At 71.0% G+C, this 56,597-nt stretch carries 48 protein-coding genes and 2 pseudogenes (2 of these 50 cut by a window edge); 20 read left to right on the top strand and 30 right to left on the bottom strand.

Annotation, left to right across the window (positions count from 1 at the left end; all coding sequences use genetic code 11):
- Together ACFVFH_RS28195 and ACFVFH_RS28190 are read right to left on the bottom strand one after the other, a co-directional pair.
- Positions 1–265: pseudogene (locus tag ACFVFH_RS28195) on the bottom strand (molybdopterin-dependent oxidoreductase) (its annotated part extends 1,837 nt beyond the left edge of the window); the annotation flags it as partial.
- A 338-nt stretch (positions 266–603) separates the two neighbouring features.
- Positions 604–1,050, bottom strand: coding sequence for a TIGR03618 family F420-dependent PPOX class oxidoreductase (locus ACFVFH_RS28190; RefSeq protein ID WP_383773648.1), 447 nt, complete (start codon positions 1,048–1,050; stop codon positions 604–606).
- A 319-nt stretch (positions 1,051–1,369) separates the two neighbouring features.
- On the opposite strand from ACFVFH_RS28190, the gene ACFVFH_RS28185 reads away from it, so the two are divergent.
- Complete coding sequence (locus ACFVFH_RS28185; RefSeq protein WP_383773646.1) at positions 1,370–2,161, top strand: SDR family NAD(P)-dependent oxidoreductase; 792 nt, start codon at positions 1,370–1,372, stop codon at positions 2,159–2,161.
- 290 nt (positions 2,162–2,451) lie between these two features.
- Here ACFVFH_RS28185 and ACFVFH_RS28180 read toward each other — a convergent pair whose 3' ends face one another.
- The 6 genes from ACFVFH_RS28180 to ACFVFH_RS28155 form a co-directional block, all read right to left on the bottom strand.
- A complete protein-coding gene (locus ACFVFH_RS28180) occupies positions 2,452–3,279 on the bottom strand; it encodes an ABC transporter ATP-binding protein (protein WP_383773644.1) in 828 nt (275 codons plus the stop codon).
- Entirely contained in the window at positions 3,276–4,259 is a 984-nt protein-coding gene (locus ACFVFH_RS28175; protein WP_383773642.1) for an ABC transporter ATP-binding protein, read from the bottom strand. Before ACFVFH_RS28175 ends, ACFVFH_RS28180 begins: the two co-directional genes overlap by 4 nt.
- A gap of 4 nt (positions 4,260–4,263) precedes the next feature.
- Positions 4,264–5,115: an ABC transporter permease gene (locus ACFVFH_RS28170; RefSeq protein ID WP_383773640.1), complete on the bottom strand. Its 852-nt coding sequence runs from the start codon at positions 5,113–5,115 to the stop codon at positions 4,264–4,266.
- On the bottom strand, positions 5,112–6,059 hold the full coding sequence (locus ACFVFH_RS28165; protein WP_383773638.1) for an ABC transporter permease: 948 nt from the start codon (positions 6,057–6,059) through the stop codon (positions 5,112–5,114). The genes ACFVFH_RS28170 and ACFVFH_RS28165 overlap by 4 nt, the downstream gene beginning before the upstream one ends.
- Positions 6,060–6,065: 6 nt before the next feature.
- Entirely contained in the window at positions 6,066–7,358 is a 1,293-nt protein-coding gene (locus ACFVFH_RS28160) for an ABC transporter substrate-binding protein (protein ID WP_383773688.1), read from the bottom strand.
- 376 nt (positions 7,359–7,734) lie between these two features.
- Entirely contained in the window at positions 7,735–8,919 is a 1,185-nt protein-coding gene (locus ACFVFH_RS28155) for a C45 family autoproteolytic acyltransferase/hydolase (RefSeq protein ID WP_383773636.1), read from the bottom strand.
- 140 nt (positions 8,920–9,059) lie between these two features.
- On the opposite strand from ACFVFH_RS28155, the gene ACFVFH_RS28150 reads away from it, so the two are divergent.
- The 4 genes from ACFVFH_RS28150 to ACFVFH_RS28135 all read left to right on the top strand — a co-directional run bounded on the left by ACFVFH_RS28150 (position 9,060) and on the right by ACFVFH_RS28135 (position 14,593).
- The gene (locus ACFVFH_RS28150) at positions 9,060–9,950 is read left to right on the top strand and encodes a MurR/RpiR family transcriptional regulator (protein WP_383773634.1); all 891 of its coding nucleotides are present in this window, start codon (positions 9,060–9,062) and stop codon (positions 9,948–9,950) included.
- Between the two features lie 404 nt (positions 9,951–10,354).
- Complete coding sequence (locus tag ACFVFH_RS28145) at positions 10,355–12,517, top strand: alpha-galactosidase (protein ID WP_383773632.1); 2,163 nt, start codon at positions 10,355–10,357, stop codon at positions 12,515–12,517.
- A 160-nt stretch (positions 12,518–12,677) separates the two neighbouring features.
- Positions 12,678–13,472 (top strand): sugar phosphate isomerase/epimerase family protein, encoded by a 795-nt coding sequence (locus ACFVFH_RS28140; protein ID WP_383773630.1) that lies wholly within the window; start codon positions 12,678–12,680, stop codon positions 13,470–13,472.
- Entirely contained in the window at positions 13,472–14,593 is a 1,122-nt protein-coding gene (locus ACFVFH_RS28135; RefSeq protein ID WP_383773628.1) for a Gfo/Idh/MocA family protein, read from the top strand. The genes ACFVFH_RS28140 and ACFVFH_RS28135 overlap by 1 nt, the downstream gene beginning before the upstream one ends.
- Before the next feature lie 110 nt (positions 14,594–14,703).
- Here ACFVFH_RS28135 and ACFVFH_RS28130 read toward each other — a convergent pair whose 3' ends face one another.
- Positions 14,704–15,606: a helix-turn-helix domain-containing protein gene (locus ACFVFH_RS28130; RefSeq protein ID WP_383773626.1), complete on the bottom strand. Its 903-nt coding sequence runs from the start codon at positions 15,604–15,606 to the stop codon at positions 14,704–14,706.
- Between the two features lie 77 nt (positions 15,607–15,683).
- On the opposite strand from ACFVFH_RS28130, the gene ACFVFH_RS28125 reads away from it, so the two are divergent.
- Positions 15,684–16,541 (top strand): alpha/beta fold hydrolase, encoded by an 858-nt coding sequence (locus tag ACFVFH_RS28125; protein WP_383773624.1) that lies wholly within the window; start codon positions 15,684–15,686, stop codon positions 16,539–16,541.
- The gene (locus ACFVFH_RS28120; RefSeq protein ID WP_383773622.1) at positions 16,542–17,825 is read left to right on the top strand and encodes an FAD-dependent monooxygenase; all 1,284 of its coding nucleotides are present in this window, start codon (positions 16,542–16,544) and stop codon (positions 17,823–17,825) included. It begins immediately after the preceding gene.
- 169 nt (positions 17,826–17,994) lie between these two features.
- Here ACFVFH_RS28120 and ACFVFH_RS28115 read toward each other — a convergent pair whose 3' ends face one another.
- Positions 17,995–18,183 (bottom strand): hypothetical protein, encoded by a 189-nt coding sequence (locus ACFVFH_RS28115; RefSeq protein ID WP_383773620.1) that lies wholly within the window; start codon positions 18,181–18,183, stop codon positions 17,995–17,997.
- Between the two features lie 466 nt (positions 18,184–18,649).
- Between ACFVFH_RS28115 and ACFVFH_RS28110 the strand changes: the two genes are divergently transcribed.
- Positions 18,650–19,597 (top strand): NAD(P)-dependent oxidoreductase, encoded by a 948-nt coding sequence (locus ACFVFH_RS28110; RefSeq protein ID WP_383773618.1) that lies wholly within the window; start codon positions 18,650–18,652, stop codon positions 19,595–19,597.
- Positions 19,598–19,729: 132 nt separating this feature from the next.
- Here ACFVFH_RS28110 and ACFVFH_RS28105 read toward each other — a convergent pair whose 3' ends face one another.
- From ACFVFH_RS28105 to ACFVFH_RS28085, 5 genes are all read right to left on the bottom strand, one after another.
- A complete protein-coding gene (locus ACFVFH_RS28105) occupies positions 19,730–21,343 on the bottom strand; it encodes a beta-N-acetylhexosaminidase (protein WP_383773616.1) in 1,614 nt (537 codons plus the stop codon).
- Positions 21,344–21,351: 8 nt separating this feature from the next.
- Positions 21,352–22,212 (bottom strand): carbohydrate ABC transporter permease, encoded by an 861-nt coding sequence (locus ACFVFH_RS28100; protein ID WP_383773614.1) that lies wholly within the window; start codon positions 22,210–22,212, stop codon positions 21,352–21,354.
- Entirely contained in the window at positions 22,209–23,228 is a 1,020-nt protein-coding gene (locus tag ACFVFH_RS28095; protein ID WP_383773612.1) for a carbohydrate ABC transporter permease, read from the bottom strand. Before ACFVFH_RS28095 ends, ACFVFH_RS28100 begins: the two co-directional genes overlap by 4 nt.
- Positions 23,215–24,552 (bottom strand): extracellular solute-binding protein, encoded by a 1,338-nt coding sequence (locus tag ACFVFH_RS28090; protein ID WP_383773610.1) that lies wholly within the window; start codon positions 24,550–24,552, stop codon positions 23,215–23,217. The genes ACFVFH_RS28095 and ACFVFH_RS28090 overlap by 14 nt, the downstream gene beginning before the upstream one ends.
- Before the next feature lie 77 nt (positions 24,553–24,629).
- Positions 24,630–25,817, bottom strand: coding sequence for an ROK family transcriptional regulator (locus ACFVFH_RS28085; RefSeq protein ID WP_383773608.1), 1,188 nt, complete (start codon positions 25,815–25,817; stop codon positions 24,630–24,632).
- A gap of 394 nt (positions 25,818–26,211) precedes the next feature.
- On the opposite strand from ACFVFH_RS28085, the gene ACFVFH_RS28080 reads away from it, so the two are divergent.
- The 3 genes from ACFVFH_RS28080 (at position 26,212) to ACFVFH_RS28070 (ending at position 31,579) form a co-directional block, all read left to right on the top strand.
- Positions 26,212–26,922, top strand: coding sequence for an endonuclease/exonuclease/phosphatase family protein (locus ACFVFH_RS28080; RefSeq protein ID WP_383773606.1), 711 nt, complete (start codon positions 26,212–26,214; stop codon positions 26,920–26,922).
- A 457-nt stretch (positions 26,923–27,379) separates the two neighbouring features.
- Positions 27,380–28,930 carry a right-handed parallel beta-helix repeat-containing protein gene (locus tag ACFVFH_RS28075; protein ID WP_383773604.1) on the top strand — a complete coding sequence of 517 codons (1,551 nt, stop codon included), beginning with the start codon at positions 27,380–27,382 and terminating at the stop codon, positions 28,928–28,930.
- A 258-nt stretch (positions 28,931–29,188) separates the two neighbouring features.
- Entirely contained in the window at positions 29,189–31,579 is a 2,391-nt protein-coding gene (locus ACFVFH_RS28070; RefSeq protein ID WP_383773602.1) for a glycoside hydrolase family 2 protein, read from the top strand.
- 225 nt (positions 31,580–31,804) lie between these two features.
- Here ACFVFH_RS28070 and ACFVFH_RS28065 read toward each other — a convergent pair whose 3' ends face one another.
- The 5 genes from ACFVFH_RS28065 to ACFVFH_RS28045 form a co-directional block, all read right to left on the bottom strand.
- Complete coding sequence (locus ACFVFH_RS28065; protein ID WP_383773600.1) at positions 31,805–32,659, bottom strand: alpha/beta fold hydrolase; 855 nt, start codon at positions 32,657–32,659, stop codon at positions 31,805–31,807.
- Positions 32,660–32,982: 323 nt separating this feature from the next.
- Positions 32,983–33,456, bottom strand: coding sequence for a GNAT family N-acetyltransferase (locus ACFVFH_RS28060; RefSeq protein WP_383773598.1), 474 nt, complete (start codon positions 33,454–33,456; stop codon positions 32,983–32,985).
- 167 nt (positions 33,457–33,623) lie between these two features.
- Positions 33,624–34,451, bottom strand: a complete 828-nt coding sequence (locus tag ACFVFH_RS28055; RefSeq protein WP_383773596.1) for an alpha/beta fold hydrolase — start codon at positions 34,449–34,451, stop codon at positions 33,624–33,626.
- Between the two features lie 178 nt (positions 34,452–34,629).
- Entirely contained in the window at positions 34,630–35,010 is a 381-nt protein-coding gene (locus ACFVFH_RS28050) for a nuclear transport factor 2 family protein (RefSeq protein WP_383773594.1), read from the bottom strand.
- Between the two features lie 10 nt (positions 35,011–35,020).
- Positions 35,021–35,437, bottom strand: a complete 417-nt coding sequence (locus ACFVFH_RS28045; protein ID WP_383773686.1) for a hypothetical protein — start codon at positions 35,435–35,437, stop codon at positions 35,021–35,023.
- A 354-nt stretch (positions 35,438–35,791) separates the two neighbouring features.
- On the opposite strand from ACFVFH_RS28045, the gene ACFVFH_RS28040 reads away from it, so the two are divergent.
- Positions 35,792–36,193, top strand: coding sequence for a hypothetical protein (locus ACFVFH_RS28040; RefSeq protein ID WP_383773684.1), 402 nt, complete (start codon positions 35,792–35,794; stop codon positions 36,191–36,193).
- Positions 36,194–36,389: 196 nt separating this feature from the next.
- Here the strand turns inward: ACFVFH_RS28040 and ACFVFH_RS28035 are convergent, their stop codons facing one another.
- Complete coding sequence (locus tag ACFVFH_RS28035; protein ID WP_383773592.1) at positions 36,390–37,052, bottom strand: TetR/AcrR family transcriptional regulator; 663 nt, start codon at positions 37,050–37,052, stop codon at positions 36,390–36,392.
- A 185-nt stretch (positions 37,053–37,237) separates the two neighbouring features.
- On the opposite strand from ACFVFH_RS28035, the gene ACFVFH_RS28030 reads away from it, so the two are divergent.
- Entirely contained in the window at positions 37,238–37,858 is a 621-nt protein-coding gene (locus ACFVFH_RS28030) for an SRPBCC family protein (RefSeq protein ID WP_383773590.1), read from the top strand.
- Positions 37,859–38,067: 209 nt separating this feature from the next.
- Here ACFVFH_RS28030 and ACFVFH_RS28025 read toward each other — a convergent pair whose 3' ends face one another.
- Positions 38,068–39,618: an FMN-binding glutamate synthase family protein gene (locus ACFVFH_RS28025; protein ID WP_383773588.1), complete on the bottom strand. Its 1,551-nt coding sequence runs from the start codon at positions 39,616–39,618 to the stop codon at positions 38,068–38,070.
- Positions 39,619–39,894: 276 nt separating this feature from the next.
- On the opposite strand from ACFVFH_RS28025, the gene ACFVFH_RS28020 reads away from it, so the two are divergent.
- Complete coding sequence (locus ACFVFH_RS28020; protein ID WP_383773586.1) at positions 39,895–40,548, top strand: class I SAM-dependent methyltransferase; 654 nt, start codon at positions 39,895–39,897, stop codon at positions 40,546–40,548.
- A gap of 192 nt (positions 40,549–40,740) precedes the next feature.
- Here the strand turns inward: ACFVFH_RS28020 and ACFVFH_RS28015 are convergent, their stop codons facing one another.
- The 6 genes and pseudogenes from ACFVFH_RS28015 to ACFVFH_RS27990 all read right to left on the bottom strand — a co-directional run bounded on the left by ACFVFH_RS28015 (position 40,741) and on the right by ACFVFH_RS27990 (position 45,797).
- Positions 40,741–41,301: an SMI1/KNR4 family protein gene (locus tag ACFVFH_RS28015; protein ID WP_383773584.1), complete on the bottom strand. Its 561-nt coding sequence runs from the start codon at positions 41,299–41,301 to the stop codon at positions 40,741–40,743.
- A gap of 188 nt (positions 41,302–41,489) precedes the next feature.
- Positions 41,490–41,768, bottom strand: a pseudogene (locus tag ACFVFH_RS28010) (DUF1062 domain-containing protein); the annotation flags it as partial.
- Between the two features lie 234 nt (positions 41,769–42,002).
- Complete coding sequence (locus ACFVFH_RS28005; RefSeq protein WP_383773582.1) at positions 42,003–42,671, bottom strand: response regulator; 669 nt, start codon at positions 42,669–42,671, stop codon at positions 42,003–42,005.
- Positions 42,672–42,775: 104 nt separating this feature from the next.
- The gene (locus ACFVFH_RS28000; RefSeq protein ID WP_383773580.1) at positions 42,776–44,029 is read right to left on the bottom strand and encodes an amidohydrolase; all 1,254 of its coding nucleotides are present in this window, start codon (positions 44,027–44,029) and stop codon (positions 42,776–42,778) included.
- 119 nt (positions 44,030–44,148) lie between these two features.
- Positions 44,149–45,174 carry an alcohol dehydrogenase AdhP gene (adhP, locus tag ACFVFH_RS27995; protein ID WP_383773578.1) on the bottom strand — a complete coding sequence of 342 codons (1,026 nt, stop codon included), beginning with the start codon at positions 45,172–45,174 and terminating at the stop codon, positions 44,149–44,151.
- 194 nt (positions 45,175–45,368) lie between these two features.
- Complete coding sequence (locus ACFVFH_RS27990; RefSeq protein WP_383773576.1) at positions 45,369–45,797, bottom strand: DUF6083 domain-containing protein; 429 nt, start codon at positions 45,795–45,797, stop codon at positions 45,369–45,371.
- A 541-nt stretch (positions 45,798–46,338) separates the two neighbouring features.
- On the opposite strand from ACFVFH_RS27990, the gene ACFVFH_RS27985 reads away from it, so the two are divergent.
- Complete coding sequence (locus ACFVFH_RS27985; RefSeq protein WP_383773574.1) at positions 46,339–47,283, top strand: aldo/keto reductase; 945 nt, start codon at positions 46,339–46,341, stop codon at positions 47,281–47,283.
- 460 nt (positions 47,284–47,743) lie between these two features.
- Here ACFVFH_RS27985 and ACFVFH_RS27980 read toward each other — a convergent pair whose 3' ends face one another.
- Together ACFVFH_RS27980 and ACFVFH_RS27975 are read right to left on the bottom strand one after the other, a co-directional pair.
- Complete coding sequence (locus ACFVFH_RS27980; RefSeq protein WP_383773572.1) at positions 47,744–48,877, bottom strand: FAD-dependent oxidoreductase; 1,134 nt, start codon at positions 48,875–48,877, stop codon at positions 47,744–47,746.
- A 201-nt stretch (positions 48,878–49,078) separates the two neighbouring features.
- Positions 49,079–51,091, bottom strand: a complete 2,013-nt coding sequence (locus ACFVFH_RS27975; protein WP_383773570.1) for a prolyl oligopeptidase family serine peptidase — start codon at positions 51,089–51,091, stop codon at positions 49,079–49,081.
- Between the two features lie 311 nt (positions 51,092–51,402).
- On the opposite strand from ACFVFH_RS27975, the gene ACFVFH_RS27970 reads away from it, so the two are divergent.
- The 5 genes from ACFVFH_RS27970 to ACFVFH_RS27950 all read left to right on the top strand — a co-directional run.
- Positions 51,403–51,930 carry a GNAT family N-acetyltransferase gene (locus tag ACFVFH_RS27970; RefSeq protein ID WP_383773568.1) on the top strand — a complete coding sequence of 176 codons (528 nt, stop codon included), beginning with the start codon at positions 51,403–51,405 and terminating at the stop codon, positions 51,928–51,930.
- A 270-nt stretch (positions 51,931–52,200) separates the two neighbouring features.
- Positions 52,201–52,593, top strand: coding sequence for a VOC family protein (locus ACFVFH_RS27965; RefSeq protein ID WP_383773566.1), 393 nt, complete (start codon positions 52,201–52,203; stop codon positions 52,591–52,593).
- A gap of 408 nt (positions 52,594–53,001) precedes the next feature.
- The gene (locus ACFVFH_RS27960; RefSeq protein WP_383773564.1) at positions 53,002–54,582 is read left to right on the top strand and encodes an alpha/beta hydrolase; all 1,581 of its coding nucleotides are present in this window, start codon (positions 53,002–53,004) and stop codon (positions 54,580–54,582) included.
- 121 nt (positions 54,583–54,703) lie between these two features.
- Positions 54,704–56,011 carry an NAD(P)/FAD-dependent oxidoreductase gene (locus tag ACFVFH_RS27955; protein WP_383773562.1) on the top strand — a complete coding sequence of 436 codons (1,308 nt, stop codon included), beginning with the start codon at positions 54,704–54,706 and terminating at the stop codon, positions 56,009–56,011.
- Positions 56,008–56,597, top strand: partial view of an RNA polymerase sigma-70 factor gene (locus ACFVFH_RS27950; RefSeq protein WP_383773560.1) — the 5' portion only. The gene runs 337 nt beyond the window's last position; 590 of the gene's 927 nt are visible here — the first part of the coding sequence; the start codon lies at positions 56,008–56,010; its stop codon lies beyond the right edge, outside the window. Before ACFVFH_RS27955 ends, ACFVFH_RS27950 begins: the two co-directional genes overlap by 4 nt.

The raw sequence follows: 56,597 nt of genomic DNA, 5'->3' as shown, positions 1-56,597 counted from the left end.
CGACCGAGGGATAGTCCGTCTGCTGGGTCTCCCAGGTGATCAGCCCGTCCTTGACGTACACCTTCCAGGAACACGAGCCGGTGCAGTTGACGCCGTGTGTGGAGCGCACCACCTTGTCGTGGCCCCAGCGTTCGCGGTACGGGGCGTCGTTGACCGTCTGGTCCGTGCGGTACACGGCGCGCAGGTCGGGGATGGCGGGCGCCGTTCTCAGCAGCTTTCCCACTCTGAACAACTGCTCCATCGCCTTCTCCGGGGAGCTCAGCATCCCGCCGTCGAACAGCCGGAAAGGAGGTACGTGCCAGAAATTCGGGGAGAGCGAGCAAGCTCTTCTCTTGCACTTTGCAAGATTTGCCCGGCGGTTGGTTCCACGCGGACCCGTCGCTGCCCAGGTCTTGGATCGGTGGACCTTCCGCTGGTCACAGCGGCCCGAACTCGCCATGACCAGAAGGTGAACCCTTCTGGCGGCCGTGCTCGGCATCGCCGACGGGCTGCTCGCCGGCCCTCGTGCGGTGCACCGGGGCCGGATCACGGGTCGAACCGCCGTGGGCCTGCGCTCCGGCGCCCGCGGGCGCACAGCGGTCCGTCGTCGGCGCGGACCCGTGATCAGGGCGCGGGGACGGGCCCGCCGGGCCGGAACCGCTCCACCCCGACGATGTGCCGCACCTTGAGGGGGCGCACGATCACCGCGACCCGCTGTTCGCCCGGCATCGTCCACTCGAAACGTTCGACGCCCAGGTACTTGCGGGCCAGGCGGTCCATTCGGTCGTGTGCCTCCTCGCCCTCGATGAAACGGGCCACGACACCGCTGATCTGCACGCGGTCGAACGGATCGGCGGCGTCGGCATGCGAGAGGTAGACGCGGGGGTCGTGGCGCAGGTTCTCCTCCTTCACCCGGCCGACCGAGGTGTTGAACGACAGCTCCCCTTCCCCCTCCAGGTCCACCCACATCGGGCTGACCTGCGGTGCCCCGTCGGCGAACACGGTGCCGACGTACCAGATGTTGGGGGCTCGCAGTCGGGCGCGGACGGCTTCGTCGAAGGTCGTGGTCATCCCGGGAGGCTACCAACCGTGACGAGGCGGAGAGTTGGGTGAGACCACGGGATCCACCGGGTGGGGGCGGTGCCGGGAAGCGTTCCGCGGGCCCCGGTTCTGGTGGCGGGACACAACACAACGGCCGGTCGTCGGCGGCGCGTGGTTGGTGCGGCCGTGTGCGGAACCTCTGCGCCGGACCAACGCCTGACCGCCCCGGACTGATCCCGCGCCCCGGCACACCGGTCACGATGCCGTCGAGCCCGCACCGGGCCGTCGAATCGAACACGCCTCGGGCCAAAGCCGTGTGTCGGCCCGCCTCTTCGGGTTTACTCGCGTCATGAACGATCAGACACTCTCAGCACACAACACCGGCCTGCTGACCGGCAGGACCGTGATGATCACCGGAGCGTCGAGCGGCATAGGCGAGGCCGCGGCGCGGCTCTTCGCCGCCGAGGGCGCGGCCGTCGTCCTCATGGCCCGCCGCGAGGACCTGCTCAAGGACCTGACGCACGAGATCGAGGCATCCGGCGGACAAGCGGCCTACAGCGTCGGCGACGTGGCGCGCGCCGACGACGTGGAGCGGGCCGTCGCGACGGTCGTCGAACGCTTCGGCCGCCTCGACGGCGCCTTCAACAACGCCGGGTACGCCGGCTCCGCCTTCGGTCGCTCGCACGAGCTGCCGGAAGAGGATTTCGACCGCGTCATGGATGTCAACGTACGCGGCACATGGAACTGCCTGCGCCGCCAGATCCCCGTCATGCTGGACGCCGGCCGCGGCTCGATCGTCAACACCGCCAGCACGGCGGGCCTCATCGCCACCGGCGCACCGTCCCCCTACGTCGCGGCGAAGCACGCCGTCCTGGGGCTGACGAAGGCCACGGCCGCCGAGTACGGGGCGTCCGGCATCCGCGTCAACTCCCTGGTCGTGGGCACCACCCGGACGGAAATGATCGAAACGGCGGTGGCGGCCAACCCGGCTCTGGAGGAGGCGTTCGTCGCCCGCCAGATCCAGAAGCGGATGGCGGAGCCGCGAGAGGTGGCCGAAGCGGCCCTGTGGCTGCTGAGCGACCGCTCCTCGTTCGCCACCGGCAGCCATGTGGCGGTGGACGGCGGGATCCTGGCCATCTGAGCCGCAAGGAGCACGGGGCGGACGTGGCCGGCGGGGACGGGGCGGAGGAATGAGCCGGGAGCTTCCGACGTCCATTCCGAGACGACCGGCTGGACGCGGAAGCCTTGTGTGAGGCACGCGTCACACGTGACACATCCGGGTGTTCTCGGCCGTCGCCGCGGCCCGCCGGACCGGTCGGCCCCTCGTCGGGCCGCGCAGGGCCCTCTTGGGAGCTCGCGGATGCGCTTGAACCCGAGAGGGGCCCTGCGGTACGCCGATGGGGACGGGCGCGTCGTCGGGCGGTCGGTGGCTCAGGCCATGGCGGCTCGGGCCGTGACCGCATCCGCCGGATCCCAGCCGGCCCGTGGCACCGAGGCCAGCAGCAGCCGGGTGTAAGGGTCCTGCGGACCGGCCAGCACCTCGGCCGTCCGCCCCTGCTCCACCACCGTTCCCCGGCGCATCACCAGGACCTCGTCCGTGATGTGGTGGACGACCGCCAGGTCGTGGCTGACAAAGACCAGGGCCACCCCGGTGTCCTGGCGGATCTCGCCCAGGAGCTGAAGGATCTGCGCCTGGATCGAGACGTCCAGCGCGGCCACCGCCTCGTCGAGGACCAGTATCTTCGGGTCGACGGCCAGCGCTCGCGCGATGGCCAGCCGTTGCCTCTGGCCGCCGGAGAGGCCGTGCGGTCTGGCCTCCGCCTCCCGGGTGCCGAGCCCCACCCGGTCGAGCAGCCCGTCGGCCAGGGCCGCCTCACGGCCGTGCAGGCGCAGGGCCGTGGTGAGGCACTGGCGGGCGGTGAGCCGGGGGTCCAGGGAGACGTACGGGTCCTGGAACACCATCTGGATCTCCCGGGCCCGTGCCAGCCGGGCCTCCCCGCCACGCGGAGTGCGTGCGGCGCGGGGCCGTCCCGAGACGGAGATGCTGCCCGCGTCCGGACGTACGAGACCCACCAGCATCCGGGCCACGGTCGACTTGCCGGACCCCGACTCGCCGACGATCCCGAGCGAACCGCCCGCCGGGACGGTGAAGGTGATGCCGTCGGCGGCGGTGAGCCGGCCTCCGCCGGGCAGCCCGTACGTCTTGCGCAGTCCGTCCACGGCCAGCAGTGGTGCGGCTGGTGTCATCGCGGTGTTCATCGCTCGCTCCTCCTCTCGGCGACCGGACCGGCCAGTACGGGCAGACGGCGGCAGGTCGCGGTGCCCCCGCCGTCCAGCGCCACCGGCTCGGGCCGCCAGGTCGAACACTCCGGCTCGGCGTCCGGACAGCGCTCGGCGAACTCGCAGCCGCCGAACGCGTCCCCGAGCGACGGCGGACGCCCCGGGATCGGAAGGATCTTCCGCTGCCCCTCCCCGAGCGTCGGGGAGCATGCCAGCAGTCCCTTCGTGTACGGGTGGCGGGGCCGGTCGAAGAGGCCGTCGGCACGCTGCTCCTCGACGACCCGGCCCGCGTACATCACGTACACCCGGTCGCAGTACGCGGCGGCCAGCTGGAGATCGTGCGTGATGAACAGGAGGCCCAGGCTCCGTTCGGCCCGCAGGGTGCGCAGGAGAGCGAGGATCTCGGCCTGAGTGGTGACGTCCAGGGCGCTCGTCGCCTCGTCGGCGAGGAGCAGGCGGGGGCCGGCGGCCAGCGCGCCCGCGATGACGACGCGCTGGAGCATGCCTCCCGAGAGTTCGTGCGGGTGCTGGCGGAACCGGCGTTCCGGGTCGGAGAGGCCGACCGTGGCGAGGAGTTCGACGGCCCGGGTGCGCGCCGCCTTCTTGTCGAGCCCGTTCCCCGTCAGCCGTTCGACCAGGAAGTCGCCGATGCGGCGGACCGGGTTGAGAGCGGAGCGGGGGTCCTGGTGGACCATCGCGACCGTACGGGCCCGGTGGCTGCGCAGGGCGTCGCCGGTCAGCGCGAGGACGTCCGTGCCGTCGACGCGGATCGAACCGGAGACCGCCGTCCTGTCGGGGAGCGTGCGCAGCGCGGCCCTGGCGGTCGTCGACTTGCCCGAGCCGGACTCGCCGACCAGGCCGACCACTTCGCCGCTCGCCACGCGCAGGGAGACGCGGTCGAGGACGGGCCGGGCCGTGCCCGGGAGTTCGAGGGTGAGGTCTTCGATGTCGAGGAGCATGCGGCTACCTCCTGCTGCCGAGTCGGTCGGCGGCCCAGACCCCGACGACGTTGAAGGACACCACGACGAGGGCGATGGCGAAGCCGGGCACCAGGGCCGGCAGGAGCGCGCCCTGGACGACGGCCGCCTGTCCCTCCTGCACCATCAGGCCCCAGTCGGAGCTGGGCGGCTGGGCGCCGAAGCCCAGATAGGAGAGCGTGGCCAGGGACATGAGGGCCTCGCCGAACAGCACGACCAGATAGCCGATGATCGAACGGCCGAGGTTGGGGACGAGGTACAGGGCGCAGATCCGGACCCCGCCCATGCCCTGGACGCCGTAGGCGTCGATGTAGGGCTTGCGGCGTTCGGAGAGTGCCACGGAGCGGGTGTATTTGGCGACGGTCGGTGTGTAGGCGAGACCGAGCGCGAGCACGGAGGTCGTCATTCCGGCGCCGAAGACCGCGATGATCAGAACGGTGAACAGCAGCCCGGGGAAGGCGTACATGACGTCGGTGAGACGGGAGACCACCGTGTCGGCCCAGCCGCCGCACCACGCGGCGAGGGTGCCGAGGGTGACCCCGAGGACGGCGGCGATGGCCAGCAGGAGGATCGGGGCGACCAGGCTGGTGCGGGCGCCGTACAGCACCCGTGAGAGGAGGTCCTGTCCGGAGGAGTCGGTGCCGAGCAGATGTTCCGGGCCCGTGCCGACCAGGGACGCGGAGAGGTCGATGGCGTCGGGGGCGTACGGGGCGAGGAGCGGTGCGAGGAGCGCCGCCAGGACGACCACGACAAGCGTCCCGCCGGCGATCGCCACACCCACCGGGCGCCGGTCGTTCGCGGACTTCGGACCGACGCGGTCAAGCGTGGGCGCGCTCATGCGGAGGCCTCCTTCACCCGCGGGTCCAGCAGGGGGTGCACCAGGTCGACGAGGGTGGTCACCACGATGTAGCCGGTGACCATGAGCAGGAGTACGGCCTGTGCGACGGGGAAGTCATGGGTGTTGATCGCGCCGACGAGCAGCGAGCCGATGCCGCTGATCCCGAAGGCGGTCTCCACGACGACCGTGCCGGCCAGCATGCCCGCCATGACCAGACCGCACATGGTGACGATCGGGCCGAGCGCGTTGCGCAGGACGTGCCGGACCACGATCTCCCGCTCGCGGATTCCGGACGCGCGGGCGACGGCGACGTGGTCGGCCGTGCCCGCGTCGACCATCGACTGCCTGGTCACCCGGCTGATCAGGGCGAGTGCGCCGAGTGCCAGGGACAGGGCGGGCAGGGTCAGATGGTGCACGGTGCCCGCGAACCCCTCTCCCCTGCCGGTCACGGGGAACCAGCCGAGCTGGACACCGAAGACCGCGACCAGGGCGATGGCGGAGACGAAGGACGGCACGGAGGCGGCCAGGGTGGTGCCCCCGACGACCGTCGAGTCGATCCAGGTGCCGCGGCGGACGGCGGCGAGCACACCCGCGCCGACGCCGAGGACGACGAAGAGCACGGTCGCGTACACCACGAGGGCGAGCGTCGTCGGGAAGCGGGCGGCCAGCAGATCGGCGACCTGGTCGCTGTACTTGAAGGAGCGGCCGAGGTCCAGCTGGACGCAGTCGCCGAGCCAGCGCCCGTACTGCACGACGAGGGGCTCGTCGAGGTGGTACTGGGCCCTGACCAGCTCCAGCTTCTCCGGGGTGAGCTTGTCGCGTCCCCCGGCGAGGAAGACCGCGGGGTCGCCGGGCGCCGCGTACACGGCCGCGAAGATGACGAAGGAGGCGGCGAGGAGTGTGGCCAGCAGTCCGGCCAGCCGCCGGGAGATCCGGGCGAGCATGCGCGATCAGCCCTTCTTCGAGCCGAGTTCGGCGGCCCACGGGTAGTAGAGGTAGGCCATGGAGGCGGGCGGTCCGGTCAGTTTCTCGTCGAGGACGAGGACGGAGGGCACTTGGGCGACCGAGATCCAGATGGCGGCGTCCGTGAACGTCTTCTGGACGTCGACCGTGAGCTTCGCGCGCTCGGCGTCGTCGAGCGTGGAGAGCGCCTTCTTCACCTTGGCGTCGTACGCGGCGTCCTTGAAGCCCACCCAGTTGTTGGAGGAGTCGGAGAGCGCGTTGTCGTAGAAGCCCATGGGGTCGGCCTTGGAGATGTACCAGTCACCGACCAGCACGTCGATGTCGGCGCGGGCCTGCGGATCGCTGTAGAACTGCTCGAACTGCGAGGTCGGAACGGTCTTGATCCGGCCCTTGAGGCCGATCCGCTGGAGCGCCGCGCGCACGGCGTTGGCGACGACGGAGCGGCCCTGGCTGGCGTCCGTGCCGATCACGATGGGCTCGGCAGGGTCGGCGCCCGCCTCCTTCACCAGGTCCTTGGCCGCGGCGAGGTCGTCGGCGGTCGGGGCGGCGGGGGCGTAGGCGACGGCCTTCTGGGCGGCCTCGAAGACGGGCTTCTCGTAGCCCCAGGCGCCGGATCCGACCGGGGTGCCCCAGGGCTGGACCATGCCGCCGTAGCCGGACGCGGCGATGCCCTTGCGGTCCAGGGCGAGCGAGAGCGCCCGGCGGATCTTCGGGTCCTTCAGTCCGCCGCGCTCGGTCGGGATGAGGACGAGGGAGGCGGTGGAGGGACCATAGTGCTGCTCGATGCCCTTCTTGCCCCGCAGGGCCGCCGCCGTGTTAGGCGATTCGGCGTAGGCGCCGTCGGCGGCGCCGGTAGTCAGGGCGTTGACCAGGGCGCTGTCGGAGGCCCAGCGGAAGGTGACCCGCTTCGTCAGGGGCTTCTTGCCCCAGTACGCGTCGTAGCGCTCGATGGTGAGGGAGTCACCGGACTTCCAGCTGCTCAGGCGGTACGGGCCGGTGCAGGCATCGGGCTGTCCCGGTGTGCCGAAGTCCTTGCCCGCCTTCTCGACCTGTTCCTTGTTCCAGACGATGCCCGCGTCACCGGCGAGTGCCTTGAAGAACATGGCGTCCGGTGCCTTGAAGGAGATCGTGATCCGGCGGTCGCCGGTCTTCTTCATGGCGGCGATGTTGCCGAACTCGTCGCCCTGTTCCATGTCCGGGTCGGCGTGCCGCTTCAGGCTCCAGAGCACGTCGTCGGCGGTCATCGGGGTGCCGTCGTGGAAGGTGACACCTGAACGCAGGGTCAGTACCAGGGTCTTGTCGTCCGGGGTCTCGGCCTTCTCGGCGAGGAACGGCTTCGTCGACATGTCCGGCTGGAGCTGATAGAGCCGCTCGCAGACGTTGGTGAGCACTACGCGGCCCGCGCTCGACCCCTGGGTGTCCAGGTCGAGCGAGTCCGGCTCGTCCTCCAGGAGCCAGTTGGCGTTGGCGACTTCGCCGGTGGCCGCGGTGGTGGTCGGGGTGAGGTCGAGCGTGGCCGCGTCCGCGGTCCCGGAGCCGGCCGCGGTGTTCTGGGTCGCTCCGCTGCAGCCCGCGGCCGCGACGATGGTCGCCACGACGAGGACGGCGGCCAGGACGGACCTTCTCGAAGAGGTGTGCGTCATCACTGCGTTCCTGTCAGTTCTGGCCGTACGGGCCGTCGTAGAGGTTCCAGGGAAGGTGCTGGTACTCGCGGTCGCAGGGGGTGCCCGCGGTCACGTGGTAGTCACCGGTGGTGAGGTCGGCCAGGGAGGAGACGAGGGTGGTCCACCGCTCAAGTTCCGGCCTGCGCGGATCGGGGTGGGTGCACAGGGATTCGGGGTGGCCGAGGTGGTCCGACATCGCCCGGCGGATGATCCCGCGCGACTCGTCGGGTCCGGTGGAGCCGCGCAGCGCCTTCAGCCCTTCCGTGGCCCGGGGGACGCGGACCAGGGAATCGGACGACATGGGCCGGTAGCCGGCGGCGGCCAGCGGTGCGGGTATGCCCGCCTGGTAGTGGTTGCCGTGGACCAGCAGGCCGTCGGTCGGATACATCCAGCCGTGCCCGGCCGGGGTGGTCTCCAGGTCGATGGCGAAGCCCTCACGGCAGGTGAGCAGGGCGTTGCTCGCGATATGGGCCCGGGTTCGGCAGAGCACGTCGAGGGCGTCGGTGATGTTGCTCTGGTCCAGGACACTGCGGCGTACAACGGTCTGGGGCAGCCCGATCGCGTCGTCGAACCGGCCGCCGAGACCGTTGGCGTTGAAGGCGAGCCCGGCGGAATTGGCGCCCTGGCGGCCGATCTGTCCGGCCTCGACCTGCATGATCAGGGTCGGTTTGGGGGGTTGGACGATTCTGATCATCACGACGGTTTCGGCGACGCCCGCCCGCCAGTCCCAGTTCTGCCCGGCGTAGACGTGTCCGTCGCCGCTGGCCTCGCCGTGGACGGCGAAGGAGGTGCAGCCCTCGGCGGGTTCTTCCTCGGCCACCCGCCCGTCGGCCTCCATCTGCGCGAAGGACTTGTCGTAGATGACCTCGCCGCGGGCGTTCAGGGCGAGGACGTCCAGCAGGCCGACGCCGGCGCCGTCCGCGATGCCCCGCATCTCCTCGACCAGGTGGGGTGCGTAGTCGCGTACCGGCTCCAGCCAGTGGGCGGCTCGGGCGGTGACCCGGTCCCAGGCCAGCCCTGCGGAGCGGCCGAAGGCCTCCTCGTAGTAGCCGAGCGCGGCGTGTAGTTGGGGACGCACGGCCTCGCCGTACTGACGGCCGCGCTGGAGCGGGCTGCCGGAGATCTCGATGACCGGAAGGACCCGGGCGGGACCGGGGGCCGTGGGGCGGGGTGCCATGCTTCTCCTCGCTCTGGAACGCACTCCGAACGGCGCCGCAGGACCACGACAATCCTGTAACGTCGATTTCAGGTTGCGTTCCGATTGGAACGTACTGCCCAGGAACAGTAACGTCGGTCACACGGAAGTCAATGGTTGTAATGGAGATTCCAGAGAATGGGGCCGGAGCGACCCGGCTTCGCGCGGCGATCCGCGACCAATGGGAGGGTCTGTCCGCATCCGAGCGAGCCGTCGCACAGCACCTGGTCAGTGCTCCCGTCGGGCAGTTGCTCTTCGTCAGCGCCCAGGAGCTGGGGGCCGCCAGCTCCACCAGCAACGCCACCGTCGTACGAGCGCTGCAACGCCTCGGGTACGCGGGACTGCCCGCGCTCAAGCGTGAGCTGGCCAACGACTTCACCGCGGCCGTCGCCCCCGAGGAGCGCCTCAAGCAGCGCATCGCGCATGTGGGTCAGGATCTGGAGTCCATCTGGGCCGATGTGTTCGACGAGGCCCGGGACCGGATCGACCACACCAAGCGCCTCGCCGAACCGGAAGCGCTGAAGCGCTCGGTGACCGCCCTCGCCGAGGCGCGCGAGGTGTTCTGTTACGGGATCGCCGCCTCCGAACCCGGCGCCCGCCATCTGGCGCTGGCGCTCGGCCGGATCGGCCGCCGGGCCCGCTTCGTCTCCGAGACGGGTTTCGCGCTCGCGGACCAACTGCTGGCTCTGGAGCAGGGGGACAGCGTGGTGATCTTCCAGCCGGGCCGCCGGCTGGTGGAGCTGACCGTCATGATGGAGCGGGCCCGTGCGGTCGGCGCCAAGGTCGTACTCGTGACGGACGAACTGGGCGAGGCGTACGCGGACCGGGTCGAAGCGGTCCTGACCGCACCGCACACCCCGACCGGGATCACGGCGGAATCACTGACGGGGCTGCTCGTCGCGGACGCGCTGCTGCTCGCGCTGACCACGCTCGACGAGACACGGGCGGTGGAATCCTCGCACCAGCTCACCGCGCTGCGTGAGCAGCTGCTGGATCCCAAGCGGCGGCCCTGACAGAACGGTCCGAGTGGTCGGCCCCGGCCGCTCGTGGCCCGTGGTCCGTGGCCGGCGGGTGGCGGCAGTGCGGCGGGACGAGCGGGCCGGGAGGCCTTTAGGGCGGCGCGCGCCCGGTCATCGGGGAGGTCGGCCGGGGGCGCGGCGTCGTCCGTTCTCGCGGGGGATTCGCCGGGGACACCGTGCCGGTGAGCCGGCGCGCCCTGACCCGTACGCCGCGGCCGCCCCGCCCTCGGTACGGGGCGCCGGGAACCGTCGTGGCGGTGACCCGGCCCAGTGGCGTCCGGGAGACCGTCGATCTCGCGGCCCTCGTCCCTCGGGACGGGCGGCTTCCCGGGGTATGACCCCACCGTGACCCGCACCCCGGCCGATCACGGACCGGGACAGACCGAACGGAAGGCACCATGCGCCCCGAACCCGCTGCCTCGATCGTTCACCTGCGCGCCCGGACGGTGAGTGTCGTCGTCGACCTCGGCGACAACCGCCTCCCGGAGATCGTCCACTGGGGCGCCCCTCTCGGCGACCTCGACGAAGCCGCCCTCACCGCCCTGGTACTCGGTGCCGTCCGGGACGTCGCCACCAACGGACCCGACCGTCCGGTGCGGCTCGCCGTCCTGCCCGAGGCGAGCGAGGCCTGGCTGGGCCGCCCCGGCATCAGCGGCAGCCGCGCCGGTGCGGACTGGTCCCCCCTGTTCATCACCGAGCCGCCCGAGACGACCGAACGCTCCCTGCGCGTCCGGGGCGTGGACACCGCGGCCGGGCTCTCGGTCCTCGTGGAACTCGAACTGGACGAGGAAGGGCTGCTGCGCGCCCGCGCGAGCCTCGGCAACACCGGCACCGACGACTTCCAACTGGACGATCTGAGCCTCGCGTTGCCCCTGCCCGCACGGGCCCGGGAGGTCCTCGACCTCGCGGGCCGCTGGAGTCTGGAACGCACCCCCCAGCGGGCGCCCCTCCGGGTCGGCGCCTGGGTCAGGGAGAACCGGCGCGGACGCACCGGCGCGGACGCGCCTCTGGTGCTCTCCGTCGGCACGCCCGGGTTCGGATTCGCCGGCGGAGAGGTCTGGGGTGTCCACGTCGGCCACAGCGGCAACCAGCGGCACTACGCGGAGCGCCTCGCCACCGGCGACCAGGTCGTGGGCGGCGGCGAACTCCTGCTGCCGGGCGAGGTCGTCCTGCCGCCCGGCGCAAGCTACACCAGCCCCTGGCTGTACGGGGCCTACGGCGACGGGCTCGACGCGCAGGCGGCTCTCTTCCACCGCCATCTGCGGGCCTCGGCAGGGCATCCCGCCTCGGCGCGGCCCGTCACGCTCAACGTGTGGGAGGCCGTGTACTTCGCGCACGACCTCGGCGTACTCACCGAACTGGCCGACATCGCGGCGTCCGTGGGCGTCGAGCGGTACGTCCTGGACGACGGCTGGTTCCGCGGGCGCCGCTCCGACCGTGCCGGGCTCGGGGACTGGACCGTCGACCCGGAGGTCTGGCCGGACGGACTGCACCCGCTGATCGATCATGTCCGTTCCCTCGGCATGGAGTTCGGCCTGTGGTTCGAACCCGAGATGGTCAGCACCGACTCCGAGCAGGCCCGCGCCCACCCGGAGTGGATCCTCGGCACCGGAGGACGGCTGCCGCTGCCCTCCCGGCACCAGCAGGTGCTCGACCTCAGCCACCCCGGCGCCTTCGCCCACGTCCTGGACGGCATGAGCGCGATCCTCTCGGAGTACGACATCGCGGCCGTCAAGTGGGATCACAACCGCGACCTGGTGGACGCCGGACACGGGGCGTCCCGGCGGCCCGGCGTCCACGCCCAGACTCTCGCCGCGTACCGGCTCATGGACGAACTGCACCGCCGCTTCCCGGCGTTGGAGATCGAGTCGTGCTCGTCCGGCGGATCGCGCATCGACCTCGGCGTCCTCGAACGCGCCCAGCGGGTCTGGCCTTCGGACTGCAGCGACCCCCTGGAACGCCAGCGGATCAACCGCTGGACGGCGCAGCTCGTCCCGCTGGAACTCCTCGGCACCCACATAGCCTCGCCCCGCTCCCACACCACGGCCCGTACCCACGATCTGTCGTTCCGGGCGGCGACCGCCCTCTTCGGGCACATGGGCGTCGAGTGGGACCTCCGGGAGGCGGACGAGCGGGAACGGGCCGAGTTGCGGGACTGGTTCGCCCTGTACCGCCACTACCGCGGCCTGCTCCACACCGGGCGGCTCGTACGGGAGGACCCGTGGGACGACAGCCTGCACCTGACGGGCGTGATCGCGCCCGACCGGAGCCGTGCCCTGCTCTCCCTCGCGGTGACCGGACGCTCGGAGGTGGTCCGGCCGGGCCGCTTCACCTTCCGCGGTCTCGACCCGGCCCGCCGGTACCGGATCAGGCCGGTGCGGGCGGGCGGCGGCACACGGGCGCAGGCCGGACCGGAGCGGTTCGGCACCGACGTGCGGGGCGTCGTCCTGACCGGCGCGGCCCTCGCGCACGCGGGACTCCAGTGCCCGCCGTCGTACCCCGAGCGAGTCCACCTGTTCGACGTCACGGCCCTGGACGCCGCGCCGGACGCGGCCGTGTGACGCGATCGGGCCGGAACCGGCGACGCCCCGGCCCCTGGCCCCCGTGCCCGGCCGGGCCCCGCCGCTCCGGCCGACCGTACCGTCCCACGCGGACCGGCCCCGTGCCGCCGCCGCCCACCGTTCGACCCGCAACCCACTGTTGAACCCGAAGGGACACCGCATGCCCGCATCCCGGTTGTCACTCCAGCTCTACTCCCTGCGCGACCAGCTCCGCACCGACGAGGAAGGCACCCTGGCCCGCCTCGGGGAGCTCGGGCTGTGCAATATCGAGGTCTTCGACTTCGTCGACCGTCCCCAGGAACTCGCGGACGCCCTCGCCCGGCACGGGCTGACCGCACGCACGGGGCACGCCGCCCTCGCTGCCCCCGACCGGACACCGGACATGCTGCGCCGTACGTTCGACGCGGCGCAGATGCTCGGCCTGGAGACGGTGTTCGAACCGATGGTGCCCGCCGCCCGTTGGGCCGAGGCACGGGAGATCGACAGGACCGCCTCGCTTCTCAACGAAGCGGCCTCCCTCGCTGCCGACCACGGGCTCCGGGTCGGCTACCACAACCACGCGCAGGAGTTCACCCCCACCATCGACGGCGTGAACGCCTACGACCGCTTCGTCAGGCGGCTCGACGCCGAGGTGGGACTGGAGGTGGACATCTACTGGGCCTCGGCCGGCGGCAGGGACGTGGTCGGGCTGCTGCGCCGGCTCGGCTCCCGCGTACGGGCGCTGCACATCAAGGACGGTGCCGTGATCGACGATCCGCACACGTCGGGCGCCCCGTTCGACATCGCCCTGACCCGGCAGGTACCGGCGGGGCAGGGCGAGATCCCGGTGGACGCCGCCCTGGCCGTCGCGCCCGGCACCGCTTGGGTGATCGTGGAGTTCGACCACTACGCGGGCGACATGTTCGAGGGCGTCGCGGGTTCCGTCGCCTACCTCCACAAGAAGGGAATCGTCTGATGAGCCTCCGTTCCGGTCCGGTCGGTGTCGGCGTCATCGGCGCCGGCAACATCAGCGAGCAGTACCTCTCCACGCTCGGCCGGTTCCCCGACACGGACGTACTGATCGTCGGCGACATCGCCGTCGACCGCGCCGAGGCCCAGGCCCGGAGGCACGGCGTCGGCGCGTGGGGCACGGCTCAGGACGTCCTCGCGCACGACGGGGTCGAGATAGTCGTCAACCTGACCGTTCCCGCCGCTCACGCCGGTGTCAGCACTGCGGCCGTCGATGCGGGCAAGCACGTGTGGTCGGAGAAGCCCCTCGCCGTGGAGCCGCTCGAAGCACGCGCGCTGCTCGACCGGGCGGCTGCGGCCGGGCTGCGGGTGGGGGTCGCTCCGGACACGGTCCTCGGCCCGGGTGTGCAGACGGCGCGTCGGGCGATCGCCCGCGGGGACATCGGCGCCGTGCTGTCGGCGCAGACCTTCATGCAGACCCCCGGCCCCGACGCCTGGCACCCCAGCCCGGAGTTCCTCTTCGCCGAGGGCGCCGGACCCCTGTTCGACATGGGGCCCTACTACCTGACGACGCTGGTCTGCCTGTTCGGTTCCGTGACGCGGGTGTCCGCCGTCGGCACCACCGGGCGCAAGGTCCGCACCATCAGGGCGGGAGACCGCGCCGGTACGGAATTCGCCGTCACAGTCCCGACCCATGTCTCGGTGCTCGCCACGTTCGAGAGCGGGGCCACCAGTCAGAGCGTCTACAGTTTCGACTCCCACCTGGTGCGCAGCGGGGTCGTGGAGATCACCGGGACGGAGGGCACCCTGATCGTCCCCGACCCCAACACGTTCGCCGGGGAGGTGCGGATCACCCGGGGCCGGGGCGCGGACGGCGCGGCGGAGTGGGAGCGGGTCGAGTCCGTCGGCACCGAGGCGGGCCGCGGGCTGGGGGTACTGGACATGGCCCGTTCGCTCCGCGCCGGTGAACCGCACATCGCCACCGGAGACCTCGGCCACCATGTCCTGGACGCGCTCACCGCGATCGGCCGGTCCGTCGTGTCCGGGGAGACGGAGCACGTCGTCAGCCGGGCCGGCACCATACCGCTGGTTCCAGCGGACCGGGATCCGTACGCGGCCACGCTCTGACCGGCGCGGCCCGCGCCGGGACCCGTCCGGGGCGGGCCGCGACCGCCGTCCGGCCGACGGCGTCGCGCGTCGTGACCGGGCGAAGGACGGTCCCCCGGGCCGGGACGGGCCTACGGCGGCGGCCGTCCCGTTCCCGGTCGTGGGCCGGTCCCGAAGTCCCTGGTGAGGTGGGGACGGTGGGCGCTTCCGCGACCGGGCCACGCGATGTCGTCCACGGCGAGGAACGGCTCGTCGGCCACGGTCGCGGGGGTCGCCCCGGTGAACGCCATGACGTCCCGGTGGAGGTGCGACTGGTCGGCGTAACCGGCGTCGGCCGCGACTCGGGCCGCGCGTTCACCGGCGACCAGGCGGTGAGCGGCGTGATCGAAGCGGACGAGCCGCACGGCCCGTTTGGGCGGCAGGCCGAGCTGTGACCGGAATCGGGACCACAGCCGCTTGCGGCTCCATCCGACCTCGTCCGCGAGTCCGTCGACCCGGATGAGGCCATGGCTCGCGACGATCCGTCGCCAGGCCCAGGCCACCTCCGGGTCCACCGGCGGCCCCGACTCATGGCGCCGGGCGAGCAGCGCCTCCGCCAGCAGGAAGCGGCCCTGCCACGACGAGGTCTCGCCGAGCCGCTCGCACGTCCGTGCCGCTTCCCGGCCCCACAAGTCGTCCAACGGCACGACGGCGCCGTCGAGTTCGGCGGGCGAGACACCCAGGATGGCGCGTGCGGCCACCGGGGAGAGGCGTACCTGTACGCACTCGACGTTCCTCCCCCAGGCCCGGACCGCGCCGGTGGACCCGAGACCGGGCCCGGCGGCCATGCTTCCCCGCTGCTGACCTGCGGCACAGTCGAGGACGGGCGAACCGGCGCCGAACTCCAGGAGCAGCGTCACGGACGGGTGCGGGACTATCCGGAGCGCTGCCAGATCTTGGACCCGGAATCCGGCCATGGTGACACCGGCCACCCGGCCGGGCGGTTCCGGGCGCTCGACCCCCCACATGGCCGCGCCGTGCTCGAAAGCCCGCATGCTCTCATGCTACGCGAGCCGGTCATGGGGAACATTTGTCCAATCCCCCGCCGCGTACCGGCAAGGACAGTGGGCGCATGACTGATTCCGACGGCGGTTCGTACGTGAACGGCGGCGCCGAGGCCGCCGAGAGTTCCTTCCTGCCCCTGGACGGCGGTGACATCCACGTCTGCCAGGACGGCCCCCGCGACGCCCCCGCGCTCCTGCTCATCCACGGGTCCGCGTCCTCGACCCGCTCGTGGAACGCGCTGGTTCCGCTGCTGACCGGGGCTCACCGCGTCATCCGGTTGGACCTGCTCGGCCACGGCCGGTCGGCCAAACCGGCCGATGGCGGCTACTCGGTCCCCGACCAGGCGCGTCGGGCGGGTGCGGCGCTGGACCTGCTCGGCGTCGAGCACGCCGTGGTCGTCGGCCATTCCAGCGGCGGTGTGGTCGCCACCTCCCTCGCCGAGCAGCGGCCCGGCTTGGTGACCGCGCTCGCGTTCATCAACACCGGCCCCGGTCTGGGCGCCCTGATCGGATCCGGGTCCGCCGCGGGCGGCCCCTCGCAGTGGCCACCGACCGACGAGCAGCTCCGGCGGATGGCGAGCACGGGCTTCAGCCGTACGGGCTACCGGGTCCCGGAAGAGCTCCTGGACGATGTGCGCGCGATGACCCTGCACACGTTCCTCACCACGATGGACGCCACCCGTTCCTACCTGGAGCAGCGGCCGCTGCCGGACCGGCTGGCGGGCCTGGGCAAGCCGCTGCTGGTGCTCTTCGGCGAGGACGACCGCAGATGGCGGTCCTCGTCGGCCCTCGACTACCGCGCCGTCGCGGGTGCGGAGATCGTGTTCCTGCCCGGTCTCGGGCATTCGCCGCTGCTGGAGGATCCGCCGCGGACCGCGACGCCCCTGCTGGCCTTCACCGCGGTCCACTGCGTACGGGAGGGCTGAATGGAAACGAGGCGTGCCCCGCGGATCCTCGTCTCCGGCGCCGGCGTCGCCGGTCCGGTGCTGGCCTACTGGCTCACCAGGCACGGCTTCTCCGTCACCGTCGTGGAGCACGCGCCGGCCCTGCGCAGGTCCGGCGGCCACGCGGTCGACCTGTTCCGGCCCGCGGTGGAGATCTCGGAGAAGATGGGCGTGCTCCCGCGGATCGAGGAGCGGGCCACCGGCACGAACCGGATGACCGTCCATCCGGAGGGCTCACGGCGTCCGGTCCGGGCGGATCTGGCCAAGGTCTTCGGCGCCGCCTCCGACCGGCACGTGGAGATCATGCGCGACGACCTGAGCGCGATCTACTACGATGCCGCGCGCGACGACGTCGAGTACGTCTTCGGCGACTCGATCACCGCGATCTCGCCCGACGGCGAGGTCCGGTTCGAGAATGCGGCGCCGCGCCGTTTCGACCTCGTCGTCGGTGCGGACGGGCTGCACTCCAACGTGCGCCGCCTCGTCTTCGACGACGAGTCCCGCTTCCGCTCCTTCATCGGGGCCTACTTCGGGGTGGTGAGCCTGCCGAACGCCTCCGGCCTCGACGGGGAGCTCCTCCTCCACGTCGGTGTCGGCCGCACCGCCGGCATGTACGGGGCACGGCACCTCGGCGACGCGCGGGCGTTGTTCCTGTTCCGGAGCGAGCACGAGCTCGACTGCCACCACCACGACGTGCGTCGGCAGAAGGAACTGCTGCGCGGTGCGTTCGCCGGTATGCACACCGATGTGGACCGATGGCTGGACGGGCTCGACCGCACCCCGGCGTTCTACTTCGATTCGATCACCCAGCTCCGCATGGACTCCTGGTCGCTGGGCAGGGTGACGCTCGTCGGGGACGCGGGCTACTGTCCCGGGCCGGCCGTGGGCGGCAGCACCAGCCTCGCCGTCGTCGGGGCGTACGTCCTCGCCGGAGAGCTGGCACGGGCGCGCGGCGACCACGAACGCGCCTTCCCCGCCTACGAGCGCCTGATGGCGGAGCATGTGCACGGCAGCCGCGCGTCCGCGCTGAGCGCGGCGAAGACCCTGATCCCCACGTCCCGCCTCGGCGTGTGGGGACTGGCCCAGGGCGCGCGCCTGATCTCCGCTCTTCCCGCGGCCCCCGGCCGGGCCCTCGTCCGCCTCGGTACCAGGAGCGCGCGCCTCTACAACTCCGTGACCGTCGAGGACTATCCGCCCCCGGCCGCCGCGTCGGGAGGGCCCGGCGGCCGCGCGGGTGACGGCCGAGACGGCCCCATGAGCGGGTGAGGGGGGCGGCTCCCGCCTGCGCCCGGCGCAGTCCTCGGCATGCCCGGGGCCTGCCCGGCCGCGGAACGGGCCCCCGCCGCCTCCGCGCCGGGAGCCGCGTGATGCGAACGCCGAGGAACCGCGGCACCCGTTCACCCGACGGCTGTCGGGCCGCCAGGCCCTCAGGCCCTCAGCAGGGCCGAATCGTATGGACGTTCGTCCACGTCGAGTAGTTCGGGGTGGAGCTGTACGGTGCCGGCGTGGTGTAGAGCAGGGACCCGTTGTTGCGGTAGAAGCGGGCCTCGGTGCCAGGTGTCTGGTCGTTGATCCACGACCCGTTGCCGTCCCAGGGGATGCCATAGGACTGGCAGGTGTACATCTTGATCTCGCTTCCCCCGTAGCTCGTCCCGGAGCAGGCGCAGAAGTAGCCGCTGTGGACGTCCCCTTCGAGGCACGGGTCGTACAGGGCGCCGGACGGGGACGCCCCTGGGCCTGGCCCTGCTGCGCGGGGAACTGCCGACCGCGGATGCGCCCTGACGGCAGCCCGTCCACGAGGGTGGCCGTCGGCCGTCCCCGGGCCACGTTGCACCGGGGCGTACGCCCGGGGTCAGGCTGCCCGTCGCCACGGCGGCCGGGCGCGTGTGAGCCGACGCGGACGCGCGTCCGCTCGCATACGGGTGTGGTCGGGCGGGTTCGCGGCCGCACCGCCCGGGGCCGGGCCGGATGGTCGTGCAAGCTGGCGCAGGGGCCGGCGCGGGTCGGCCTCTTGTCGGTCGTATGCCGCGGTCCGGCCCGTGTGGTACGGGCGCACAGGTCGAGCCGCCTTCCAGGATCGAGGTACAGAAGTGACGTACACAGCCCAGGAACGCCCGCGCGTCGGCTGGATCGGGACAGGCCGCATGGGGTTCCGGCTCGCCGCTCGGCTGCTGGACGCGGGGCACGACGTGGCGGTCTTCAACCGGACCCGTGCCAAGGCCGAGCCGCTGGCCGGGCGGGGAGCCACGATCGTCGACCGGCCGGCCGATCTGGCCGACCGGGACGTCGTCTTCACCACGGTCTCCGCCTCGTCCGACCTGGAGGCGGTCACCACGGGTCCCGGCGGCGTGCTCACCTCGCCGGACGCCGCTCCGGGGGTGCTCGTCGACAGTTCCACGGTGTCCACGCAGGTGTCCGCGCTCATCCGGGAAGCGGCCGCCGGGCGCGGGACCGGGTTCCTGGCGGCCCCGGTGAGCGGCAACCCGAAAGTGGTCGCCGCGGGCAGACTGACCGTCGCGGTCTCCGGCTCGCGGGAGGTCTTCGACCGGGTCGAGCCCTTGCTGGCGCAGCTGGGACGCGGAGTGACCTACGTCGGTGAGGGCGAAGTCGCCCGTCTCGTCAAGATCGCGCACAATGTCTTCCTCGGTGTCGTCACCCAGTCGCTCGCCGAGATCACGGTCCTCGCGGAGAAGGGCGGTGTCAGCCGCACCGCCTTCCTGGAATTCCTCAACGACTCCGTGATGGGTTCGGCCTACACCCGCTACAAGTCGCCCGCGCTGGTGAACCTGGACTTCAGCCCGACCTTCACCATGCCGCTGCTGCGCAAGGACTTCGACCTGGGGCTGGCGGCGGCCCGCGAGTTGCAGGTCCCGATGCCGCTCGCCGCCGCCACCGCCCAACTCGTCGCGAGTGCCATCGGCGCCGGGCACGTCGAGGAGGACTTCGCCGCCCTGATCCTCGAACAGGCCAGGAACTCCGGGCTCACGCTGGAGCCCCGGGACGTTCCCGTGGACGACGGGCTGTCACCGGAGGTCTGACCGGCGAGGGTCCGGGCCGACGGCGTACGGCCGCCGCCCGGACCCTGTGCGCCCGGGGGCTGCCGCCCCGGTCGATGTGCCGGGGCCTCCGCTCCTTCGAGGGCCGCTTCGGCATGCGCGCGACCGTGCCTCCTACGACGTGATGCCGGCCACCAGCACGTCGATGAAGGACTCCCGCTCGGCGGGGGTGCTCGGCCGGCCCTCGATACCCGGGCGGGTCTGCCACGGCAGGGGGCCGGTCTCGCGCCGGTACTCGACACCGACGGCGTCCAGGCGGGCCAGATGGTGGTCCAGCCTGCCCCTGAACTCCTCGTACCGGCGCTCGCGGGTGCTCCACAGCGCCTCGGCGACAGCGCACAGGCGGGGGAACGCGAAGTAGTCGACGGTCCGCGGCGAGTCCATGTGCTCGGTCCAGATGTTGGCCTGGCCTCCCAGCACGCGTGCGCGCTGCTCGTCCGTCAGACCCGGCGGCACCGGCTCGAATCCGTACGCCGTCTCCACGGTGACGGGCACGGACACGGGGATCGGCTCGTCGGTGCGCTCGGACTGCCGGTAGTCGAGATACACCTGGTCGTCCGGGCACGCGATCACCGACAGGCCCCTGCGCGCGGCGGTGACGGCGCCGGTCATGCCGCGCCACGAGGCGACGACGGTCCCCTCCGGCACCTCGTCCTCCAGCAGGTCGTCCCAGCCCAGCAGGCGGCGTCCGCGCGCGACGACGTGCGCGCCGAGCTGCCGTACGAACCAGGAGCGCAGTTCGTTCTCGTGCCGCAGCCCGCGTTCGCGCATCAGCTCCTGGGTCCGCGCGTCCTGGCTCCACTCGGTCGTGGGGCACTCGTCGCCGCCCACCCCGACGACCGGGCCGGGGAAGAGGTCCATGATCTCGTCGAGGACGTCGCGGTAGAAGTCGACGGTCGACTCCTCCATGTTGAGGACACGCGAGGTGACCCCCCACCGTGTCCACACCTCCGACTGCCCGCCGCCGACGCCCAGTTCGGGATAGGCGGCGATCGCGGCCTGGGAGTGCCCGGGGACGTCGATCTCAGGGACGACGGTGATGTGCCGCTGTGCCGCGTAGGCGACGATCTCGCGGATGTCGTCCTGGGTGTAGAAACCGCCGTGCGGCCGCCCGTCCCCCGGTGCGTCGGGGGACGCGCCGAGCGGGGATTCGCGCCGCCACGCGCCGGTCTCGGTGAGCCTCGGGCGACGCAGGATCTGCACCCGCCAGCCCTGGTCGTCGGTGAGGTGCAGGTGCAGTGTGTTGAGACGGTGCATGGCCATCAGGTCGAGGAAGCGCAGCACGTCGTGCTTGGGCATGAAGTGCCGTGCCACGTCCAGCATCGTGCCCCGCCAGGCGAACCGCGGGGCGTCCTCGACGCACACGGCGGGCGCGGCCCACCGCACCCCGGTCACCTCGGAGCGGCGGTGGACCTCGGCGGGGAGCAGTTGCAGCAGGCTCTGGCATCCGTAGAAGGCACCGGCGGGGGCGCCTGCCTCGATGACGGCACCGTCGGCGGTGGTCCGGAGCCGGTACGCCTCCGGGCCGAGGTCCTGCGCCGTCCTCAGGTCGATCGCGTGGCGCGCCTCGGGCACGAGTGGCAGGTCGAGTCCGGTGGAGGGCCGCAGGACCGACTGCAGCCAGCGGGCCGTGGGGCGCAGCTCGGGAGCGGCGGTGATCGCGGTCGCGCCGTCGAGCAGGAACACTCCGTCGCCGGTGCGTACCGATGCGGGGTGGGGAAGGAACATCGGAGGGGTCATCCTTTCACTGCTCCGGCGGACATGCCGGAGACCAGCTTGCGCTGGATGAGGAGGAAGAACACGACCACCGGGAGGGAGAAGATGACCGAACCGGCCATCTGCGCGCTGTAGTCGGTCCCACTGGCGGGGTTGGTGAAGGAGGCCAGCCACACCGGCAGGGTGTACTGGCCCCGGTCCTTCATGAACGTGTAGGCGATCAGGTAGTCGTTCCAGGCGGCGATGAAGGCGAAGATGCTCGACGCGACCACACCGGGCAGCACCAGCGGGAAGAGGATCTTCCAGAGCATCTGCCAGGTCGACGCGCCGTCGATCCGGGCGGCCTCCTCGATCTCGACGGGAATGGCGGCGAAGAACCCGCGCATCACCCAGATCGAGAACGGCAGTGCCAGCGCGAGGTAGGCGAGCACCAGGCCCGTGTACGTGCCCAGCAGCCCGGCCTCGTTGAAGACCAGGAACGTGGGGATGAGCAGGGCTGTCCCCGGCAGCATCTGCGCGACGAGGATCGCGACCATGACGGTGCGCCGGCCGCGGAACCGGAACCGTGAGACGGCGGCCGCGGCGAACATGCCGAGCACGACGGCGACGATCACGGTGGCGCCGACCACGAGCAGGCTGTTGCCCAGGTTCGTCCAGAAGCCCGTGCGGTTGAGCGCGACGTCGAAGTTGTGCAGGGTGGGCGAGGAAGGCCAGAAGTGCGGTGTCGCCGTCATCGCCTCGGAGCGGGGCTTGAGCGCGGTGTTGACCATCCAGTAGACCGGGAAGATCCAGACGAGGCAGAACACGACCGCCAGGCTGTTGCCGAGCAGCCTGCCCCGGGTCGCGGTGGAGCGGGTGCGGCGGGCGCGGAGCTTGGTCACAGGTCCTCCCCGGAGCGCAGCAGGCGTCGGATGTACAGGGCGGTGACGGCGAGCAGTATCGCGGTCGTGATGACGGAGAGCGCCGCTCCCTGGCCGACCCGGAAGGCGACGAAGGCCGTTCGGTAGGCGAAGACTCCCAGTGTGGTCGTCGCGGAGTCGGGTCCTCCGGCGGAGACGAGCCAGATCTGGTTGAAGACGTTGAAGTCCCAGATCACGGACATCAGGGTGACCAGTGTGAGGGTGGGCCGGAGGAAGGGGAGGGTGATCGACCACCACACGCGCCACTCGCCGGCCCCGTCGAGCCGGGCGGCCTCCTGCACCTCGGACGGCATCTGGCTCAGTGCCGCGTAGAGGGTGAGTGCGATGAAGGGGACGGCCTGCCAGACGATGAGCAGCCAGATGGACAGATAGGCCAGGGACGCGCTGTTCGACCAGTCGGTGTTGGTCATGTCGCCGAACAGGCCGGTGCGGGTGAGCATCCAGTTGACGACGCCGTATCCCGGCTGGAAGAGCCACTTCCATACGAGGGAGGAGGCGACCGTCGGCATGGCCCAGGCGAGGATGAGGACGACGGTGACGGTCATGCGCATCGCCGACCCGAGCCGGGTGAGGAGTTGGGCGACGCCCATGCCGACCGCGATGCTGCCCGCCACCATCGCGGTGGTGAAGGCGACGGTCCTGGTCAGGGAGGACCAGAACTCGGGCTCGGCCAGGAGGTCGGTGTACTGGCGGGTGCCGACGACGTCGAACGCGCCGGTGAACAGGGAGCGCTGGTCGTAGTCGGTGAACGACGCGTAGACGAGGAAGGCGATCGGCGCGACGGTGACGGCCAGCATCACCAGCCCGGCGGGGGTCAGCAGCCCCCAGGCCACCCATGGTCCGCGGTGGCGTGCGGACGCGGAGCGGATGGCGGTGGCTCCGGGGCGCGGCGGCGGGACGTCGGCGGTGTGCCCGGGTCCGGGGGGTGGGATCGCCGCCTCGGGGTTGCCGCGGAGGGTCTGGTCAGTGCCGGGCATTGAGTACCTTGCCCGCCGTCTCGTCGAAGGTGTCGGCCGCCTGCTTCGGGTTGCTGGTCCCGGAGGCGATGGAGGAGAACACCTTGTCGATGTCCTTGTTGCCTTCCAGCTCCGCCCAGTCGGCGGCGGCCGGGGTGGCCTTGGACCGCAGGGCCGCGTCGAAGAAGCCCCGGAAGAGGGGGGCCGCCTCGCCGCGGGCGGCCTCGACCGCGCCCGTGCTGTTCGGGATCCAGCCGTCGTGGCCGGCCACCCACTGCTTCTGCACGGCCGGTGCGGTCGCGGTCTTCACCCATTGCAGGGCGAGGTCCGCGTGGCCGCTCTTGGCGGCAACGGCCCAGTCGGAGCCGCCGAGCATCACGGGCTGGGACGTGCCGGACCCGCCAGGGAACGGGAAGGTTCCCAGGTCGGATTCCTTGAAGGCGGGGTTGGCCTTCTTGATGAGCGCGATCGTGGCGTTGGTCGCGCTGATCGCGGCCGCCTTGCCGTCCGCGAAGACCCGGGTCTGGTCGGGGTTGAGGGTGTCGATGGTGCGTGTGGACGGTGCGGAGAACTCGTTCTGGAACTTCCGGTACGCGTTCAGACCCCGCTGTGCCGCTTCGGTTCCGAGCGCTCCCTTCCAGGTGGAGCCCTTCTTCGCCGCGATGTCGCCGCCCGCGTCCCACACGAACTGCACACCGGTGTGCCAGTACCGGCCCGGCAGGTAGAAGGGCGAGAAGTCGGAGGCGGGGTTGGCGGCCCGGATCCTGCGCAGGGCGCTGGTCAGTTCGTCGAGGGTGGCGGGGGCCTTCTTCACTCCCGCCGCGGCCCAGATCTTCTTGTTGTAGATCACCGCGCGGGCGCCCGCGAAAGAGGGCACGGCGTACAGTCGCCCGTCCACCGTCGCGGGCTCTTCGAGACCGGCCAGCCAGGACTGGCCCTGTCTGAGGTCCTTGGTGTACGGGGTGAGGTCCATCAGTCCCCCGCTGGCGGCGAAGCTCGCCACCTGCGTGTTGCCTATGTCGATGACGTCGGGCGGGGTCGAGGTGGCGAGTGCTGTGGTGATCTTGGTGGTGATGCCGTCCCAGTTCTGGACCTCCACCTTCGCCTCGGCACCGGTCTGCCGGGTGAACTGCTCCTTCATCGCCTTGAGCGTGGCGTCGGAGTAGTCGCCGTCCATCACCCACACGGTCAGGGTCTTGCCCTCGCCCTTGACGACGGGGACCGCCCGGGGCTTGTCGTCACCTCCCGGGCCTCTGCCGGCCGACCCCGAACAGGCGCTCGCGCCGAGGGCGACGGTCAGGGCGGCGGCCACGAGTGCACTGTGCCGCAGGCCTTTATGTGTCATGGGAACTCCTGGAGTGGAAGAAGCTGGGACGGAAGTGCGGAAGAGCGGAAGAGCCGGTGGGCGGAGGACTCGCGTCCTCACCACACGCCCAGTTCGCCGGAGAGGACCATGCCCGCTCCGCCGAGCAGGATGAGGTCCGGGTCACCGGCGAGCGAACGCATGGTCAGTGAGGCGCTGATGGGGGCATAGGTGCGGGCCCGGATCACCGCGGTCGCGGAGTCGAGGAAGGGGCCCTCGATGAGGTCCGGCGGGCCCAGCAGGGCGATCTCGTTGAGGTTGAGGACGCTGCTGATCGGTGCGAGCACGGTGCCCAGGGCCCGGCCCGCGTCGGCGAGTACGGCGTCGCGACCGGCCGGGTCCCGGCCGGCCATACGGCTGCGCAGTTCGGTCGCGTCGATCAGCGGCTCCAGACATCCTCGGTGTCCGCAGACGCAGGGATCGCCGTTCTCGTCGACGGTCACGTGTCCGATCTCGCCCGCGGCGAACTGTTCGCCCTCGACGAGTTCGCCGCCCACGATCAGGCCCGCGCCCACGCCGTGCTCGATCGTGATGACCATGAGGTTCTGTGTCCTGGTGTCGCGGAAGCGCAGCACGGCGAGCGCGGCGATGTTCACGTCGTTGCCGACATGGGCCGGTACGCCGAAACGCCCGGAGAGCTGTGCGGCGAGGGGAAGTTCGCTCCAGCCCAGGTGAGCAGCGTGATGGATGACTCCGGCGTCGCCGACGATGCCGGGCGAGCCGACTCCGATGCCGAGGACGCGCCGGGGCGCCAGGTCCATCAGCTCCCCGACGAGCTGGAACACCAGTTCGGCGGCACGTTCGCCGACGGCGTCCCCATACCGCACACGGGTGCGCCGGACCACTTCACCCCGGAGGTTGAGGACCGCACCGCTGAAGTGGTCGCTGCCGGAGAGGTCCAGGGCGAGGATGTGGGCGGCGTCGTCGTCGATCCGCATCACGTTCGCCGGCTTGCCGAGCCGGTTGCCCTTGCGCGGGCCGGTGTCGACGACGAGCCCGTCGCTTTCGAGGTCGGCGACGAGCGTCGAGACCGTGGGAGCGGTGAGCCCCAGGGTCCGTGCGATCTCCGACCTGCTCATCGCGCCCCGGTGGTACAGCGTCGCCAGGACCAGTGTGCGGTTGTGGACCCTGCTGTCCAGCGTGCTCGCCTTGGTCCGTTCGGGCGGCTGCCGACGCGCGGAGACCCGTGCCAGCCCGCGATCGGCGCGGCGGCGGGGGTCGGTCGGCGGCTGGAACGGATCGGTCACTGAGTTCGCCTCCGGATAAGTAAAGACCCTTTAGTTAAAGGACCTTGGATATGTTCGGGCCGCGATGCCGCGACGTCAAGAGATCTGCACGACCAAGATCCGCACTCCCCATAGCGGACTATCCCGACACAACATCCCGTATGCAACTTCCGTGATCAATTCGCCAGTTGAGTGTTTGACTGAGTGCGGTTATGTTCAACCACCTTCGGAACGCTGCGGGTTGGCGTTCACTTTCTGTGCGATTCGGAGGTGTGGTGTGTCTCGTGCGTGGGACAGATGTGCGTTGTTCGTGGTAGCCGCTCTGACCGCGGTGACGGCTTCGGCCGCCACCGGGACGGCTTCGGCATCGACATCGGAAACCCGGGGGTCGTCGCCCGGACGCGGCGTGACGGTGATGACGTTCAACATTCACCACGGTGCGGATCCGGACGACGTGCTGCATCTGGAGCGGGTCGCGGAGACGGTGCGGAAGTCGGGGGCCGATGTGATCGGCCTGCAGGAGGTGGACCGGCACTTCGCCTCGCGCAGCGACTTCGTCGACCAGGCGGCCTGGCTCGCGAAGCGCCTGGGCCTGCACCTGGTGTACGGTGCCAACCTCGACCTGGACCCGGAGAAGCCGGGCGATCCGCGACGCCGGTACGGGACGGCGGTCCTTTCCCGCTTCCCGATCGTGAACTCCCGCAACACGCTCCTGCCCCGTTCGGACGCGGGCGAGCAGAGGGGCCTGCTGGAGGCGGACCTCCTGGTACGGGGAGAGAAGTTGCGTTTCCTGAACACCCATCTCGAAGACACCTCGCAGGCCGAACGACTGACGCAGGTGGCGGCGGTCAATGCGATCGTGAACAGCTCCCGTCTTCCCACGGTGCTGGTGGGCGACCTCAACACGACGCCGGGCAGCGAGGAGATCACCGCAATGACCAAGCGGCTGACCGACACCTGGCCGGTGGCCGGGAGGGGCAGCGGGTTCACGTACGACTCGGTGAATCCGCATGAGCGGATCGATTACGTGTTCACCTCGAAGGGCGTCCAGGCCCGGCGCGCCAAGGTTCTGGACGTGGCGGTCTCCGACCACCGGCCACTGAGGGTGGAACTCAGCATCCGGTAGAACGGGGCGTCCCCGTCACCGGAGCGGGTCCGGGGCGGTCGGAGCGGTCGGAGCGGTCGGGACGGTCGGGACGGCGGACACGTGTCGCCGGTCGAGGGTTGACATCGATGTCGGACGCCGATTCCCTGCCTTGAGCCGAGTGCACCGGGCGGACCGGGCGGATACAGCGGACCGGTGCGGACCGAGCAGGCCCGGCCAGGAGAAGCACCTTCCCGTTTCCCGGCCCCACCTGGCACCGCCCGTATCCCCGCCGTCGACCTCGGCCTCGACTTCGACCTCGACTGCGGCGCCGGATCAGGCGACGGCATCTCCGGGTCGTTGCCCCGCAGCAGCCCCAGGGGCGACGACCCGGGCCACGCCCAGGCAGGGCGTACACCACGACCGCACGCACCGAAGCCCGTGCCCGACCGGCCCTTTCCGAGCGTGTCGGGAAACAACCCAGCGAAAGCGGAGACCGATGACCCTACCCATGCCCTGGCGCTCCCGGGCCGTACGCACAGCAGGAGCGGCACTCGTGGCCGTCGCCCTGGCGGCGTCCACGGCACCGGCCGCCTCCGCGACGACCGCGTCCCGGGACAGCTCCCGGCACGTGCAGTACGTCGACTGCGCAGCCTCGACCGGAACGGCGAACGGCTCCCGCACACGGCCCTGGAGGACGCTGGACCAGGTCAACCGCCTGCACTTGAGGACCGGCAGTTCGGTCCTGCTCAGACGCGGCACCCGCTGCACCGGCACCCTCGCCCCGCAGGGCACCGGGCGGCCGGGCAGCCCCATGGTGATCGGCGCGTACGGGCAGGGCGCGAAGCCGGTGATCGACGGCAACGGCAACCCCGAGACCCTGCTGCTGCGCAACACCCAGTGGGTCGAGGCGAGCAACCTGGAGATCACCAACTCCGGCAACCCCGGCCGCAACAAGCGCGGGGTCCGCGTCCAGCTCCAGGACTACGGCACCGGCACCCACTACCGGCTCACCGGGCTGGACATCCACGACATCCTCGGCGACGACACCAAGGGAACGGAGGGCTCCGCCGGCATCCTGTTCTCGGTGACCGGCTCCGCCGTGCCCACGAGGTTCGACGACGTGCTCGTCTCCGGCAACACCGTCCGCACCGTCGACCGGGAGGGCATCTACTTCGCGTCCACCTGGAACAACCGTCCGGTGCACGGCGACTACGACCCGAACGGCCCCGGCTACCTGCCCTCCACCCGCGTCGTGGTCCGCGGCAACACACTGAAGGACCTCGGCGGCGACGGCATCGTCATCACCGCCACCGACGGAACGCTGGTGGAGCACAACCGCCTCGACGGATTCCAGCGGCGCTCCGCCGGCTACAACGCGGGCATGTGGCCCTGGAACGCGGACAACACCGTCTTCCAGTACAACGAGGTGTCCGGTGGCGAGACCACCCGCGACGGCATGGCGTACGACGTCGACGAGGGCACCTTCGGCACCGTCTTCCAGTACAACGTCAGCCACGACAACGCGGGCGGCTTCTTCCTCGTCTGCACCGCCACCGGCACCCTCGGCGACGCCGTGATCCGCTACAACGTCAGCCGCGACGACCACTTCCGAGGCATCGAGACCTGCCGCGGCTCCTTCGAAGGCGTCCGCTTCCACAACAACACGATCCATATCGGCGCAGGCGTCAGCCAGACCGTCGTCAACGAGAACACGACCGAGCGGCACGGGATCGCCTTCGAGAACAACATCGTGGTCAAGAAGGGCCCCGGCACCGCCTCCTTCCAGCTGCGCAGCGGCAGCGTCACCCTTTCCCACAACGACCTCGTGAACACGGCGGACGCGCCCGCGAACCCCGGTGGCACCACCGCCGACCCGCTGCTCTCCGACCCCACCGGCCCGCTGCCCCTCGGCCTGCGGCTGCGGCACGGCTCCCCCGCCCTGCGCGCGGGCGTCCCCGTCCCGGGCTCCCCCGGCCGGGACCTGTACGGAAACCGGGTCGGCAACCCGCCGAACATGGGCGCCGACCAGGGCCACGGCACCCGTTAGCGCGGTAACCGTCCCCCAGGGCCACACGGTCTCGTCGAGCGGCTCATCGGTCCCCTCCTCGGACGGGGACCGATGAGCCGCCCGGCCGCCCACCGCATGGCACGGGACGCGAGAAGTCAGGGTCCCAGGAAGCACCTTGGCCCCTCCGCCCGAACCGTCCCTCCCGTCGCCGGTACACGGACAGTACGGTGATCCGCAAGGTCGGTACGCCACCCCGCTACACGCACCCCAGCCGCCAGTCGATTGGAGCCGCACACCATGAAGGACGTCACCCAGCTGCACGAGGGCTGGAGTCTGCGCCACGCGGACGCGCACTTGCCCGCCCACGTCCCCGGCTGCGTCCACACCGACCTGCTCGCCGCCCAGGTCATCCCCGATCCCTTCATCGGTCGCAACGAGACCGAGATCGCCTGGGTGGGACGACAGACCTGGTCGTACGTGACCGAGTTGCACCACGACAGCGAACACGAACGTACCGACCTGGTCTTCGAGGGGCTCGACACCGCCGCCGAGATCGTCCTCGCCGACGAGCCCCTCGGCACCACGCGCAATATGCACCGCGTCCACCGCTTCGACGTCACGGGGCGCACCGGACCCCTCGAAGTACGGTTCGCGTCGGCCTACGACGAGGCGGAACGCGTCCGCGCCCTGACCGCGGAACGCCCGAACGCCTACCCGGAGCCCTTCCAGTACATCCGGAAGATGGCCTGCAGCTTCGGTTGGGACTGGGGCCCGACCGTCGTGACCGCGGGCATGTGGCGGCCGGTGCGCCTCGAACACTGGTCCACCGCCCGCCTTGCCGAGGTCCGTCCCCTCGTCTCGGTCGACGGCACCACCGGCCGCGTCGAACTGCGGGTGCGCACCGAGCGCACCGCGAACGGCGCCGGCCGTCCGCTGACCCTCCGCGCCACCGTGGCCGGTGCCGAGGCGGAGGTCGCCTTCGAGGGCGACGAAGCGGTCCTGTGCCTGGATGTGGCGGAACCCGCCCTGTGGTGGCCCCGAGGGTACGGCCAACAGCCGCTGTACGAGCTCGGCATGACGCTGCTCGACGAGCACGGCGACCCGCTCGACGCCCGGACACAGCGCATCGGCTTCCGTACGGTCGAGATCGACCGCGCCACGGATGCCCATGGCACCGGCTTCACCTTCGTCGTCAACGGCCTGCGGATCTTCGTGCGCGGGGCCAACTGGATCCCCGACGACGTCCTGCCGTCCCGGGTCACTCCGGAGCGCTACCGGAAGCGGCTGGCCCAGGCCGCCGAGGCCAACATCGACCTGATCCGCGTCTGGGGCGGTGGCCTCTACGAGGACGACGCGTTCTACGACGTGTGCGACGAGCTGGGCCTCATGGTCTGGCAGGACTTCCTCTTCGCCTGCGCCGCCTATCCGGAGGAACAGCCACTGCGCGGAGAGGTCGAGGCGGAAGCACGCGACAACGTTGTCCGCCTGATGCCGCACGCCAGTCTCGTGCTGTGGAACGGCAACAACGAGAACCTCTGGGGGTTCCGGGACTGGGACTGGGAGCAGCCGCTGGCCGGCGATTCCTGGGGCGAGGGCTACTACCTCGGGCTGCTGCCCAGGATCGTCGCGGAGCTGGACCCGACCCGCCCGTACACGGCGGGCAGCCCTTGGTCCGGGTCGTGGGACCACCATCCCAACGACCCCCGGCACGGTACCCATCACTCGTGGGAGGTGTGGAACCGTCAGGACTACGCCGAGTACCGGGCGGACGTGCCCCGTTTCTGCGCGGAGTTCGGCTGGCAGGCTCCCCCCGCCCTCGCGACGCTCCACCGCGCACTGCCCGGCGAGCCGCTCGCCCCGGACTCCCCCGGCATGCTGCATCACCAGAAGGCGGCGGACGGCAACGGCAAGTTGAACCGCGGCATCGAGCGTCACTTCGGGCTTCCCGAGGGCGACTTCGACCGGTGGCACTACCTGGCCCAGGTCGTCCAGGCACGCGCCGTCGCCGCGGGCATCGAGCACTGGCGGGCGAACTGGCCGGTGTGCGCGGGCGCCGTGGTCTGGCAGCTCAACGACTGCTGGCCGGTCAGCTCGTGGGCGGCCATCGACGGCGACGGCCGGCTCAAGCCCCTCTACCACGAGCTGCGGCGCGTCTACGCCGACCGCCTGCTCACCCTCGTCCCCACCGGGGACGGCCCCGTGCTCGCCCTCGACAACCAGTCCGGCTCCGAATGGCGCACGACGATCGTCCTGCGCCGGATGAACGCGGAGGGAACCGTACTGTACGAGTCGCCCATGGAGCTGGCGGCGGGCCCGCGGAGCGTCACCAGAAGGGCGGTGCCCAGCCCGCTGCTGCCCGAGGAGAACTCCTCCAGCGAATTCCTCGTGGCCGACGCCGACGGGCTCCGGGCCGTGCACTTCCCCGTGGCCGACAAGGAGTTCGCCTACCCCGCGCCGCAGTACGACGTACGTCTCGACACCGTCACCGGAACCGACACCGTAGGCATCGTCGTCACGGCGCGGACTCTGGTACGCGACCTCCTGCTCCAGGCCGACCGGCTGGGGCCCGACGCCGAGGCGGACCGCGGCCTGGTCACGCTGCTTCCCGGCGAGGAGACGCGGATCACCGTCCGGGGCTGGGCGGACCCCGAGGTGTCCGTCGCACGCGATGCCCTGTTCAGCGTGTGAGCGGTGTGAACGTCCCTGCCCCGGGTTCACGACCGACATGACCGACGTGAACGACAGGGCCACCGGCCACCAACTGCCGTTGGCCGGGGGCCCTGTCGCCACGAGGCGCCGGTGATCGGGCGCGCTCCGCCTCCACCGGCCGACGCAGGTGCCTGACACGGGGCAGAGCACGCGCCAGGGAGGAAGGGGCCGACCGCCGGGACCGGCTGCCGACGCGGAACCGGGTCAGCTCCAGAACTCCCGCAGGGCGGCGTTGACAATGGCGGGCTCCTGAGTGTGCGGGTAGTACCCGGGCACCCGCAGGAGGCGTCCCCCGAGGGAGTCCGTGAGGGACTCCGCCACGGCCATGAGGGGAATCCCCACGTGCTCGCGGTACGCGGCCGGCGCACTCTCCCAGGTTCCGCAGATCACCAGAATCGGCAAGGCGGCGTCCCTGATCGCCTCCAGTGGGATTTCCGCCTCCCAGATGGGCCGCTCCCTCATGGAGGTGGCGACAGCACGGAGCCGGCGTGATGTGGGCTCGGGCATGGCCATCCCCAACCCCTCGGTGGATGCCCGGAGGTACTGCTCCGGCGTGACGCCGTCCGGAATGCCCGGGGCACCGTCGCGCACCCGCTCCAGGAGTTCGGCGACGACTGGGTGGTGCGCGGCGGCGGTGAAGGCGGAGGGCTGGACGAGGGCGAGGGAGCGGACGAGGTCGGGTCGGCGCGCGGCGGCGATGAGCGCGGCGACGGCACCGTTCCCGTGCCCCACGAGGTGGGCGCCACCGAGCCTCGCGGCGGAGGCCCCGTCGCTGAGGATCTCCACGACGTCCTCGGCGTCCACGTCGAAGTCGCTGCACGCGGTGTCCGGGCTGTCTCCGTAGCCCCGACGATCCATCAGGAGGAGCCGCCGACTGTCCGCGAGGGGGCGCTGCCCGGCGAACCCGTACGTGAGGTCGCTGCCCCAGGTGAAGATGTTGTGGACGAAGAGAGCGGGGGCATCAGCGGCAGCCGGGGCCGCCGGGACCGTCGAAGGCGCCGGGGCCAGATCTCCTCCACCCTGATCGCGGTCGTCCCACACGGTCACGTGCACGGCCACAGGTCACCCTTCCGAGTTGAGCAACATCAGTGCCCCTGAGACTAGGCCGTGGGTCGTGGCTGATCGCTGTGGATGACATCCGGGCACCTGAAGCAGTACGTGGTGACCTGCGATGGTGGAGTCCGTCACGGTCCCGTCCGGTGATCGCCGGGGAGCAGACGCATCGGAGCCAGACAGCCGACTCGCCCCGGCAGGGCCCGACCACAGCAGAACAGTGGCAACGTCGGCCAGCCGGAAATTGCCGCCTGCCCGCGCCGTGACCGTCCCACTGCGGAGGGGTGAAGAACTCGGGGCCTCGGCACCCGATGTGCCACAGGTTTCACTCAGCTGGGCACAACCGGCTGTTCGAGCAACTCGTCCGGTCCGTCGAAGCCGCAGCGCCGGTACAGCGGGGCACTTCGCTCGGAGGGCCATACGATCAATGTGTCCAGGCGGTGGGCTCGCGCATAGCTGGTCGCCTCGTCGAGGAGGGCCTTGCCCAGGCCGTTGTTGCGCTGTTCCGGGGTGACGTAGAAATTCGTCACGTAGCCGAGCGCCTCGGAGGCCTCGTACGGGCTCGGGACCTTCTCCACGAGGCACAGGAACACGTGGCCGCATGGTCTGCCGTCCACCTCGGCGAGCCAGATGCGCCACGGTCCGGCCATCCGGGTCCGTAGCCACTCCGTGCATTCGCCGATGAACTGCGTCTCGTCCTGCGGGACTCCGTCGCCGCCGTCCTCGACCTTGAACCGCCGGCGCAGGGCCGCCAGCGCCGGTGCGTCGTCGAGTTCGGCCCTACGGATAACCATGTCGCTCATGGCCACACTCTCGCAGTTCGATCCGTCGGAACGAAACGACTTATGAGCACCCGGCGGTCCCCTGGAACGTGAACGTTCCGGCACCTCGCAGGCGCTCGGGGGCCCGGCAGCGGAGCCCATCGCGGACGTGCGCGGGCATCCGCACGCCTGCTTCGTGTCCTGTGGTTTCAGGACGAGGTGTCATCGATGAAGTCGAGCAGGTCCCGGTTGAGTTGCTCGGCATGGGTGATGAAGATGCCGTGCCCCGCCCGGGGGTATTCCTTGTACACATTCCCCGGGACCAGCTTCGCCATCTGCCTCCCGCAGAGGTGTACGGGGGCGGACGCGTCGGCGTCACCGTGGACGATCAGGGTCGGCACCCGGAGCCCGGCGGACTCCTCACGCAGATCCGTGCAGGCACCGATCCTGACCACCTCGACAGCGGCCTTGGCCGAGCAGTCGAGGCACTTGCGCACCGTCCACTCCATCAGTTCGGAAGAGACGTTGTTCCCGAGGTGTGTCGCAAAGAACGCCTGCGAGTTCTGGGCCATCCACCTCGGACGGTCGCTCGCCCGGATCGCCGATCCGGCATCGAGGACGCTCAGTTCGATGCCTTCCGGGTTGTCCGGTGTCCTGATGGCCAACGGTGCGGTGACCGCGATCAGCACGACCCGGCTCACCCGGTCATAGCCGTGGCGGGACAGGTAACGGATCACCTCTCCGCCACCCATCGAGTGCGCCACCAGAGTCACCTCGCGGAGGTCCAGGTGGTCGAGGAGCGCCGCGAGGTCGTCGGCGAGGGTGTCGTAGTCGTATCCGTGACCGACCCAGTCCGAGCGGCCGTGTCCCCGTTTGTCATAGGCGATGCAGCGGAGGCCCTTCTCGGACAGCGGGAGCATCTGGAACTCCCACGCACTGCTGCTGAGCCAGGCTCCGCTCACGAACACCACCGGCTTGCCGCGGCCCCAGTCGGTGTAGAACAGGCTCGTTCCATCGGCACCCTCGAAGTACGGCATGGCAGGTCCTTCCTGGACGTTCTCGCTGCGTGTGCGACAAGCTTCGCCCAGTGGGGATCACCGCGTCGACTACCTCGGAAGTAATGGCGGGGGGGGCGATCCGCCGGCGGGTGCTCGGCGGGTGTCAGGGTGCTCGACCCTCGACAAGTGGCCTTCTCCAGCGGGTTCGCCGCCCGTCTCAGGGAGCCGGTACGGACGCCGCGCAGGCGTCCGCAACGACCTGTGTGTCCCAGTGGAAAGGACGCACCTCGGTGATCAGCCCGTCCTCGACCGTGATCGTTTGCAGGAGCGGGAAGCTGAGCTCACGGCCGGTCGCACGAGCGCGGGCGCGGACCTGAGTGAGCACGACCACGGTCTCCCCCGTGGCGAGGAACTTCTGCTCGGACAGGTCGAACGTCTCCCACGCCTCCCCCATCGCGAGGAAGAACCGCGCCATCCCGTCATGCCCGCGCCACGTGCCTCCGTACGGCAGAGCATTCGCTTGGTGCAGTTCGACGTCGGGTGCGAAGAAGCGGGCGAGCGGGTCGAACGAGGCCTCACCGGGGCCACCGGCGGCCAAGTACCCCGCTTCAGCCGTGCGCCGCGGCGCTGTACGCGTACAGGGCTATCGCCCCGGTGACGCAGACAAGGATCACCCATGAACTGAAACTCGTGTGCTTCCCCCTGCGTCTGGGCCTCGCGGCCTTGCCGGAACGACCGGACCGTCGAGGTGCTGCCTGCGCCGTGACCGGCTCCGCATCGGCCGCCGTCTCGGCGAGCAGACGACGACAGGTAGCAGCGATCATGCTCGTACTGGCCGACAGGGGCACCACGGCCTCCGAACGCGCCGGAGCGGTGGTGCCACCGTCCAGGATGCGCCCCGCGCGTACGAGAACCTCGTCCCGGCCGCCCGACGGAGCGAGGCTGATCCACCGCCGTACATGCTCGCCCCTGATGACCACACCGCCGGACCGCTCCCGGTACACGGTGTGTTCCCGCCAAAGAATCTCCGCCAACTCATGGGCCGTATCTCTCAGATGCGCACTCATAACCCCCACCCCTCCGCCTCACGGCGAATCGAACAAGCATCGCACTCTAGCGGTAGACGCAGAGCGTGCGGGCAGCCCCCCGGCCACTGCGGCGTACCGGCGGCCAGCTCGCCGAGCGACGGCATGTTCTGGGCCGTTCCGCGGTCACGGTCTCGGCGTCCTCGCCCGGCGCTCGGAGGTCAGCCGGTGGGCGGTTGGGCGGCGGTTGGAGGCGGTGGGACGGCACTCGCAGCCTTTCGCAGCACGCTCTAGGCTCTCCCTGGATTCGAACGGAAGGGCCGAGGCGTGGCGATCTGGGGACTGGTCATCGAGATGACCGTGGGCGTCGGGGAACGCAAGCACGCGGAGGCCTATGTGCTGGCGCAGGTGGAGGGCACGCGTGAAGAGGCCCTGGTGGAGCTGGAGCGGCGCGCCCGGAGGCATACGCCGGAGCACCCCAGAAGTCCGAAGCGCCGTCGGCTCTTCCGGGAGAGCGACGGTTTCCTGCTGGTGATCGACGGCGCCTGGCAGTCCTTCAGCACCCGGTTCACCGTGGCGGAGCTGCTGGACGACAGCGCCGCACCGGCCCCGCCGCCCGCGGAGGCGGCCCCGCCCGAGGCCGAGGCGGATTCGGCGGGGGCGGTGCCCGCTCCGCCACCGGCTCCGCCGGTAGAGCGCTATGCGGACGGAGTACCGGTACGCCCGGCCTGGTGGGGGCGTACGGACCTGCCGTGAGGGCTGATGCCCGTGTCGGTGTCGGGACCGCGTCGTCCCGCACTCTCGCGTGCTCGGGTCCGCCGTGTTGTCTCATGCTCCGCCGGAACCGGCAGAAGGCATCCATGTGGCCGGGAGATCCCCGGCGGCGCATCGGCCCGTGCCTCTCGTGGCATGCCTCACACACCGCGGCTGCGCCCGGGGTGAGCGGCTGACGTCAAGACCGTTGCGCGAGCAGGTCGTCGAGTTCGGCCGCGAAGAGCTGGGCGGGGTCGATTCCCATTCCCCTGAAGTGTCCGGAGAGTTCCAGGGACAGGACGCCGTGCAGCCTGGTCCAGAAGGTCAGGGCGCGGTGCAGGGCGGCGGGGGTGGCGGGGTGGCCGTCGGCCCAGTCCCGATGCTCTTCCAGGTGGGCGCCGAACGGTGTCAACGGTGTCGCGGGGCCTTCCGCGGTGTGCGCCGCACAGACGTCGAGCAGGGTGGTCATGATCTGCGAGGAGATCCTCGTGGTGTCGTCGGGGGCGTGATAGCCGGGCACGGGGGTCCCGTAGATGAGGAAGTAGCGCTGAGGATCTTCCAGGGCCCACTCCCGCAGGGCATGCGCCAGCCCGGCCACGTCGGCGCCCGCCGCGAAGGCCGTACGGAAGGTGTCGGCGAGGCTTTGGTACGCGTCCCGGACGAGCTCGGTGATCAGTTCGTCACGGCCGGCGAAGTAGCGGTAGAGCGCAGGGCCACTCACGCCCATCTGTTTGGCAACCGCGTTGAGGGAGAGCGCGGGCACTCCCGCCGCCGCGATCTGCTTCCAGGCGTGCTCCTTGATCTCCGCGCGGACCTGGGCGCGGTACCGCTCCCGCGGGGTCTTCGGGTCCGGCTCTCCCATGCCCGCCAACTCCCTTGCTCCCTTTGCTGCATGCTCAAGTTTTCGTTAGAAGCTATCACGCAAGGTCTTGCCCCCCATCACGCTCCAGTTATAACTTCTAACGAACACGCTAGCTTCTAGCTCGTTCGGAGCGTGGCGCGCGCCCGTCCTGCTCGCCGCCCCCGGCAATCGACAAGGGGAAGTCCATGCCCGGAATCCGCACCGCCCTGCTCACCGTCCCGATCGCCCTCGCTGTCCTCGGCGCCGCGGCCGCGCCCGCCGGAGCCGCCCATCGCCACACCGGTGCGTCCCTCACCTGCCGCGGGGAAGGCGTCGACCCCGACGCGCGTGTTCGCCACAGGACCGAGACCGTGATCCACGCACCGCTGCGTGCCGTCTGGAAACTCCAGACGGACGTGGCACGCTGGCCGTCCTGGCAGACCGCCGTCAAGACGGCGGAACGCCTCGATCACGGCCCCTTCCGGAAGGGCTCGGCGTTCCGGTGGGTGTCCCCGATTCCCGCCAACCCCGCGACCCCGGCGACCGAGCTGGAGATCACGTCGACCGTCGAGCAGCTCAGGCCCAACTCCTGCATCCGTTGGTCCGGGCCCGCGGTCGCAGAGGGGCTGCACATCGACGGGGTCCACGTATGGAACTTCACCGCGGTGAAGGGCGGCGTCCGGGTGAGCACCGAGGAGACCCACACCGGCCCGCAGGTCGACGCGGATGTACCCACCGCGACGGAGATCCTGCGTCAGGGCCTCGAAGCATGGCTGCGCGAACTGAAGACCACGGCCGAGGCGGGCGCCGGCAGCCGGTGGAACTGACCAAGTAGAGAACTACGGGTCTCCCGGGCCCATGTCCCGGGAGACCTGCCGGCTCCCACACTCATCCGTCCTCGGCCGCTCCCGTCCCGGCCCGCGCGGTGCGGGGTCGGCCCGGCGACAGCCCCGCCCGCGGCGCGGGGCATACGCGTCAGGCTGGACCATTCCCGGAAGCCACCGGCCGGCCCCGCAGACCAGGCACCGGCAACTCGTCACGCATCGGTCGCGGGCTTCGGGAGAGGGGTCGGCCGGGTGGTGAGCAGCGTCGTGATCTCCTGGGCGAGCTCCGGGCCGAGTTCGCCCCAGCCTTCCTTGTAGCCGTAGACGCTCGCCAGGGTGCGGGCGTCGTAGTCGCCGTTCATGATCTCGATGTCGGTGGTGGTGATGAGTGCCGGGTGGGCGACGCCGACGGCTCCCGAGACCTTCAGCAGTTCCTTGCGCAGGGTGCGCAGATACACGGCGGCCCGGGTGGCCTTCGAGGGCGCGTCGACGCCGCGAACCAGCCACGGGTCCTGCGTGGCAATGCCGGTGGGGCACTTGTCGGTGTGGCACTTCTGCGCCTGGATGCAGCCGATGGACAGCATCGCCTCACGGGCGACGTTGATCATGTCGACGCCCAGGGCGAAGGCGACGGCGGCGTTCTCGGGCAGGCCGAGCTTGCCGGAGCCGATGAAGGTGAGGTTGTCGGTCAGGCCCTGCTCGGCGAACGTGCTGTAGACGCGGGAGAAGCCCATTCGGAACGGCAACGACACCGAGTCGGTGAAGATCAGGGGAGCCGCCCCGGTGCCGCCTTCGCCTCCGTCGATGGTCACGAAGTCGACCCCGCGGTCACCACGCGCCATCAGCGTGGCCAGCTCCTGCCAGAAGCTCATCTCGCCCACCGCGCTCTTGATCCCGACAGGGAGGCCGGTCTCGGTGGCGAGCAGCTCCACGAAGTCGAGCATCGAGTCGACGTCGTGGAAGGCGGTGTGCCGGGACGGAGAGGCACAGTCCTTGCCTGCCGGAATACCGCGGATCTTCGCGATCTCCGGGGTCACCTTCGCGCCCGGCAGCATTCCGCCGAGCCCCGGCTTGGCTCCCTGGGAGAGCTTGATCTCTATCGCCTTGACCGGGGCGCCCGCGACCACGGCCTTGAGCTTGTCGAGGCTGAACGTGCCGTCCTCGTTGCGGCAGCCGAAGTACGACGTCCCGATCTGGAGGATGAGGTCACCGCCGTTGCGGTGGTACGGGGAGAGGCCGCCCTCGCCCGTGTTCTGCATCGCGCCGGCCAGCGCCGCGCCCTTGTTGAGCGCCGTGATGGCGGCGCCGGACAGCGACCCGAAGCTCATCGCGGAGATGTTCACGATGCTCGCGGGCCGGAACGCCTTGGCACGCCCGCGGGGACCGCCCAGCACCTTGGCCGAGGGCAGCGGTGCCTGGGGGTCGTGCAGGTCGGGCAGCGTACCGGCGAACGTGCGCTGCTTCACGTACGCGTGCCCCTGCACGTGCTCGACGTCCACGTCGGTTCCGAACCCGAAGTAGTTGTTCTCCTCCTTCGCCGACGCGTAGATCCAGGTGCGCTGGTCGCGGCTGAACGGGCGCTCCTCCTCGTTGGAGGTGACGACGTACTGGCGCAGCTCCGGCCCGATCGTCTCCAGCAGGTACCGGGCGTGCCCGATCACGGGGAAGTTCCTCAGCAGTGCATGCTTCTTCTGGACGAGATCGCGGGCGGCCACCAGAGCCAATGCTGTTGCGGCGGCCGCGCCGATGCTCCGAGCGCGCATGAACGTTCCTCTCCTCAGTTGCTCGATACCCGACTCCATCGCTGTGCGGCGGACGTCGTGAGCGTTGGGCGGCGGACCCGGCCGGGCAGGCATCGGCGTCCGACGACGAAACGCCACATGATGTTAGAGGTCTCGCGGATGCGCGGACCTGGCAGGGTGTGTGAGTCCGGCGGCTCCACGCGCTGGTCGGCACAGCTGACAGCGGCGGTATCGCCCTTGGTTCCGGGGGGGCGCCGTGCTTGCCGGGCGGAATCCGTCGACCGGTAGTCTCCCGCCATGGATGATCGATCGGCCGCCCACGGGGACGGCACCGGCCGGGTCGGGGGAACCGCGGGGTATGCCAGGGAGGCCGACAGGCTGGTTGTCCAGTACGAGGAGGTCACTTTCGGCGAGGTCCACTGTGACGTACTGGACCTGCTGCCTCCGGCGCCTGCGCGGATCCTCGACATCGGCGCGGGCACGGGGCGCGATGCGGCCGCGCTGGCAGCCCTGGGGCACGGCGTCGTGGCTGTCGAGCCGACGAAGGAGCTGCGGATCCACGGGCAGCGCGTCCACGCGGACAGTGCGATCGACTGGGTCGACGACGTGCTGCCCGGCCTGGCGCTGCTTCAGGAACCGGGCAGGTTCGACGCGATCTTCGCCACTGCGGTATGGATGCACCTGGACGCCGGGGAACGCGAGCGGGCGATGGCCAGGGTCGCGGCCTTGTTGATGCCCGGCGGCCGGTTCTTCGTCAACCTCCGCCACGGGCCCGTGCCCGAAGGCCGCCACATGTTCGATGTGTCCCCTGCTGAGACAGCCGAGTTGGGCGCCGCACACCGCTTGCGGACGGTCCTGCGCAGCGAGCGTTCCGACCTCCATGGCCGGGACAGCGTCCGGTGGAGCTCTCTCGTGCTCCAGCTGGAGGACTCCTCCGACGCACCCGGCTGAGGGCGATCGGCGGGCGACGGCCGTGGATCAGGGGCGGGCCGTACTGGATCGTCTTGGGCTCGCGTGGGACGGCTCGGGCGACCCGGCCCAGGTCAGCGGCGCCGGGGCCCGGCAGCCGGCGCTCCTCGCCGCACCGTGCGCTTGTCCACGGGCCCCGTCACGCGTCATGCGTCATGGGTCACGCGCCATGGGTCATGCCGCGTCGAACCAGGGCTTGTTGGCGGCCCAGTGTCTGACCCATCCCGCGAATCCGGGTTCAGCCGTGGTGGACCCGAACTCGGCTCCGAACGGGGTCGCCCCTTCGCCGGCGATGAACCAGATGTGGCCGCGATGCGCACCGGTGACGACGAGGTGCCAGTACATACCGCAGCCGTCCGTCCCGAGAACGATCGTCCCGTGATGGAACATCTGGTCCAGAATCGGCTCGATCTCCTCCTCCGGCCTCGGATCCTCGTCCCACAGCCAGCTCGCAGTGAGTGGGAACGGCCGACTCAGGTGGCGTTCCCCCCGGCCGTCGCCCCAGTCGCCGGGCATCTCCGCCAGCCCCACCAGCCCGAAGTCCGGAGGACCGGTGGGCGATCCGTCGGCGATCTCGGCGACGAAGGTCCGGTAGGGCTCCGGCAGGACTATGCCGTGCTCCGCTTCGAAGGCGTGCACCGCTCCCCAGCCCAGCGCGGACTCATTGTTCTCGTCGACGCCGAAGGCCGCACGGAACGCAGCGAGGTCGTCAGCATCTGCGTGCTCGGTGTTCATGCGGCCCATTAGTACCAGTTGGCAGTGACAACGCTTCTCCAGCCGCACACGCCCCCGGCCCACGTTCCGCTGTTCCGGCCCTCAGGTCAGAAAGGGCGCGGTGGTGTGCGCCGAGTCCGCTCCGATGCGCCGGAAGGGCCTGTCCGGCTGTGGAATCCCGCCGGACAGGCCCCGGGCCCGAATGGGGCTCAGCGCTTGAGCATGAAGGTGAAGTCGTCGGAACGCTTGCCGGTCAGCCGGACCGCTGAGACGGCCTTCCCCTCCGTGATCAGTCGCTCGACCTCGGCCCGCGGCAGGCCACAGCCTTCGGCGATCAGCCGCACCGGCCTCACGGGTATCCGTGCCGCGAAGCGGACCGAGACATCGATCACCTCACGTTCGAGGTGATCCGATCCGCCGGTGTCCAGACGCCAGGCGTTGTCCCAGTCGAGGGCGATGCGGTTGCGGCGCCGCACCGCCGGGCTCCGCCCTGTCCGGCAGGGGGCCGGACGTGCGTGTCGGCGGCAGGCGTCGGGCCGCTCAACGAGTCGGCGGGCACGGACAGGTGGCGGCACGGGCGTGCGGACCTCCGGCGTACTCGTCGACGGAGTCCGCTTCCGGCTCGGGGCACCGCTCGGGCCGGTCTCTGACCGGCTGAACGTTCGCGGCCCCGGCATGGCCGCTGGGTCCCCGGCCCGGCGCGAGCCGCCGGCAGCGTGCGTTCAGGAGGGCTCGACCAGGCGGTAGCCGATACCGCGGACGGACCGGATCAGGTCGGGAGGACCGAGCCGACGGCGGAGAGTGCCGATCACCGTGTCGACGGTGTACGCGGGCGGGCGGTCCTGTTCGGCAGCACAGCACCTGGTCAAGTGATCACGGGTGACCAGTGCGCCACCGGCCAGAATCAGCGCCCGAAGGGCCGCGGTCTCCGGGCCGGTCAAGAGCAGTGGTGCCCCGGCGCAGGTGAACGCGTCGTCGTGGCGGCACCATTCCAGCTCGCCGACGCGCAGCCGGGACGCCTGGGCGGGAGCCACCGGAAGGCGGCAGAGGTTGCGCATCCGGCCGGCCAGTTCGACGGTACTGAAGGGCTTGACCACGTAGTCGTCCACCCCCTGCTCGATCAGAACCGTCCGTTCGGCATGCGAATCGACGGCCGTGAGCATCATGACCGGGCGGGTCCATCCGGCACGGCGATGGGCGGCGATCAGGCCGAGGGCGTCCCCGTCGGGCTGGTCCCGATCCGCGACGAGGCCGTGGCAGCCGGTGGTGCCCAACTTGCGTTCGGCGTCGCTGAGATCGCCCACCACGTCCACGTCGAAATCGGTCCTTCGCAGGCACTCGGCCATCACTGCCGCGAGCTCCGGGTCGTGCTGCACGACGAGTATGCGCATGCCGTCCGATCTTAGGCGAGGGGCGTCATGACCCGCCGCGTGGCGGGGAGTTGCTCGGCCGGGGCGCGGAAGCGTACGCGGCAGGATCCGGTGCCCGCCGAGGGTCAGCTGCGGTCGAGCCAGGTGCGGGCCGCGATGACGAGGGCCTCGACACCCGTGCTCAGGGTGGGTTCGATGAGGGGGGCGAAGAACGGTGAGTGGTTGCTGGGGAGTTGGTCGGATCGGCCTTCCCGAATGGCCGTGATGGTGCTCTCGGGTTCGAGGCCGCCCCAGAACCAGAAAACCGTGGGGACGTGCAGGACGTCACCGAAGACACCGACGTCCTCGCTGGCGTTGACCTGCGGCATGGTGTGCAGCCGCTGCTGTCCGAAGTGCTGCGCGAAGGCGGCCATGGTGGTCTCGGTGGCGGCGGGTTCACTCACCAGGACCGGTGCGCTGCCGAACCAGTCCAGATCGGGTTCGCTCACGGCGGCGCTCGCCTCGGACTCGGCGCGGACGATGCGCTCGATCGCGGAACGCACCAGGTCGCGGGTGTGTGCGGAGTAGGTACGGATGTTGATGCCGAGTTCGGCCCGGTCCGGAATGATGTTGTCCTTGGTACCGGCCTGGAGGCGGCCGATCGTGACGACCGCGGATTCGGCCGGTGGAACCTCGCGCGAGACCACGCCCTGCAAGCGGGTGACGACGTTGGCCGCCATCACCACCGGATCGACCGTCGCCTCGGGGCGTGATCCATGGCCGCCGCGACCGTGCAGGGTCACGTCGAGGGAGTCCATGGATGCCATCACCGGCCCGGTGCCGTAGCCGATGAACCCTGCGGGCAGGGGCGCCACATGCTGCCCGAGAACGATCCGCGGTGCGGGAAAGCGCTCGAACAGACCGTCGTCCACCATGCCCCGGGCTCCGACCGCGAGTTCCTCGGCGGGCTGGAACACCACCAGGAGCGTCCCGCTCCATTCCTGACGTGACCGCGCGAGCAGGGTGGCGGCGCCGACCAGGCACGTGGCGTGCATGTCGTGGCCGCAGGCATGCATCACCGGCACCTCGCGGCCGTCGCTCGCCACGGCTCGCTCCGTGCTTGCGTACGGCAGCCCGGTCTTCTCCTCCACCGGCAGGGCGTCGAAGTCGGCGCGCAGCATGACCACGGGCCCGTCACCGTTGCGGATCACGCCCACCACGCCGGTGGTGCCCACCTTCTCGGCGACCTCGTCGAATCCGGCGTCCCGCAGCCGCTTCGCGAGCACGGTCGCCGTCCTGGTCTCCTGGAGCGACAGTTCCGGGTGCCGATGCAGGTCCCGGTACAAGTCGGCGAGGTAGTCGCGGATCTCCGCGAGTCCGGCGATCTCTGCGTCTGCCATGTCTGCGGGCCCTTCTACGTCAGAACTTTCCGGTGCCCGGGGAACGGGGCGGGGAACCGCGAGCGGAGAACGGGACGGAGAGCGGGGCACCGGCTCCGTGGCCGTCGGCGGCCTCGGCGTCACGCGCCGCGGCCCGCGAAGTCGAACACGATCCGGGCCGCCACACGGCCGGCCAGGATGTCCGCGATCGACTCGTTCACCTGGTCCAGTGCCCGCTGCTCCCGAATGACGCGCGTGCGGCCGAGCGCATGCAGACGGAAGACCTCCGCGAGGTCCTCCCGGGTTCCGACGATGGAACCGATGACGCGCTTGCCTTCCAGGACCGTCTCGAAGACGGGGAGTTCGAGTTTTCCCTCCGCGGGCAACGCCACCAGTACGAGGGTTCCGCCGCGGCGCAAGGAGCCGTACGCGGCCTGAAAGGAGGCGTTGGACACGGCGAGGCCGATGGCGACGTCCGCGCCGCCCACCTTGTGTGTCTCCTCGGCGACGTCCTGGATGCGCGCGTCGATGACGTGGTCGGCTCCCAGGTCGCGGGCGAGTTGCAGCTTCTCGTCCGTGACGTCCACGGCGATCGTCTCGGCTCCGGCGATCCGCGCGTACTGCAGGGCGAGGTGCCCCAGGCCGCCGATGCCGGAGATGAGCGCCCGCTTGCCGGGCGCCGCTCCGCCGACCTTGACCGCCTTGTACGTGGTCACGCCCGCGCAGGTGAGCGGGGCCGCGTCCAGCGGGTCGATGCCGTCAGGAACCCTGACGACGTAGTCGCCGTGCGCGACGGCGTACTCGGAGAAGGAACCGTCGACGGAGTAACCGCTGTTCTCCTGTTCCAGGCAGAGGGTCTCCCAGCCGGAGACGCAGTGGTCGCAGTGGCCGCAGGCCCGGCCCAGCCACGCGATGGCCACCCGGTCGCCGATCTCCACATGAGCGACTCGGTCTCCCCTGGCCTCGACGATGCCGATCCCCTCGTGGCCGGGAACGAACGGCGGATCCGGCTTGACCGGCCAGTCACCGGCGGCGGCATGGATGTCGGTGTGGCACAGTCCGCTGGCTTCCATCCGGACCAGGACCTGTTGGGCATCGGGGCGCGGGGTTTCACGCTCCTGGATCTCCATGGGCTCGGAGAAGTCCGTCACGACCGCAGCCTTCATGGCGCTACCCCTCTCGCCCGCACGGGCGTATCCCACGTGGGCACATTCCGCGTGGGCATATGTCACGTAGCCACATTCCGCATGTGGACATATTTCGCATTCAAGACAAGAAGCTTAATCGCAGTCGGTGCGGGCGGCTTCTTGATGCGCGGGGCTTGTCCCGGCGCATGCGGCGGTCGGCACCGACCCCCCGGTCAGCCGGCGCCGGGGAGACCCCACTCCCCGGGAAGGTCGAACAGGTACATCGCCCGTCGCCTGTTCTCCTGCCGGAGCGCGGCGGTCCAGGGCCAGGGGTCCTCGGGCCGGAGGTAGGGGCAGACGGTCCGGTGCGCGATCCGGCACCGGGTGCCGGGAAGGGGTTCGGCGTCCCAGAGGTTCATGGCGGCTCCGTCCGAGGTGATGATCCACCGTCGGCGCGGGGGCACGGTGTGGGCGGGGACGACGATGCGGGGTTCGAGGAGAATCCAGTGCCCTTCGTAGTGGGTGGCGAAGCGGTCCTGCGGGAGGTCGCAGAACGGGCAGTCCGGTGGGGCGGGCGGACGAGGGGCCGTGGCGCCTTCGAGGAGGGCGTGGAACGTATGGTCGGTACTGTCCGGACCTGATGTGCTTTCGGTGTCCCCCATGGTTCTCAGGGTCCGGACAGGACATCGTGGTGGGTAGGGCGCAATCCGGTCGTGCCGGGTGAGGCACCACGAGACCCCTGTGACGTGGGGCGCCCTGCGAGGCGCGCATCGGATCAGTGGCTCCACGCCGACGGGCCGGAATACGACGGCCGGCCGTGCGACACCTGCTGCGGGACGGCCCTGGCGGCACGCCGATCGGGACCGCCCGCCATCCACCCCGGCCCGTACCGCCGTCACCGCCGCATCCCGCCGGACGCGCCCGGTCCTCCCTGCCCCTGGGAAATACACCCGCAGCACCCCTCTCGCCTGCGCCCCGGTGGTCTGTGGCCTGGCCTACCTGCTAGGATGCAGGCCATCGCATAAGCCTTCTCGGTGCGGACCCAGGTCCGCCGGGGAGGCTTTTTTTGTGCCCGGGGCCGATCCGGCCCGGCACCGGTGGACCGCTTCGAAGGTACTCACCTGCCAGGTACACACCTGCCGGGCGACCCGGCGCGCCACCCCGTCCGTTCCCCGTTCCGGCCCGCAAGAGGAGATCGCTTTCATGAGCCCGCAGACGGACACAGCGGCAGCCACAGCCACGTGGCGACTCGGTGACCTGACCGTCAACCGTGTCGGGTTCGGCGCGATGCGCCTGACCGGCACCGCTCCCTTCGACCGCGGCGTACCACGCGACCGCGATCGGTCGATCGCCCTGCTACGGCAGGCGGTCGAGCTCGGCGTCAACCACATCGACACCGCCGCGTTCTACTTCTCGGCGACGCGCTCCGCCAACGAGCTGATCAACCGGGCGCTGGCGCCGTATCCGGAGGACCTGGTCATCACCACCAAGGTCTGGCCCGGCCGCGACGCCTCGGGGGCGTGGTGGTGGGCCACCCCGGCCCAGTTGCGCCACCAGGTCGAGGAGAACCTGCGCCAACTCGGCCGCGATCACCTGGACGTGGTGAACCTGCGCGTGCCGCCGAGCCGGCGGGCCGGTTCGATCGCCGAGCACTTCGGCGCGCTGGCGGAGCTGCGCAAAGCCGGACTCGTCCGCCACCTCGGCGTCTCCCATGTCACGGCCGGGCAACTGGCCGAGGCCATGGCCATCGCCCCGGTCGTCTGTGTGCAGAACCCGTACGGGATCGGTGCGCCGGTCGAGGACCGGGCTCTTCTGCGGCGCTGTGGTGAACTCGGCCTCGCCTTCGTCCCGTTCTTCGCGATCGCCGGTTCCGGGCGCGAGGCGGGTCCGGCCGCCCGTGACAACGAGTCGGTGCGCGCCGTCGCCCGCGCGCACGGCGTCTCTGTCGCGCAGGTACGACTGGCCTGGACCTTGCAGCAGGGGCCGCATGTGCTGGCGATCCCGGGCACCGGCGACCCGGACCACCTCGCGCAGAACATGGCGGCCGGCAGGCTTCGGCTGTCGGAGGAGGAGATGGCGGGCCTCACCTCGCTGGAACCGGGCGGACTCGACGGAACGTTGCCGGTCGGACCGGTGTCCGTCGCGTAGCCGGTACGTCTGCGCAGGGGCCGACACCGAGGAGGCGCTTCCCTCGTACCAGTGTGCCGAGGCGGGGCAGGGAGCCTCCGGTGGCGGCACCGGCCAGGGCGGCCGCGGGCGAGTCGGCCGCCGCGGCCGCCCCGTGGCCGACCACCGGGACAAGCGCCTCGGCAGGGTTCCCGCGGCCTTCGACGGCGGGGCCTCACCGTCGATGGTCGGCGGGGCCTGCGCCCGCCCCCGGCCACGCGTTCCGACCGGGGGCGTCGGCGCCGAGTCCCTCGCCATGGTCCAGCGGCTCGTCCGACGCCTGATCGCCACGGACCGTCGCGAGGAAGGCTCCGCCCCATCGCCGAAGGCGTCGGACCACCGGTCCGCTTACGCGCGGCCCGGGGACGGACGGATCGGATGGATGACGGGCGCCGACGACGTGTGTACCGGACGCCTCGTCAGGAGCCTGCCGGGGCAGCGCTCACAGGGGCTCGCCGTTCTCGGCAAGGGCGCTGATCAGGCTCTCGGGTGTGTCGGAGCCGAAGAGGGACTCGTTGAGCTGCGTGCCGTCCTCGGCGGCTTCCCTGCTGCGGGGGAACATGGCCTCCTCGTACTCGGTGAGGGCACGCTCGATGTCGTCGGGATGCCCGGCGATGGCCTTGCCGAGCTCGGCGCCGTCGTACATGGCCAGGTTGGCGCCTTCGCCGTTCGGGATCGTGAGGTGGGCCGCGTCACCGAGCAGGGTCGCTCCCGGCACCCGGTCCCACCGGTGCCCGGTCGGCAGGGCGTGATGGGGGCGCAGGACCGGTGCGGTGTCGCCGTCGGTGATCAGCGCGGTGAGTTCCGGCGCCCAGCCGTCGAATTCCTGTGCGATGCGAGTCATGGCCGTGGTGGCATCGGTGAAATCGATGGCATCGAACCACTCCTTCGGCCTCACCAGCCCCACGTACGCGTGCAGGGTGTCGCCGGTCTCCCGGTGGGCGAAGATCTCCTTGCCCTGCGCGGGCACGAGCATCGATCCGCCGCCGACCGCCTTCGCGGTGGCCGGGTGCCGGGTGTCCGCGTGGAACAGATAGGTCTCGACGACCGAGGTGCCCGCGTACTCGGGTGTGGCGGTGGAGAGCAGCGGCCGGACCCGTGACCAGGCTCCGTCCGCGCCGACCAGCAGGCCGGCGACGAGGGTGCTTCCGTCGGCGAACGTCACCTCGTGGCGGCCCTCGCCGAGGGTGCGGGTACTGCTGACCTTGTGGCCCCACCGGACGGTGCCGGCCGGGAGCGAGTCGAGCAGCATCCGGCGCAGCTCGCCGCGCTCCACCTCGGGACGCCCGCCGGTGCCGTCGTCGGCCTTGTCGAGCAGGACGTTCCCGTCCCGGTCGAGGATCCGCATCGCCTGGCGGCCTTCCAGGACGAGGCCGCGGAACACGTCCATCAATCCTGCTTCGTGCAGGGCCGGTTGACCGTTGTAGTCGTGGATGTCGAGCAAGCCCCCCTGCATGCGGGCGGTCGGGGAGGTCTCGGCCTCGTAGACCGTGGACGCGATGCCGTGGACGTGGAGGACGCGGGCCAGGGTCAGTCCCCCGAGCCCGGCACCAATGATCGCGATGTCGGTGGCCATGGTGATTCCTTAAGTCCGATGCGCCTGCCGGGCGGACACCCGGCGGGTTCTCTGGAAAGATCCCAGGGCCCGCCGACAGGCTGCCGTCATCGGACCGACAGCCCCGACACATGACCGACACCGCGCACTGCGTGCCGGATCGCCACAGGTCGGACAGGTCGGGTCGGGTCGGGTCGAGTCAGGTCTTGGCTCCTGCCTCCCTCAGAGCAGCGCGGGGCGCCGCCACTCCTGGCCGAGGACATGGTGGTCGAGGAAGTTCAGCACCGTCTCGTACATGATCCGGATGTGGTTCGGCGCCCCGATGACGTGACCCTCGCCCGGGAAGTGCAGGAACCTGACGGGTACGCCGAGCCGCCGCAGATCGCTGTGCAGGCCGAGGGCTTGGCCCACCGGGACGCGCTGGTCCTTGCCCCCGTGCACGATCAGCATCGGCGTCATCATCTTCGCGGCGTCGAAGTGGGGCGAGTTGGCCTCGTACCGATCGCGCTGGGTCCTCGGGTCACCGAAGGTCTCGCGGAAGTAGGCGTGCAGGTCCGTCTCCGCCTGGAACGCCTCCAGGTTCCACATTCCGGCGGCCGAGACGATCGCCTTGAAACGGTCGGTGAGGGTGGCCGCCCGGTTGGCCAGATAGCCCCCGTAGGACCAGCCCGCGAAGGCCGTGCGGCTCGCGTCGAGATCGGCGCGTGCCAGAGCCGCGTCCGTCAGCGCGATGACGTCGCGGTAGGGCCGGCCGCCGTACTGGCCCCTGCCGCGCTCCTGCATCCGTTGTCCGTACCCGGTGGACAGCGCCGGGTCCGGCAGCAGCACCGCGTAACCACGGGCCACGAACGGCCAGGGGTTCCAGGTCCATGTCCAGGCGCTCCAGGACGCCTGCGGTCCGCCGTGCGGGACGACGACCAGGGGCGCCGGGCGGTCGGGCGAGGCGTCCTCGGGCAGAGCGAGCCAGGCGCGCAACGGGAAGCCGTCGTCCGCCCGTACCCGCACCTCGGTGAGGGTGCCCGGCAGGGGTCCGAGGCTGCCGGGGCCCTTGAGGAAGGCGGGTTGCTGATCGGGAGTGGTCGTGTCCAGCCGCACCACCTGGGGCGGGCCGTCGATCGTGCTGCGCAGCGCGTAGAGGGTGGCTCCGTCGGGTGACACGTTCAGTGCGGAGTACGCGCCGGAGGCGGTGAGGCGGGTGACCGTGCCGTCCGCGTCGCGGCGGAAGACCGGGCAGTGCCCCTGCTCGTCCCCGGTGAACCACACCGTGGCGTCACCGGGAACCGGGGCGAGGACCGCGCGCCCCGGCCACGGCCAGTTGTCGAACCCCGGCAGGAGGTCGGTCTCCTCGCCGGAGGCCAGGTCGAACGCGACGAGCGTGACTCGCCACTCCGTGTCGTGGGTCTCTTCCCGCTGGCGCTGGCAGACCAGTGCCGATCCGTCGGCCGTGAACTCCAGGCGGTAGTACTGGTATCCGGGGCGCGAGAAGGTGACGCGCCGGGCGCCGGTGGCCGCGTCGGCGACCACCACGGAGTTCGTGTCCGGGGCCTCGCCGTTCGGGGACCGCGTATGGGCCACCAGCGATCCGTCCGGCGAGAGCGCCACATCGCCGGCGCCTTCGATGCCTTGGCTGCCGACGTTCACCGGGGGTCCGCCGGAGTTCCGGACGAATGTGTGTGGTTCGTCCGGTCCGAGGGCCGCTCCGCTGCCGCAGGCCGCGACGTCCTCGTACAGGACCGCGTCGACCATGGCGTCCTGGCGCTCGCGGCGTGAGGCGGCGTAGGTCGCGGCATCTTCCGTGCCGGGCAGCAGGTCAGCGGTGTACGCGATCGTGTCGGCGTTCCCGGCGACGGTGAAGTCGGCCACGCCGCCCGGGTGATGGGCGATCCGCCGGGCCTCGCCGTGTTCGGGCAGCGCCCACAGCGACATACCCTCGCTGTCGCTCCCTTCACCGGTGGAGTCCGTGTGCTCGCGTTCGGAGAGGACCAGCAGCGTCCCGTCCGCGGCGAAGGCGGGAGCGCAGTCGCCCTGTACGGCCTCGGCGACGGGGCGGCTGTCGCTCTCGCCCGTGGGGTCGATCTCCCACAGCTTCCAGACATGCCTGGTTCCCGCATCGTTGATCGACCGAACGGAAGCGATCAGGCGGGAGCCGTCGGGCGACAGGGTCAGGCCGGCGAGTCGGGAGTGTGTGGCAAGGCGGTCGTGGAACGGGACGGCGTTGTTCGGATCGCAAATCATGTGCATCATTCTGTCCGCTGCGCCGAGACGGGTGTCAGCGGGTAACAAGCCCTGTCACAGGTGCGATTCGGGGCGGCGCTCTCCAGGGTCCGGCGGTGGTCGGGCCGCTGTCGGCCGTGCGCCGGACCGGCCGCCGCCCACCGCCCGGCCCGTTCCGGGCCGGCATCGCAATCAGTGGCAGCCGGTCGGACGCATGCAGTCGCGTCGGGCGGTGCGGGCAGGCTCGGCCGGGCCACCCGGGCCGGGCCTCCTGCACGGCGCCCCATGGAAATCCGATGGTGCGGCGCAGCGTCGGCGTCGAGAATCCAAAAATGCATGAAGGAAGACCGACCGACGGGGTCGTGACGCTGTCCGCGCTGTGCCTTGACGATGTGGAAGCGCATCTCGGAGGAGAGGACGAGCTGCTGATCCGCTGGCTCAACGGTGGTCCCGGCACGCGCGAGGGCGTCGAAACGTACGTCCGGCACTGCCTGGATCAGTGGGAAACTGCCGGGCCACTGCGCGCTTTTGGGATCCGGGCGGGCGCCGACGGAGCGCTCGCCGGGACGGTGGACCTGCGGTTCGCAGGAGCGGGCCTGGCGCCCGGCCAGGTGAATGTCGCGTACGGCCTCTATCCCTCCTGGCGTGGGCGTGGCCTGGCCACCCGCGCGGTCCTCCTGGCATCCCGGTACGCGGCCGGTGAGGGCGGGAAGGAGGCGGTGATCCAGGTGGACCCCGGGAATCCCGCGTCCGCCGCGGTGGCGCGACGGGCCGGATTCATCCGTGGCGAGCAGCCGTCCGGCACGGACGCCGGTCGGCTCGACCGGTACGTCCGGAATCTGCGTGTCGCCCTCCGGTGACGGCAGGCGGCAGCGCGGCAGCCCTTAGCCTGTGGTGATGGCCGACGAACTCCTCAAGGACTTGACCGGACGCGCTCGCCACGCCGTCCCTGGCGGGCCCATGGAGAAGTCCGGGCAGGTGGTGTCCGAGATCCGTGCGCGTGCGGGCTCCAGCCCTCGGCAGGACGTCTCGCGCCGGGCGGGCCGCGCACACCTCACCGTGTCGGCCGCCGCGAAGGACCGTCGGCCGACGGCCGTGCCCCACTCATCCGCGCCACAGGAGAACACTCCATGAAGATCCACCTGACCAGCGTCTTCGTCGACGACCAGACCGAGGCCCTGCGCTTCTACACCGAGGTACTCGGCTTCGTGAAGAAGCACGATGTCCCGCTGGGCGGGAAGGACAGGTGGCTGACCGTCGTCTCGCCCGACGAACCCGGTGGCACCGAGCTTCTCCTGGAGCCCGCAGGCCACCCGGCCGTCCGGCCCTACCGCGACCTGCTCGTCAAGGACGGCATCCCGCTCGCCCAGTTCGCCGTCGCCGATGTGAGGGCGGAGTACGAGCGCCTGCGGGGCCTCGGCGTCCGGTTCACCCAGGAGCCCATGGAGATGGGTCCCGTGACCACCGCCGTCTTCGACGACACCTGCGGCAACCTGATCCAGATCGCGACACAGCCGCAGTAGGGCGGGCTCTCTCCCCCGTCACATCGCGTTCGGTGGGGCCCGCGGCAGCGGCCGTACGCCTTGCTGCCGTGTCCTGGGGTCCGTGTAGGGCGCCTGACGTACGCGCACCGTACTGCCGACGGACGATGACGCGGAGTCAGGTGGGGTGACAGGCTGGCGCATGACGAGAAGGCCCGGGGCAGCGGGCGGGCGAGGACGTACTGGCGTGCTCCGGCCGTGAACTCCCCGGCGGACCGGCCCGCCCGGACGGCGGACCGGTCCGGACCCGGTGGAATCCGATGTGCGGCACCGCCGCCGGATTCAGGAGGGGGCGGCTCGGCCCGGACGTTCGGGCCGGGCGGCCTGTTCCGCTCTCCCTCGCCATCACCTTCTGTGCCGACAGCCTCACGCACCTACCAAGGAGCCCGTGTGACCACCATCAGCGCTGCCGTGCGCCGCGCCTCAGCCGTGGGCCTCGCCCTCACCGCCTGCTTCACCGCACTGCCCGGCGCGACGGCGACGGCCGCGGGACCAGACGCCGGAACGGTGACGGCCGGGGCGGGTCTCGACCGCTTCCGCCATCAGCGCCTCGACTGGCACAGTTGTGTCCTGGGCCCCGACGACACGACGGGCAAGGAACTGGCCGGGGCCGGCGCGCGCTGCGCCGACGTGACCGTCCCGCTCGACTACGCGAACCCGCGGGGACGCACCCTCAAGGTCGCGATATCCCGGCTGGCCGCCACCGACACCCGTCACCGGATCGGCTCGCTGCTGTTCAACACCGGCGGCCCCGGCGGACCCGGCATCGGCTACTCCCCGCTCGTTCGCCAGATCATGAAGGAGGCCGGTGCGCGCTACGACGTGATCGGCTTCGACCCGCGCTTCGTCGGCCGCAGCTCCCAGCTGGACTGCGGCTGGCCGGTCGGCTCCTCGATGTTCTCGGCCGGTCCGGGCCGTGCGGGCTTCGAGCGCCAGGTCGCCCTCCAGAAGGGGCTGGCCGACAAGTGCCGGGCCACCAACGCGTCCGTGCTGCCGTACGTCACCACCCGGAACACGGCCCGTGACATGGATGTCGTCCGGGGCGCGCTCGGCGAGCGCAAGATCTCCTACCTGGGCTGGTCCTACGGCACCTACCTGGGCACCGTCTACACCCAGATGTTCCCCGGACACCACGACCGGGTGGTCCTCGACGGGGCGCTGGATCCGCGCCGGTACAACCCGCGGCTGATGCGGGGCGTGGAGCGGGAGAACGATCGGGCCCTCTCCGACTGGGCCTCCTGGGCCGCGCACCGTCACGGCGTCTACGGTCTGGGGCGCACACGCGGGCAGGTGCTGGCCACCGTCGATCGCATCGTCGCGGCCTCCGCGCGCCGGCCGCTGACCGTCGGCACCGGCGCGGACTCGTTCCGGCTCGACGACACCCAGGTGCCCTTCGTGGTCTTCTCCGGAACCGCGGACGACACGGACGAGGCACGAGCGGCGTTCGGGGAGCAGCTGTCCGTGCTCGCCGAGGCCGCCGCGGGACGGCCCACCCAGCTGTCACCGCAGTTCGCCGCGGTGCTGCGGGGGGCGCTCACGAGTGAGGGGTCGCGCAGTGGCAGCGCGCAGACCGCGATCCTCTGCGGCGATGTCTCCGTGCCCCGCGACCAGGAGAGGTACTGGCGGGACATCGAGCGCAGCCGGGCCTCGCACGCCCTGTTCGGTCCCCTCACCAACAACATAGGGCCGTGCGCCTTCTGGGACCGTCCCGTCGAGAAGCCCACCGAGGTGCGGCACGACACCCCTGCGCTGATCGTGGCCGCCACCGGAGACCCGCGCACCCCGTACACGGGCAGTGTGGCGCTGCACGGCCTGCTGCCGAGTTCGAAGCTGCTCACCCTCAAGGGCGCCAACCGGCACGCGATCTACGGCCAGTACGGCAATGCCTGCGTGGACAACGCGGTCAACCGGTACTTCGCCACCGGAAAGCTGCCCGCTCGGGACCGGACCTGCGTCAAGCCGGGTCACTGACCCACCGGACTCCCCGAGCAGGCCGGCATCACCCCTCGTGGCGTGATCTGCCTCACATGGTGTCACAGGGATCGATCGGGCGGTGTCTTGAGGCCGACCCTGCGAAACCGGAGGAGACACCATGACCGAGAACGTCGATGTGGTAGTGTTCGGCGGCGGGTACGCCGGCGTCATCGCGGCCAACCGTCTGACGAGGCGCGCCGATGTGACGGTGACGCTCATCAACCCGCGCCCGTCCTTCGTCCACCGGATCCGGCTGCATCAGCTGGTGGGCGGATCCGACGAGGCGGTCATCGACTACCGGGAGGTCCTCGCCGCACGCGTCCGGCTGGTGGTGGACACCGTGACCCGCATCGGCGCGGCCGGGCGCAGCGTGACCTTGGCGGGTGGCGGCACGGTCGGCTACGACCATCTGGTCTACGCGGTGGGCAGTGGCAGCGCCGAACCGAGTGTGCCCGGTGCGGCCGAGTTCACCTGGCCGATCGCCACCCTGGAGGAGGCGGCGCGGCTGCGGCCGCTGCTCGACGCCTCGCCCCCGACGGCCGCCGTGACGGTGGTCGGGGGCGGTCCGACCGGCATCGAGACCGCGGCCGAGCTGGCGGAGACCGGCCGGTCCGTGACCCTGGTCTGCGGTGGGGTGCTCGGCCCGTATCTGCATCCGCGGGGCCGGCGTTCGGTCGCCCGGCGGCTGGGCGCGCTCGGGGTGACCGTGCTCGACGGCCCCGGCACCCGGGTGACGGAGGTGACCCGTGACGCCGTGCGGCTCAGCGGTGGCCGCACGCTGCCGAACGGCGTGACCGTCTGGACCGCCGGGTTCGGTGTTCCGGATCTGGCCGTGCGGAGCGGACTGAGTACCGACGCCCTGGGCCGCCTGCTCACGGACGAGACACTGACGAGTGTGGACGACGTACGCATCGTCGCGGCCGGCGATTCGGCCGCACCGTCGGGCCTGCCGCTCCGGATGAGCTGCCAGGCCGCGATGCCGTTGGGCGCACGGGCCGCCGACACCGTGCTCAGCCGCATCGCGGGTGAGCGGCCCTCGCCGCTCAACCAGGCGTTCGCGGGCCAGTGCATCAGCCTGGGGCGGCGCGCCGGCATCTTCCAGTTCGCCCACAGGTCCGATGTCGCGCTGTGGTTCCACATCGCCGGTGGCCCCGGGGCGAGGCTCAAGGAACTGGTGTGCAGGGGCATCGTCAAGCACATGTCCGACGAGGCGGCCGAGCCCGGTACGTATCGTCTGCACCGCGTCCCGGGAGGCACCGGGCGCCGGCGACTGCTGCGAGCAGGGGGTGTCGGGGAACGGGCGGTCCCGCCGGGCATCCGCAGGAGCCCGGAGGCTTCGGACGAGGAGGAACCTTGTGGCGGGGTACGGACACGGAGGCCGACTGCGTCCGGAGGCCGGCCGAGACGGGGAGGGGCGGGGACATGAGCGGGCGCACCACTGATTCCACGGCCGGGAGCGGCCACACCGCTGACCCGGCGACCGGGAGTTTCGTCGCCCATCGCAACCTGCTCTTCACGGTTGCGTACGAGATGCTCGGGTCGGCGGCCGACGCCGAGGACGTGCTCCAGGACACCTGGCTGCGGTGGGCCGAGGTCGACCTGGCGCGGGTGGTCGACCACCGTGCCTTCCTGGTCCGGATCACGACCCGGCAGGCGCTCAACCGGCTGCGCGCCATGAAGCGCCGCAAGGAGTCGTACGTCGGTCCCTGGTTGCCCGAGCCGCTGGTCACCTCGCCGGACGTGGCGCAGGCAGCCGAGCTCGCCGAGAGCGTGTCGATGGCGATGATGCTCGTCCTCGAAACGCTGTCGCCGACCGAGCGTGCCGTCTTCGTACTGCGCGAGGTCTTCGACGTGGGCTACGACGACATCGCGGCCGCCGTCGGCAAGAGTCCCGCGGCCGTCCGCCAGATCGCTCACCGGGCCCGTCGGCACGTCGATGCCCGTCGCCCGCGCACGGTGGTCTCCCCCGGCGAGACCCGGGCGGCGCTGGAGTCGTTCCGGCGCGTGCTCGA

The organism is Streptomyces sp. NPDC057697, assembly GCF_042799335.1.
In the GTDB taxonomy this organism is placed as follows: Bacteria; Actinomycetota; Actinomycetes; order Streptomycetales; family Streptomycetaceae; genus Streptomyces.
Note: the sequence above shows the minus strand (reverse complement) of the source record. Positions and strands in the feature narration are given on the sequence as shown.

Bases quoted from the DNA above. Each gene is read 5' to 3' on its own strand.
- ACFVFH_RS28055 (WP_383773596.1), bottom strand. From the start codon at position 34,451: ATGCCGTACTTCGAGGGTGCCGATGGAACGAGCCTGTTCTACACCGAC.
- ACFVFH_RS28095 (WP_383773612.1), bottom strand. From the start codon at position 23,228: ATGCCCGGCACTGACCAGACCCTCCGCGGCAACCCCGAGGCGGCGATC.
- ACFVFH_RS28125 (WP_383773624.1), top strand. From the start codon at position 15,684: ATGACTGATTCCGACGGCGGTTCGTACGTGAACGGCGGCGCCGAGGCC.
- ACFVFH_RS28120 (WP_383773622.1), top strand. From the start codon at position 16,542: ATGGAAACGAGGCGTGCCCCGCGGATCCTCGTCTCCGGCGCCGGCGTC.
- ACFVFH_RS28060 (WP_383773598.1), bottom strand. From the start codon at position 33,456: ATGAGCGACATGGTTATCCGTAGGGCCGAACTCGACGACGCACCGGCG.
- ACFVFH_RS28135 (WP_383773628.1), top strand. From the start codon at position 13,472: ATGAGCCTCCGTTCCGGTCCGGTCGGTGTCGGCGTCATCGGCGCCGGC.
- ACFVFH_RS28105 (WP_383773616.1), bottom strand. From the start codon at position 21,343: ATGTTCCTTCCCCACCCCGCATCGGTACGCACCGGCGACGGAGTGTTC.
- ACFVFH_RS28150 (WP_383773634.1), top strand. From the start codon at position 9,060: ATGGAGATTCCAGAGAATGGGGCCGGAGCGACCCGGCTTCGCGCGGCG.
- ACFVFH_RS27985 (WP_383773574.1), top strand. From the start codon at position 46,339: ATGAGCCCGCAGACGGACACAGCGGCAGCCACAGCCACGTGGCGACTC.
- ACFVFH_RS28005 (WP_383773582.1), bottom strand. From the start codon at position 42,671: ATGCGCATACTCGTCGTGCAGCACGACCCGGAGCTCGCGGCAGTGATG.
- ACFVFH_RS28185 (WP_383773646.1), top strand. From the start codon at position 1,370: ATGAACGATCAGACACTCTCAGCACACAACACCGGCCTGCTGACCGGC.
- ACFVFH_RS28155 (WP_383773636.1), bottom strand. From the start codon at position 8,919: ATGGCACCCCGCCCCACGGCCCCCGGTCCCGCCCGGGTCCTTCCGGTC.
- ACFVFH_RS28190 (WP_383773648.1), bottom strand. From the start codon at position 1,050: ATGACCACGACCTTCGACGAAGCCGTCCGCGCCCGACTGCGAGCCCCC.
- ACFVFH_RS27965 (WP_383773566.1), top strand. From the start codon at position 52,201: ATGAAGATCCACCTGACCAGCGTCTTCGTCGACGACCAGACCGAGGCC.
- ACFVFH_RS27970 (WP_383773568.1), top strand. From the start codon at position 51,403: ATGCATGAAGGAAGACCGACCGACGGGGTCGTGACGCTGTCCGCGCTG.
- ACFVFH_RS28140 (WP_383773630.1), top strand. From the start codon at position 12,678: ATGCCCGCATCCCGGTTGTCACTCCAGCTCTACTCCCTGCGCGACCAG.
- ACFVFH_RS28075 (WP_383773604.1), top strand. From the start codon at position 27,380: ATGACCCTACCCATGCCCTGGCGCTCCCGGGCCGTACGCACAGCAGGA.
- ACFVFH_RS28015 (WP_383773584.1), bottom strand. From the start codon at position 41,301: ATGAACACCGAGCACGCAGATGCTGACGACCTCGCTGCGTTCCGTGCG.
- ACFVFH_RS28165 (WP_383773638.1), bottom strand. From the start codon at position 6,059: ATGCTCGCCCGGATCTCCCGGCGGCTGGCCGGACTGCTGGCCACACTC.
- ACFVFH_RS27980 (WP_383773572.1), bottom strand. From the start codon at position 48,877: ATGGCCACCGACATCGCGATCATTGGTGCCGGGCTCGGGGGACTGACC.
- ACFVFH_RS28020 (WP_383773586.1), top strand. From the start codon at position 39,895: ATGGATGATCGATCGGCCGCCCACGGGGACGGCACCGGCCGGGTCGGG.
- ACFVFH_RS27990 (WP_383773576.1), bottom strand. From the start codon at position 45,797: ATGGGGGACACCGAAAGCACATCAGGTCCGGACAGTACCGACCATACG.
- ACFVFH_RS28000 (WP_383773580.1), bottom strand. From the start codon at position 44,029: ATGGCAGACGCAGAGATCGCCGGACTCGCGGAGATCCGCGACTACCTC.
- ACFVFH_RS28025 (WP_383773588.1), bottom strand. From the start codon at position 39,618: ATGCGCGCTCGGAGCATCGGCGCGGCCGCCGCAACAGCATTGGCTCTG.
- ACFVFH_RS28170 (WP_383773640.1), bottom strand. From the start codon at position 5,115: ATGAGCGCGCCCACGCTTGACCGCGTCGGTCCGAAGTCCGCGAACGAC.
- ACFVFH_RS28030 (WP_383773590.1), top strand. From the start codon at position 37,238: ATGCCCGGAATCCGCACCGCCCTGCTCACCGTCCCGATCGCCCTCGCT.
- ACFVFH_RS28130 (WP_383773626.1), bottom strand. From the start codon at position 15,606: ATGCGGGCTTTCGAGCACGGCGCGGCCATGTGGGGGGTCGAGCGCCCG.
- ACFVFH_RS27975 (WP_383773570.1), bottom strand. From the start codon at position 51,091: ATGATTTGCGATCCGAACAACGCCGTCCCGTTCCACGACCGCCTTGCC.
- ACFVFH_RS28090 (WP_383773610.1), bottom strand. From the start codon at position 24,552: ATGACACATAAAGGCCTGCGGCACAGTGCACTCGTGGCCGCCGCCCTG.
- ACFVFH_RS28180 (WP_383773644.1), bottom strand. From the start codon at position 3,279: ATGAACACCGCGATGACACCAGCCGCACCACTGCTGGCCGTGGACGGA.
- ACFVFH_RS28145 (WP_383773632.1), top strand. From the start codon at position 10,355: ATGCGCCCCGAACCCGCTGCCTCGATCGTTCACCTGCGCGCCCGGACG.
- ACFVFH_RS28040 (WP_383773684.1), top strand. From the start codon at position 35,792: ATGACCGTGGGCGTCGGGGAACGCAAGCACGCGGAGGCCTATGTGCTG.
- ACFVFH_RS28070 (WP_383773602.1), top strand. From the start codon at position 29,189: ATGAAGGACGTCACCCAGCTGCACGAGGGCTGGAGTCTGCGCCACGCG.
- ACFVFH_RS28080 (WP_383773606.1), top strand. From the start codon at position 26,212: ATGACGTTCAACATTCACCACGGTGCGGATCCGGACGACGTGCTGCAT.
- adhP (WP_383773578.1), bottom strand. From the start codon at position 45,174: ATGAAGGCTGCGGTCGTGACGGACTTCTCCGAGCCCATGGAGATCCAG.
- ACFVFH_RS28115 (WP_383773620.1), bottom strand. From the start codon at position 18,183: ATGTACACCTGCCAGTCCTATGGCATCCCCTGGGACGGCAACGGGTCG.
- ACFVFH_RS28175 (WP_383773642.1), bottom strand. From the start codon at position 4,259: ATGCTCCTCGACATCGAAGACCTCACCCTCGAACTCCCGGGCACGGCC.
- ACFVFH_RS28035 (WP_383773592.1), bottom strand. From the start codon at position 37,052: ATGGGAGAGCCGGACCCGAAGACCCCGCGGGAGCGGTACCGCGCCCAG.
- ACFVFH_RS27955 (WP_383773562.1), top strand. From the start codon at position 54,704: ATGACCGAGAACGTCGATGTGGTAGTGTTCGGCGGCGGGTACGCCGGC.